The sequence below is a fragment of the Bacteroides sp. RTP21281st1_H5_RTP21281_210402 genome, from assembly GCF_040918965.1.
Lineage (GTDB): Bacteria > Bacteroidota > Bacteroidia > Bacteroidales > Bacteroidaceae > Bacteroides > Bacteroides congonensis.
In genome coordinates this window covers 1-57,671 of record NZ_JBCOWR010000005.1, presented here as the reverse complement: position 1 = coordinate 57,671, position 57,671 = coordinate 1, and the positions used below count along the sequence as shown (strand labels likewise).

Genomic DNA, 57,671 nt, shown 5'->3' with positions numbered 1-57,671 from the left:
TATATTACGTGTCTGATAAGCACTTTGTCCGTTCAAAGAAAGATAAAGACCATCACCCGGTAAGAAAGCCAAACCGGCAGGATTAGAATAAACACCGTCAATATCAATGGAAGCACCACGTGCCAACATTCTCAAAAAAGCCACATGTTGATTAGTATTTGTCAGAAGACCTCCGGCAAAAGTTGGAATTGAAACGATTAGCATTACAAATCCAATCAAGGAAATTTTTCTCATCTAAATCTTTTTTAAATTATTTCGGGCGCAAAGATACAATATTATTGCACACGAGACATATGTTTGTGCATTTATTTTCATTTACCCACCCATTTTAATTGAAAAAACAAACTGTTTCTAATGAAACAATCTACATTTATCATCAATCGGGAAGCAAACAAATCCACCTGTTTTTACGTTTTTATAGTATAATAAATTATAGAATAATATGATGGGCTATACTATTGCATTTTTTGGCACAAAGCCTTATGACGAATCTTCTTTCAATGATAGAAACAAAGAATTCGGATTTGAGATACGCTATTACAAAGGAAATCTGAATAAGAACAATGTACTACTGACGCAAGGCGCAGATGTTGTATGTATCTTCGTAAATGATGTTGCCGATGCAGAAGTAATCCGCATCATGGCAGCTAATGGAGTAAAACTGCTGGCGCTGCGATGTGCCGGATTCAACAATGTGGATCTGGATGCGGCTGCCACTGCCGGAATTACCGTTGTACGCGTACCTGCCTACTCACCCTATGCGACTGCCGAATATACGGTAGCTCTTATGCTATCGTTGAATCGTAAAATTCCACGTGCTTCCTGGCGTACTAAAGACGGCAATTTCTCCCTTCATGGCTTGATGGGATTTGATATGCACGGAAAGACAGCAGGTATCATCGGCACTGGGAAAATAGCGAAAATCCTGATTCATATCTTAAGAGGGTTTGGCATGAATGTGCTGGCTTACGACCTATACCCTGATTATAACTTTGCACGGGAAGAGCAGATTGTTTATACTTCACTGGACGAATTATATCATAGTTCGGATATTATCTCGCTACACTGCCCGCTCACTGAAGAAACGAAATATCTTATTAATGACTACTCCATCAGCAAGATGAAAGACGGAGTGATGATTATCAATACCGGTCGCGGACAGTTGATTCATACCAATGCGCTGATTGAAGGGTTAAAGAATAAGAAAATCGGTTCCGCAGGTCTGGACGTATATGAAGAAGAAAGTGAGTACTTCTACGAAGACCAGTCCGACCGCATCATCGACGATGATGTGCTTGCCCGCCTACTCTCGTTCAATAATGTGATTGTCACCTCCCATCAGGCATTCTTCACACGCGAAGCGATGGAGAATATTGCCCTGACAACCTTGCAAAACATAAAAGATTTCATCAATCACAAACCTCTGCTAAATGAAGTGAAGAGATAAAACTTTTAGTCTATTGCTTTGTTTACAGGATATATAATCAACAAGAAAAAGGAGAAAATTATGAAGAAAGTTATACATAAGGCTGATACAAGAGGACATTCCCAATACGATTGGCTGGATAGTTACCATACATTCAGTTTCGATGAATATTTCGACTCCGACCGTATCAATTTCGGTGCCCTCCGTGTCCTGAATGATGACAAGGTCGCCCCCGGAGAAGGATTCCAGACGCATCCGCACAAGAATATGGAAATCGTTTCGATTCCCCTGAAAGGACATCTGCAACATGGAGACAGCAAGAAGAACAGCCGGATTATCACCGTCGGGGAAATCCAGACCATGAGTGCCGGAACAGGAATTTTCCATAGTGAAATGAATGCAAGTCCTGTAGAACCGGTGGAATTTCTGCAAATATGGATTATGCCGAGAGAACGGAATACGCGTCCCGTTTACCAGGACTTCAATATCACCGAACTGGAACGCCCGAATGAGTTGGCGGTAATCGTATCACCCGACGGCAGTACGCCCGCTTCCCTTTTGCAAGATACATGGTTCTCTATCGGCAAGGTGGAAGCCGGAAAGAAATTAGGTTATCATATGCATCAGAGTCATGCAGGTGTATATATATTTCTTATCGAAGGAGAAATTGTAGTAGAAGGCGAAGTGATGAAACGCCGCGACGGAATGGGTATTTATGAAACCAACAGTTTTGAACTGGAAACATTGAAGGACTCACATATTCTATTGATAGAAGTACCCATGTGATGGATTATTAATTAGAAGTTACTGTTTATAGATGAAAACAAATCTAGCTGATATCCGACAGGAATATACCAGAAGCGGGTTGCGGGAAAATGAACTTCCCGGCGACCCGCTTTCGCTTTTCAGCCGTTGGCTGCAAGAAGCGATTGACGCAGAGGTGGACGAGCCGACCGCTGTCATTGTGGGCACTGTGTCTCCCGAAGGAAGGCCATCCACACGCACTGTGTTGCTGAAAGGGCTCCATGACGGAAAGTTTGTCTTTTACACGAATTACGAAAGTCGCAAAGGAAGGCAGTTGGCACAAAATCCATATATCTCCCTTTCTTTTGTGTGGCATGCGCTCGAAAGGCAGGTGCATATAGAAGGAACGGCTGCCAAAGTCCCGCCCGAAGAGTCGGATGAATATTTTCGTGTGCGTCCTTATAAAAGCCGGATCGGTGCACGAATCTCTCCGCAAAGCCAGCCTGTCAAAAGCAGGATGCAGTTGATGCGGGCTTTTGTCAAGGAAGCTGCCCGATGGATAGGAAAAAATGTGGAAAGACCCGACAACTGGGGCGGATATGCCGTCACCCCTACGAGAATGGAGTTTTGGCAGGGACGTCCGAACCGTCTGCACGACCGCTTCCTATATACCCTGCAACCGGATGGAGAATGGGAAATCAGTCGCCTTGCTCCCTGATTTCGTCGATTTTTCTTGGCAACTCCAACTAGAATACGTAATATTGCAACTATAAAACATTCAGCTTATGACACTGGATTATATCTATCACAGCGGTTTCGCCATCGAAGCGGAAGGCGTAACCGTTATCATTGATTACTACAAGGATTCTTCCGAAACCGAGCATAACCGGGGAATTGTACATGATTATCTGCTGCAAAGGCCGGGTAAGTTGTACGTATTGGCTACTCATTTCCACCCCGATCACTTCAACCGTGACATATTGACGTGGAAAGAACAGCGTCCGGACATTCAATATATTTTTTCCAAAGATATTCTGAAGTCACGCCGCGCCAAAGCCGGAGATGCCGTCTATATAAAAAAAGGAGAGACATACGAGGATGACACCATCCGTATCGACGCGTTCGGTTCGACGGATGTCGGCAGTTCGTTTCTGATTCATCTTCAGGGGTGGAGTATCTTCCATGCCGGAGACTTGAACAACTGGCACTGGAGTGAAGAATCCACCGAAGCGGAGATACGAAAAGCCAACGGTGATTTCCTTGCAGAAGTTAAATATTTAAAAGAAAAAGCGCCAATCATTGATTTAGTACTGTTTCCGGTAGATCGGAGAATGGGAAAAGATTACATGAAAGGGGCAAAACAGTTCATCGAACAAATAAAAACTACTATATTTGTGCCCATGCACTTCAGTGAAGATTATGAAGGCGGCAACGCGCTTCAAAGTTTTGCCGAAGATGCAGGATGCCGTTTTATCAGCATCACCCGTCGGGGCGAAAGTTTTGAAATTACCAAATAAACACATTATAATTATGAATAAATTTACGATTCTGTTTCTTACCCTGTTCCTTATGTTGCCGACGGCAATGAAGGCAGACTCTGCAAAAGACAAAAAAGATGATACGAGGTATCTTGTAGGCGCTGTTCCCGAAGTGGATGGTAAAGTAGTATTCTCCAAGGAATTCCAGATTCCCGGAATGAGTCAGACACAAATTTTCGACACAATAACCAAGTGGATGAACGAACGTCTGAAAGAAAACAAGAATATTGACAGCCGCGTCGTTTACTCCGACGAAGCAAAAGGAACAATTGCGGGTGTCGGTGAGGAATGGATTGTTTTCAGTTCAAGCGCCCTGTCTTTAGATCGTACATTAATCAATTATCAGATTACAGTTACCTGCAAACCGGGAAGCTGCCTGGTAGAACTGGAAAAGATACGTTTCACCTACCGTGATACGGAGAAATATAAGGCGGAAGAATGGATTACCGACAAATATGCGCTTAACAAAGCAAAGACCAAACTGGTACGCGGACTGGCTAAGTGGCGCAGAAAAACGGTAGATTTCGCAGATGATATGTTCATGGATGTAGCCGTGGCTTTCGGAGCACCGGATACCCGTCCAAGAGCAGAGAAAAAGAAGAAGGAAGAAGAGCAAAAAGCTCCGTCCATCGTTGCAGCCGCAGGCCCGATCGTGATTGGTGGTGCAGATGCCAAGACAGATGTCAAGGTTACAACTGCCGAACCTGCTCAGAAAGTTATTCCTGCCGCAACTCTCACGCCCGCTACTCCGGCAGGCAAGGCTTCAAAAGATATGCCGGGCTATACAGAGGTTAATCTGAAGCAGATTCCGGGCGAAGTATATGCGTTGATGGGAAGCGGTAAATTAGTTATCAGCATCGGAAAGGATGAGTTCAACATGACAAATATGACTGCCAATGCCGGTGGCGCGCTGGGTTACCAGTCAGGCAAGGCTGTCGCTTACTGCACGCTTTCGCCCGACCAGTCTTATGACGCTATCGAAAAGGCGGACAGCTACACGCTGAAGCTTTATGCCCCGAACCAGACAACTCCTTCGGCTGTTATCGAATGTAAGAAACTTCCTTCACAAACCGCTCCGCAAGCCGGACAACCCCGCACATATGTCGGAGAGATTGTGAAGCTCTTAATGAAACAATAAAGAAGATCGCACAATGGAAATAAAAAGTAAATTTGACCATTTTAATATCAATGTCACAAATCTGGAACGAAGCATCGCTTTTTATGAGAAAGCGCTCGGCCTGAAAGAACATCACCGGAAGGAAGCTTCCGACAGTTCGTTCACATTAGTCTACCTGACAGACAGCGAGACAGGCTTTCTCCTTGAACTGACATGGCTGAAAGACCATACCGCTCCTTACGAACTGGGCGAGAATGAAAGCCATCTTTGTTTCCGTGTGGCCGGCGATTATGATGCGGTCAGAGCTTATCACAAAGAAATGAACTGTGTATGTTTTGAAAATACGGCCATGGGGCTTTATTTCATTAACGATCCGGACGACTACTGGATCGAGATACTACCACAGAAATAATTGAAAGGGCGTTAGAATATCCCAATTATAATATTCCCCCTGTTACAACTATATGTGACAGGGGGAATTATTTTAAGAGAGCTTTTTCACTCTCTTACCAGTCATTTAACAAATATATAGCAGACACCCAAAATACCTGCCAGAATATAAATTCCCCCAGGAAGAAACAGCCTACATAATAATCTAGTAAAAGGCATATTGGGAAATGCGAATATTTTATCCAAACTATCCGGATTATACATGACTGTTACTTTATCTCCTATGTGAGGGGACTTTTGAGCATACAGCATATGAGACTTATCATCCGCTTCAACTACAATATCATAGCCGGCAGATTGACGATTCATTTCTTTCTCTTCACCCAGTTTATACTCCACTATGGGATAATTTACCGTAATGACACCATTAACGCCATTCGTCCTGGTCTTAACTTCTAGATCTACGACCCTTCCTGTCACCTTCATACTGTAGCTCTCCATAATTTGGACATATAGCATCCAGATCAGTTTTGTCTTTAGCAGGAAAATAATGCCTCTTAAAAATAGTACAATTGCCGCTATACAAATAAAAATATTGATTATCACGATGTTTATTTTTTGTGTCGATTTGCTCTTTTCTTCCGGATATCTGCTTTCATTTTCGCAGCTCCCGAACCATGTTGTCCTCGGATATAGGTTGCTTTCTTCGCCTTTGTCTTCACTTTTTCCTCTTCTTTGGGCTTATCTTTCTTACCTTTAAAGACGATTCCACCCATGATTGCTTCTTCAATACTCATATAATATACATTATTAATATTCACATTTACATGTGCAAAGATAATCCTTTTCTACGGATTTATTTATCTTTGTCGACTAAAACAATATGTAACCTCCAATGGCAACAACAATTCTCTCCGCAGAAAGGGATCCGATGGGAACCGCTATTTCTGATTATTTCAACCATCGCAGAGCCGACCGCTTGCGGGTATTTTCATCTCAATTCGAAGAAGATGTGATTCCCGTCAAGGAATTATTCCGCAATATCCAGTCCATGCCTGTACTGGAACGAACCGCTCTGCAAATGGCTACAGGACGGATATTGGATGTTGGTGCAGGAAGTGGCTGCCATGCATTGGCACTTCAGGAAATGGGAAAAGAGGTATGTGCCATTGATATTTCTCCGTTATCTGTCGAAGTAATGAAACAGCGGGGAGTCAATGATGTTCGTCTTACCAATCTTTTTGACGGGACATTTACTGAAACGTTTGATTCTGTCCTGATGCTGATGAATGGTTCGGGAATTATCGGAAAACTAAGTAATATGCCCGATTTCTTCCGGCGAATGAAATGTATCCTTCGTCCCGGCGGATGTATATGGATGGATTCCAGCGATCTGCGTTATCTTTTCGAGGAAGAGGATGGCAGTATAGTGATTGATTTGGCCGGAGATTATTATGGGGAAATTGATTTTCAGATGCAATACAAGGATGTGAAAGGAGAACCATTCGACTGGTTATATGTCGATTTCCAGACACTTAGCTTATATGCTGCCGAATGTGGTTTTAAAGCTGAACTGGTAAAAGAAGGAAAACATTACGATTATTTGGCAAAGCTAAGTCTTGCCTGAATAGCCCATGAGGAAATAGTGACGGTATGCAGTCAGGATAGTGTCGCTATATAACAGAAATAGTGACGCCATTCCGATGAGATAGCGTCACTATTTCTATATGGTATAATCCGCTGAAGAATAGCTGTATATTACTTCAGCATTTCATTAATCATCTGCACAAGGGAAGCAAACTCTTCTTCATTATACAAACGAGTCAACTTTACAATTCTTCCTTCTTTATCTATCAATACATTTCTCGTTATGCCGGATTCACGCAATGCATATTTCGCAAAAATATCAGCTCCCGGATCTAATCCCAACGGATAGGTGACACCTGTAGATTTAGCAAAGGCAAGTACTTTGTCAAGTGGTTCGTCACGGTCGATACCAATCAATGCGAAGTCAGTATTGTCCTTATGTTTCAGCCAGATGTCTTTTTCAATAAACGGCATTTCTTTACGACATACACCACACCAGCTTGCCGTAAACTGTAACATTACGACTTTACCCCGAAGTGAGGACAAACTTACTTGTTTGCCATCGGTTAGCGTAATCGTGAAATCGGGAGCCGTCTCTCCTACCCGAACGATATATCCTGTACTATCCGCTTCGACTGTCAATGCTTCCGAAGCTACTTCCACACTGTCTATTGTAGCCTCAGCACCCGCCGCCCCTTTCTTCTGACCGGAACATGCCAATATACTTATGGCTAGAAACGCCATACCACATACATTCATAATTTTCTTTTTCATCTTCTTATCAATCATTAGTGAGACTGCAAATATAAAAAAAGTGCGTGAGGTATTTGCATTTTTAAAAGAATTTCATACCTTTGCACCCGCAAAAGAAAATAACGCCTCTTTAGCTCAGTTGGCCAGAGCACGTGATTTGTAATCTCGGGGTCGTTGGTTCGAATCCGACAAGAGGCTCTTCAAAGTAAATGCTGTTTATCATCAGATAAACAGCATTTTTTATACCGCCCAAAAGTGGAAGAGGATACTGCCGCATAAAGTATGCCTTTTATACGATTCATGGATACATTCAACTAATTTCTGATATATTTCGATACAAAGATAACGAAAGAATCAGACATCCCCAGTCACATACTTTAATACTTTTCAATAATTGTATTTCCGAAGATATCTTTCTTAATAATCTTCCTATTTCCTTTGCTATCTTCTATTATTTGGTTACCAAAAATATCTTTCTTAATAGTTGTCCTATTACCCTTATTATCCTCGATTATGGTATTACCAAAGATATCTTCCTTCACTGTCTTCCGATTACCTTTATTGTCTTCGATAATGGTATTTCCAAAAATATCTCCCCGGACAGTTTTTCTATTACCTTTATTGTCCTCGATTATAGTATTCCCAAAGATATCTTCTTTTACAGTCTTGCGGTTACCCTCATTATCTTCAATAATGGTATTTCCAAAAATATCTTCCCGAATAGTTTTTCTATTACCCTTATTATCTTCGATTGTAATATTCCCTAAAATATCTTCTCTTACAGTCTTTCGGTTACCTTTATCATCCTCAATAGTAAGGTTTCCAAAGATGTCTTTCTTGACTGTTTTTCTATTACCTCTATCATCCTCAATGATAATATTTCCCAAGATGTCTTTCTTGACTGTTCTCTTTCCCTGATCGCCCATCGAATATTCGTGATTCTCCTCGACAGCCCTTGCACCATAGCTCTTTGTCATATAAGGAGCTAAAACAAACTGTGCAGCAAATAGAATGAATAAAATCTTTTTCATAATGTTTTCTTTTGGTTTACTACAAAAGTAACACAGGAAAATCATAATTAATCGGTGGATTCTATAATCGTTAATAGGGAAAAACCTAATAATTATATCATTTGTGAAATACAAGAAGATACAAAAAGTGAAAATATTTTCGATTTAAAAAAAGCAAGAGAATTATTCAATTTCATTAATTCGTTGCACTTGCTTATTCAAGAAGTAATCGACATAAGGAGAGTAATCACCTGTTTCATAAAAAGCGATCAATCCTTTCCTGTAGTTTAGTATATCGGCATCCTTTGAGGAATAGACAGGGATAATATCAGCGTTCATCAAAGCAATACTTTCCATCATTCGAGAAGTACGCTTATTTCCATCAATAAAAGGTTGCAATTTAGCTATACTACAATGAAGATAGACAGCCCGTTCCAATGGATTTATATATTGTTCCTGCTGATAAAATATTTCATTCAATTCAGCCCGAATATCATGCAAACTCTTCGGTGGAATATATTCTGTACCACTAATACGGACAGCTCTTGTTCTTAAATAACCCGATTCTTCATCCGAAACCAAACCTGTAGATATAGATTGGTGAACTCTGAATAAAGTGCGTTCATCAATCACTTCTTTATTCTTTCCTTTATTAATATACTCCACTTCGGATATAAAAGTATTATATAGATTTTTCAGCATCTTAGCATCTTCATACCTCTTTTCGGAAGTAATGCCATCCTTTAATAATGCTTCCGTTTCAACGTAAGTATAAGTATTGCCTTCTATTTTTCCTGAATAATAACACCATACCACTGCCAAGTCCTTTATCTCATTAGAATAAAGTTCAGATAACTTAGACAGAGGGCTTTCCAAGATAAATGCAGCCTTCTTCTGCTGTTCTTCGTTGAATATAGGTTTCATACTTTTCGGAATTTTCTTATTTACTCAAAAATAAACTTCATCAGAAGCTATACTTCCTATTTGTATGCCTTCAAGAAATAAAAAGACCTCCAAAACACCTTGCTATAAGTCGTTTTGGAGGTTCTTTATGAGGTTCCTGGCGGATTCGAACCGCCGTACACGGTTTTGCAGACCGCTGACTAAGCCACTCATCCAAGGAACCGTTATTTCTCGTTTGCGGTTGCAAAGGTAGTACAAATTTTGAAATTACCAACTATCCGCAGCAATTTTTCTTTGTACTTTTTTTCTTTACACTGCATTCGTTCCGTTTCTTCTCCATCATATCCTTTAGTTCACAGCCACTTACACAACTGTCGCAAGGATTAGCGCTTTCCCGCGTACGACGAAAAAAAACATAAATTCCGTATATGACTCGGGCAATGCAGAGTACAATCAGTACTCCGACTACCCATTCCTGCCAATTATTCATACAAATAGTCCTCCAATCTGATAAACCGCGAATGAAACAAGCCAAGCTAATCCCGTCGTGTAACCGGCAGCGAAGAGCGCCCATTTCCAACTTCCGGATTCCTGCTTGATAGCTGCCAATGCCGCAATACACGGGAAGTAAATCAGCACAAACAACATATAACAGAAAGCAGCCAATGGAGTTATCGGTATCCGCTCCGCCAAACTAGCTTCGTCAGCTTCCGGATCATCCACATACAGAACTCCCAAAGTACTTACAACCAATTCTTTCGCTCCTACTCCCGATATCAAACCGATACCCAACTTCCAGTCAAATCCCATGGGCGCTATCACCGGCTCTATTGCACGGCCAAGCTGACCTATATATGAATTTTCCTGTTGTTCAGCTACCGTCTCATAGGCATCATGATTCGGATAATAGCCCAAGAACCAAATGATAATAGAAGCAATCATGATAATTCCTCCCATCTTCTTCAAGTACTGTGCCCCTTTCTCCCATGTATGGCGGAAGATCGACTTTGCTGTCGGCATCCGGTAAGGCGGAAGCTCCATCACAAACGGAGTATCATCCCCTTTCACCAGAAACTTACTGAACAAACGTGCCAATAACACAGCCAGCAATATTCCAATCGCATAAATACTTAACAACACCAGACTGGCATTGTTCGGAAAGAAAGCCCCTACCAGCAATAAATAAATAGGCAGACGCGCACTGCAGGACATCAACGGATTAACCAACATCGTAATAAGGCGGCTCTTCCGATTCTCAATCGTACGGGAAGCCATGATTGCAGGCACATTGCATCCGAATCCCATAATCAACGGAATAAATGACTTTCCGTGCAACCCCATCTTATGCATAATCTTATCCATAATAAATGCAGCACGTGCCATATATCCTGAATCCTCCATTAACGAAATACAGAAATACAGAATAAGAATATTCGGCAAGAAGACAATGACTCCCCCTACTCCACCGACAATACCGTCAACCAGCATATCCTTCAACGGCCCTTCGGACATATTATTACGTATCAAATCACCAATCTGCTCCACTAGCCATTCAATTCCCATCATCGGATATTCCCCAAGCACAAACGTGCCCTCAAACATCAGATACATGAAAAGGAAAAAGATGGGATACCCCCAGATACGATGAGTAACGATAGCATCCAACACTTTTGTAGTCTGCGCTTGCTCCAAATGATTATCTGTAAATGTTTCTTTCAAAGCACCACTGATAAAACCATATTTTGCATCCGTAATAGCAGATTCACAATCTTCATTCATCGTGCCCTGAACACGTTTAGCCATTTTATCACGAATACTGAGAATATTTTCCGCGTTCGGCAAAGTGCGCACAAAGCTCTCTATATCCGGATCGTTCTCCAATAATTTGATAGACAGGAAACGGGTGGAATATTTATGGCGGATAAATTCGTTCTTGGAAACCTCCTCCTTTACCGCTTCAATGGCTTTCTCCAAATCAGGCCCATGATTGATATGAATATGGCGGAACACACGTCCGGTTTTCTTATGTTCACGCACATAGTCTTCCAAGTGTTCCTCTTCATGGTGTTTCCGGTCTTCCAAAGAATCATGCCATTCGGTCAGGTCCTTGAGCACTTCCGGGTTCATATTCCCCTGTTTATCAAAGAAGTCGACTCCTTCATAGAGATTAATGACAACATGAAACAGAGTATCCAATCCACGATTTTTCTTACTTACCGTAGGCAACATCGGAACTCCGAACAATTTGCTCAACAAATGGTAATCCAATGTGTTTCCACTGGCTTCCAGTTCATCGTAAATGTTCAGAGCCACGACCATACGGACATTCATGTCAATTAGTTGGGTAGTCAGATATAAATTCCGTTCGAGGTTCGAAGAGTCGACCACATTAATAATAACATCCGGGGTTTCGTCGATAATATGACGGCGGACATAAATCTCTTCCGGGGTATATGCCGACAAAGAATAGGTTCCCGGCAAATCGACAATGCGAAAATGATAACCTTCAAAATCAAAATAACCCTCTTTGGCATCTACGGTCACGCCACTATAATTTCCGACATGCTCGTGAGCACCGGAAGCCAGGTTAAACAAAGAAGTCTTGCCACTGTTCGGGTTTCCGACCAAGGCAACGTTGATGGTACGGCGTTTACCTAACGCCAACCGTTTCATCTCTTCTTCTTTTACAGATATATCTTCAGGCAGTCCTTCATGATAAATAGCCTCTTCAGCCAGCCTTTTAGCTTCCTCTTCACTGACCACTTCAATCATCTCAGCTTCCTGACGACGAAGAGATATTTCATAACCCAGGACTTTATATTTAATGGGATCCTTTAGTGGAGCGTTCAACAGTACTTCAACCGTCTTACCTTTGATAAAACCCATCTCCACAATACGTTTACGAAAACCACCGTGCCCCAATACCTTAACGATGACACCTTTTTCGCCTGTTTTTAATTCGGACAAACGCATAACTCTCAAAATTTTCGGCAAAGATAATTCATAACTTCGGAGCATGCAAATTATTTAGATTGTTTTTAAATAACAAGCTTTTTCGTATTCCAAGACACTGCCTGCAACTAAAAACAACGGTCATTCACTTGAGATACTTTAATAAACTATTATCTTTGCAGAATATGATACAACAACGGATTAAACAGTATATAGAAAAAGAGGATTTATTTTCTTCCGGCAGTAAAATCCTGATCGCATTGAGCGGCGGCGCCGACTCGGTGGCATTGCTATGCATCCTTCATGCAGCAGGTTATCCTTGTGAAGCGGCGCATTGCAATTTCCACCTGCGTGGCGAAGAATCAAACCGCGACGAGCAGTTCGTCCGCCAACTATGCAAGAAATATGGAATCCATCTGCATACAATTGATTTTGACACTACCCGATACGCCGCCGAAAAACATATCTCCATCGAGATGGCAGCCCGTGAACTACGCTACAACTGGTTTGAAGAAATAAGGAACCAATGCCGTGCCGATGTCGTAGCAATTGCCCACCATCAGGATGACAGCGTGGAGACGATACTGCTGAACCTGATCCGAGGAACAGGTATCACCGGATTATTGGGAATCCGTCCCCGCAATGGGGTTATCGTACGCCCGTTACTTTGTATCAACAGGGAAGAAATCATGCGATACCTGCAAAGTATCGGACAGGATTATGTGACAGACAGCACTAATCTGGAAGACGAATATACCCGTAACAAAATCCGGCTCAACCTTCTTCCGCTCATGCAGACCATTAATCCATCCGTAAAAAACAGCCTGATAGAAACCGGCAATTACCTGAGTGATGTGGCTACTATATATAATAGGTATATAGAAGAAGCCAAAACGAGAATAGCCACAACAGAAGGTATCCGAATCTGCGAATTAGTAAAAGAACCGGCACCCGAAGCACTTTTATTTGAAATACTACATCCATTGGGATTCAACTCCGCACAAATCAAAGACATCGTCCATTCACTTCACGGACAATCAGGAAAGCAGTTCAGCAGTAAAGAATGGAGAGTGATTAAAGACAGGGAGTTTCTTTTATTAGAAAAAATTCAGTCGGAAGATAAAGAAGAACTCCCTTTTCAAATCATCAAAGAAGAAAAAGAATATACTTCGGACTTTCAGATTCCACGAAAAAAGGGAACTGCCTGTTTCGACGCAGACAAACTGGACGGAACAATCTCTTATCGGAAATGGCGGACTGGCGATACCTTTATCCCTTTCGGAATGAAAGGAAAGAAAAAAGTAAGCGATTATCTGACCGACCGCAAATTTTCTATCAGCCAAAAAGAACGCCAGTGGGTACTCTGTTGCGGAGAACGCATTGCGTGGTTGATAGGCGAACGGACAGACAACCGCTTTCGTATTGATGAAACGACCCGACGTGTCGTTATCTATACAATAGTTTGAGGAAGTTTCTGTTTCTTGAAGCAATCAGACAGTAATGTAGCAAAAGGAGTATCATATACTCTTGCCTTCTTGGTGCAGACTTTCACGCAGGCACAACATTTGATACATTTGGTTTCATCCGTATGCAATTCATTCCCTTTGGTAATGGCTCCTACCGGACAATGCACCACACACAGTCCGCAATGAGTACACATACTTTCATCCTCCACCCAAGGAGTACGGGGAAGTGGCGTGCCGCTTTTGCGGAGCTTTATAACCTTCCTCAAAAAACGAAACAAAGGGAAGAAGGGTTGGGCCGGACGTCTGATGGCACGTACATCTACCGGATAAAGAGTATCCATACTATCGGCAGTCTGTATTTTTTCTATTATTTTTGTTCCAAAATCCGTAGCGAAAGCCAAATCGGCGTCATTAGGGCGTCCGGCGGCAATCGGATGCTTTTCGGTGCTGTAAGAGTGCTCTCCAATAAAAGTCGCCCCGGCAATCACTTTCAATCCGTGAGGAACGGCAAAAGCGTCCAACTCCATTAAAGCTTTTTCATAAGCGCGGTTTCCATAAACCACGACTAAGACAGTAGGGGTATCCAGTCCGCGAATATTCTGCAAACGCTCCATTGCCAAAGGAGCAACATGTCCGCCATATACAGGAACTACAATAACAGCCAATGCAGATGTGGGAATTACGATTTCCTCAGCACTCTGTTGAGTGACATTTACGGGAAGAATATTTTTTATGCCCGTTCCGTGAACAATCGCCTCCGCTATTTGTTTTGATGTGTGTGTAGGCGAAAAATAAATTAAATAAGCTTCATTTACTGTCATACTATTTTCTTTTATATAGCAAAGATACACTTTTACGTGGAAAAAAATGGTTGATTGTTCATGAAACCAAAAAAAATTATTATCTTTGCCCCGTTGAAACATTCTACGATTCAACACATACATCCCTAATTCATAATAAAAAACAAAACGTATGCTTGCATATCTGTGGCTATAAGCTGTAGTAATGCTGTCCATAATTCAGCTAAAAGAAATATTAATAACTTACCATACTATATGTATAACATTATCCAATTAAACGACAAAGATCTGTCGGAGCTTCAAATTATTGCCAAAGAGTTAGGCATAAAAAAAGCAGACTCATTCAAAAAAGAAGACCTTGTTTATAAAATACTCGATGAACAGGCCATTGTAGGAGCTACTAAGAAAGTTGCCGCAGACAAACTCAAAGAAGAGCGCAAAGAAGACAAGAAAAAGCGTTCGCCGCGTGTAACTCCTGCCAAAAAAGAAGACAAGGCAGTTTCCGCAACAAAGAGTGGAGAAGTGGCAAAAAACAAAGAAGCTGCTCCTGCTAAAACACAACAACCTTCCAAAGAGGTAAGTGCAAACAAAGAAAAAGAAACTCCTGCCGTTGAAGCCAAAGCAGAAAACACTGCTGCTCCCAAACGTAAAGTAGGCCGTCCACGCAAGGGTGCTGACGCTGCTGAGAAAAAAGAAGTAGAAAACGCCAAACCGGAAGCTACCAAAGAAGCGGAAGCAAAACCGGCTGTTGTAGCAGAAAAGCCTACTGAAACTGTAAAGAAAGCCGCTCCGGTGCAACAACCTGCCGAAAAGAAAGAAAAAGAGAATAAACCGGTTACTGAAACAAACAGACCTGTTGTGGAAGCAAACAAGCCTGCCGCAGAAGCCAACAAACCTGCTGCTGAAAAGAAAATAATAGCAAAGCCACAAAAGAAAGCTGCACCTGTTATTGATGAGGAAAGCAATATCCTGTCCAATGCCGATGATGATTTCATCCCAATCGAAGACCTGCCTTCTGAAAAAATAGAGCTTCCTACCGAACTGTTCGGTAAGTTCGAGGCTACCAAAGCAGAACCGGTACAAACGGCATCTGAACAGCCCTCTTCTCATCCGCAGCAGCAACAATCCCAGCAACAGCAGCAAGCTCAACAGCAACGTCCGCGTATTGTTCGTCCACGTGACAATAATAATAACAACGCCGGTAACAATAATAACAACAATAATAATTTCCAGCGCAACAATAACCAAAATCAGAATCAGAACCAACAGCGCCTGCCTATGCCGCGTGGCAATCAGCAGAATAATGCTCATGAGAACCTTCCGGCACAGCAACCGCAGGAGCGCAAAGTTATCGAGCGCGAAAAGCCTTACGAATTTGACGATATCCTCAACGGAGTAGGCGTTTTGGAAATCATGCAGGATGGATACGGATTCCTCCGTTCTTCCGATTACAATTACCTTTCTTCTCCGGACGATATTTACGTATCACAGTCACAAATCAAACTGTTCGGTCTGAAAACCGGTGATGTAGTAGAAGGTGTTATCCGTCCGCCAAAAGAAGGCGAAAAATATTTCCCGCTGGTCAAGGTATCGAAAATCAACGGACGTGACGCCGCTTTCGTTCGCGACCGCGTTCCTTTCGAACATCTGACTCCCCTCTTCCCGGATGAAAAGTTCAAACTTTGTAAAGGCGGCTATTCAGACTCTATGTCTGCCCGCGTTGTAGACCTTTTCGCTCCGATTGGTAAAGGACAACGTGCATTAATCGTCGCCCAGCCAAAGACCGGTAAGACTATCTTGATGAAAGATATTGCAAACGCCATTGCAGCCAATCACCCGGAAGTGTATATGATTATGTTGCTGATTGACGAACGTCCTGAAGAAGTAACCGACATGGCGCGCAGCGTTAACGCGGAAGTTATCGCTTCTACTTTCGACGAACCGGCAGAACGCCACGTAAAAATCGCAGGTATCGTATTGGAAAAAGCCAAACGCCTGGTTGAATGTGGCCACGACGTGGTTATCTTCCTCGATTCTATCACTCGCCTTGCACGTGCATACAATACAGTTTCTCCGGCATCCGGTAAAGTACTTTCCGGTGGTGTCGACGCTAACGCACTGCACAAGCCCAAACGTTTCTTCGGTGCCGCACGTAACATCGAGAACGGCGGTTCACTGACTATCATCGCCACGGCCCTGATTGATACCGGTTCCAAGATGGACGAAGTTATCTTCGAAGAATTCAAGGGTACGGGTAACATGGAGTTGCAGCTCGACCGCAACCTGTCAAACAAGCGTATCTTCCCGGCAGTCAACATCACTGCATCCAGTACTCGTCGCGACGACCTGCTGCTTGACAAGACAACTCTCGACCGCATGTGGATATTACGCAAATACCTTGCCGACATGAATCCGATTGAAGCAATGGATTTCGTAAAAGACCGTCTGGAGAAAACAAGGGATAACGACGAATTCCTGATGAGCATGAACAGCTAATCAACGGAAAACAATAAACGATGAATGGTGGTCATACTGTGAGAGAATCGCAGTTTGGCCACCATTCTCTTTTTCAATATTTCATTTTTGTACAAATTACTGTCAATTGCGTCCAAAACTACTCCCCTACCCTTTTTTACATCCCCTTTTTTCCTACTTTTGCTTCAAAATCAACATCACTTAAATTCTAACCAAGAATGAAAACGATTTATCCTTTTATGGGTTTAGCCCTATGCGGCATAGCAGCCCAGGCACAAGAAAAGCCGAATTTCCTGATTATCCAATGCGACCATTTAACGCAACGCGTCGTAGGCGCTTACGGACATACACAAGGTTGCACCCTTCCTATGGACGAAGTCGCTTCAAGGGGAGTTATCTTCTCCAATGCTTATGTAGGCTGCCCCCTCAGCCAACCTTCACGCGCAGCCTTATGGAGCGGCATGATGCCTCATCAAACCAATGTACGCTCCAATTCCAGTGAGCCCATCAACACAAGTATACCGGAAAATGTTCCGACATTAGGAAGCCTTTTCTCCGAGAACGGTTACGAAGCCGTACACTTCGGAAAGACTCATGACATGGGTTCGTTAAGAGGATTCAAACATAAAGAACCGGTAGCCAAACCGTTCACCGACCCTGAATTTCCTGTCAACAATGACAGTTTCCTGGATGTAGGAACCTGTGAAGACGTAGTAGCCTATCTGAGCAATCCGCCGGAGGAGCCTTTCATTTGCATTGCCGATTTTCAAAACCCACATAACATCTGCGGATTTGTAGGAGCAAACGAAGGTGTACATACCGACCGTCCGATTAGCGGTACTCTTCCCGAACTGCCTGCCAACTTTGATGTCGAGGACTGGAGCAGTATCCCTACTCCCGTACAGTATATCTGTTGCAGTCACCGCCGCATGACGCAGGCTTCCCATTGGAGCGAAGAAAACTACCGCCACTACATTGCCGCTTTCCAACACTATACGAAAATGGTATCCAAACAGGTAGATAGCGTATTGAAAGCACTCTACTCCACACCCGCCGGAAAGAATACCATCGTAGTCATCTTAGCCGATCACGGTGACGGAATGGCTTCACACCGTATGGTAACCAAGCATATCAGCTTCTATGATGAAATGACAAATGTTCCGTTCATCTTTGCAGGCCCCGGCATCAAACAACAGAAAAAGCCGGTAGACCACCTGCTCACACAGCCCACGATAGACCTTCTGCCTACTCTTTGCGACCTGGCAGGTATTTCCGTTCCGGCAGAGAAAGCAGGAATCAGCCTTGCCCCTACATTAAAAGGAGAGAAACAAACGAAAACCCACCCGTATGCCGTTTCCGAATGGCATAGCGAATATGAATACATAACTACCCCGGGACGCATGGTACGTGGCCCAAGATACAAATACACCCACTATCTGGAAGGTAACGGAGAAGAACTCTACGACATGAAGAAAGACCCGGGAGAACGTAAGAATCTTGCCAAAGACCCTAAATACTCCAAGGTTCTCGCAGAACACCGTGCAATGCTCGACGACTACATCACCCGTACAAATGACGATTACCGTAGCCTGAAAGTAGACGCTGACCCGCGGTGCAGAAACCACAGCCCCGGCTATCCGAATCACGAAGGTCCCGGAGCACGTGAGATTCTCAAAAGAAAATAAAATAAAAAAAGAGCGGAGATTACAAGAAAATCTTCGCTCTCTTTTTTTCTTCCGTATTATGCGGCTGACACAAGAACTACCCGAAACCATCGTCCGGCATGATGTCAACCGGAAATAGTTTTCATCTACCCCGTTACTCCCGAATCGAAATAAAGCGTTATCTTTGCAAACTGTAAACTTAATCCCTTAATTATGTATACCAACAAACAGATTTGGAGTGTCAGTTACCCGATACTACTCAGCTTGCTGGCGCAAAATGTCATCAACGTCACCGATACGGCATTCCTCGGACACGTGAGTGAAGTAGCCCTTGGAGCTTCGGCCATGGGCGGGTTATTCTATATATGCATATTCACCATTGCATTCGGATTCAGCACCGGTTCGCAGATTGTCATTGCAAGACGCAATGGCGAAGGACGCTATACGGATGTAGGCCCGGTCATGATTCAGGGTGTCATGTTTCTCTTTGCCATGGCACTGATACTGTTCGGATTCACCAAAGCATTCGGCGGCAACATCATGCGGCTGCTCGTCTCTTCAGAATCCATCTACGAAGGAACCATGGAATTCCTGGACTGGCGTATTTACGGATTCTTCTTCTCCTTTATCAACGTCATGTTCCGAGCATTATACATTGGTATCACACGAACCAAAGTACTCACAATCAACGCAGTTGTCATGGCTTTGACAAACGTAGTGCTGGACTATGTATTAATCTTCGGTAAGTTCGGTATGCCCGAAATGGGTATCAAGGGAGCCGCCATCGCATCCGTACTGGCAGAAGCCTCTTCAATACTTTTCTTCCTGGTCTATACATATATCACAGTCGACTTGAAGAAATATGGGCTAAACCGGCTGCGGTCGTTCGACCCCGCATTGCTGATGCGTATTCTCAGCATCTCCTGTTTCACGATGCTGCAATATTTCCTGTCGATGGCCACCTGGTTCGTTTTCTTTGTAGCCGTAGAACGACTGGGGCAACGGGAACTGGCAATCGCCAATATCGTCCGAAGCATCTACGTCGTACTGCTGATTCCGGTCAATGCACTGGCAACCACCACCAACAGCCTTGTAAGCAACGCCATCGGAGCAGGTGGAATCAAGTTCGTGATGCCGCTTATCAATAAAATCGCCCGGTTCTCATTCTTCATCATGCTGGGACTGGTAGCGCTGTCGGCACTGTTTCCACAGTTCCTGTTATCCATTTATACCAGTGAAGCCGCACTTATCACAGAGTCCGTGCCCTCAGTATATGTTATTTGCATCGCCATGCTCATCGCGTCGGTAGCCAATGTCGTCTTCAACGGAATCTCCGGCACGGGAAATACGCAAGCCGCCTTATTGCTCGAAACAATTACAATCATCATCTACGGTTCATACATCATATTCATCGGAATGTGGCTCAAAGCACCAATTGAAATCTGCTTTACGATTGAGATAGTGTACTATACCTTGCTGCTGATAACAAGTTATATTTATCTCAAAAAAGCAAAATGGCAGAATAAAAAGATATAAATACGAGAGATTTTTGTACATTTGCAGGCTCAAATATTAATTAGTAATTAAACAACTATGTTCGATAATTTAAGTGAAAGACTGGAACGGTCATTCAAGATTCTGAAAGGTGAAGGCAAAATCACCGAAATCAACGTGGCGGAGACGCTGAAAGACGTACGCAAGGCACTTCTCGATGCCGACGTAAACTACAAGGTTGCCAAGAATTTCACGGATACGGTGAAAGAGAAGGCACTTGGACAGAACGTACTTACGGCTGTGAAGCCGAGCCAGTTGATGGTGAAGATTGTGCACGACGAACTGACCCAGTTGATGGGTGGAGAGACAGCCGAAATCAATATCGACTCCCGTCCGGCAGTAATCCTGATGTCAGGTTTGCAGGGTTCGGGTAAGACTACCTTCTCCGGTAAGCTGGCACGCATGCTGAAAACCAAGAAGAATCGCAAGCCGTTACTCGTAGCTTGTGACGTTTACCGTCCGGCTGCTATCGAACAGTTGCGTGTACTGGCAGAACAGATTGAAGTTCCGATGTACTGCGAACTGGATAGCAAGAATCCGGTGGAAATCGCACAACACGCTATTCAAGAAGCCAAAGCCAAAGGATATGACCTCGTCATCGTCGATACCGCCGGACGTCTGGCAGTAGACGAACAGATGATGAACGAAATCGCCGCCATCAAGGAAGCCATTAATCCGAACGAAATCCTGTTCGTGGTAGACTCCATGACCGGTCAGGATGCCGTAAACACAGCCAAAGAATTTAACGAACGCCTGGACTTCAATGGTGTAGTACTGACCAAGCTCGACGGTGACACCCGTGGTGGTGCGGCCCTTTCCATCCGTTCGGTAGTCAACAAGCCTATCAAGTTCGTAGGTACGGGAGAAAAACTGGAAGCAATCGACCAGTTCCACCCTGCCCGTATGGCCGACCGTATCCTCGGTATGGGTGACATTGTCTCACTGGTAGAACGTGCTCAGGAACAATATGATGAAGAAGAAGCCAAACGCCTGCAGAAGAAGATTGCCAAGAACCAGTTCGACTTCAACGACTTCCTCAGCCAGATCGCCCAAATCAAGAAGATGGGTAACCTGAAAGACCTCGCTTCCATGATTCCGGGAGTAGGCAAGGCTATCAAGGACATTGATATTGACGACAATGCGTTCAAGAGCATCGAAGCCATCATCTACTCCATGACCCCGGCAGAACGTTCTAACCCGGAAATTCTGAACGGCTCACGCCGCACACGTATCGCCAAAGGTAGCGGAACAACGATTCAAGAAGTAAACCGCTTGCTGAAACAATTCGACCAGACCCGCAAAATGATGAAGATGGTAACCAGCAGCAAAATGGGCAAGATGATGCCGAAAATGAAGAGATAAAAGAAAGAATTATTTCTAAATTCCGAATAGAAAGAGGGAGCCACGGCTTCCTCTTTTTTTGTAAGAGGGTATTGCTTTTCTCTTATTATTTTTGTATCTTTATGGATTTCCAAACCATTCCTTAGTAGTTGTCCCATTGTATAGTGACAATTATCACCATGTATCATGACATTTATCACCTTACAAAGTGACTATTGTCACCTTGCAACATGACCACTACCCGACTGCATAAAAAGTTATAATCCGCTGCACTCAAAATCCTTATTCACTACAGTGAAAATCTTTAATCACTGCAATGAATATTTTAATCATTACGATGAATAGTTCACGCATTACGCAAATCCGATAGAAAGAACCAGGCTAAAAAGACCGCATATATTCTATCAAATCCATAATAATGCTGCCATTTAATTGTAACGATTACAATTTTATAAAGATTTTAGATGTTTATTCGTTTTTATTTTATTACTTTGCAAAAGATTACAAACAGAAACACGAGTATGCGTTATATCTATACGACAGGATATATATTATCGGCAGTTGCCATGCAACTATTCACAGGAAACTTCCCGGTTTCCTTCCTTGCCTTTCCGCTCAACATCATCTTTGCGGCAATATGGCTTTTCATACTATACATATTATATAAGGAATACAAAAATTCAGGTTTTACCCGCTTTCTTTGCTCCCCTCAGACCAGCGCGCTATCCATCGGATTATTTATCGGCGGCTGCTTAGTGATAGGACTTCTCCCACAACTATCAGATACAGCGGCAGAGGCGCGTGAAGGTATTCTTGCCCTGCTAGGATGCTATAACTTTATGACTAGCTGGATATTTATAGCCATACTTCTTTTATTACTAAGTAATCTGGGAATGATTACCATTCACGCTTTTCAACACCGCAAACAAGCACGGTGGCGCTTCATCTTAAACCATACAGGTTTATGGCTCGCCTTATTCGCGGGATTCTTCGGCAGCAGTGATACCCAGACACTACGCATACCTATATATAAAGGTGAACCGGCACGTGAAGCATTCGACATGAACGGCGCGCCGCATTATTTGGACTATGAAATAGCGCTCGACTCTTTTGCCGTAGAATATTACCCGAACGGACGTCCTTCCCGCTTTGCGGCAAATGTACGTTTAGGAAATGAAAAAGCACTACTCGAAGTGAATCACCCGTACGCCTACCGATTGGGAGAAGACGTATATCTCACCGGCTATGACGTAACAAAAGGCAACGACAGTGAATATTGCATCTTGCAAGTAGTAAAACAACCCTGGAAATATGCGATAGTGGCAGGCATCCTGATGATGCTGGCCGGAGCGATTCTATTATTCATTAACGGAGCGAAAAAGTATGATAAACTGGGATAATTTCTATGTATTTGCAGCCATATCCGTCTGCTTATGGCTGGCAGGAGCCGTATTCTCCCTTCGTTCGTCAACGAAGAGCAAGGCGGCAACAGCCTTTACGTCAGCCGGCATTATCATTTTGGGCATCTTCATTGCCGGATTGTGGGTCTTCCTTCAACGCCCGCCTTTGCGCTCCATGGGAGAAACCCGGCTATGGTACTCTTTCTTCATGGGAGTGGCAGGACTGCTTACCTATATAAGATGGAAATACCGTTGGATTCTGTCTTTCTCGACACTGCTCTCCACCGTCTTTATCATCATCAACCTGATGAAACCCGAGATACATGACCAGTCACTGATGCCGGCGCTGCAAAGCATATGGTTCATCCCGCACGTCACGGTATATATGTTTTCCTATTCCGTTCTGGGATGCGCGTTCATCATTGCAGTGACCGGATTATTCCACCACAAGGAAGAATATCTGCACACGGCGGACAACCTCGTCTATGCCGGAGTAGCCTTTCTTTCTATCGGCATGCTACTCGGCTCCCTTTGGGCAAAGGAAGCCTGGGGAAACTACTGGAGCTGGGATCCGAAAGAAACCTGGGCGGTTATCACCTGGATGGGATACCTGCTCTATATACATCTCCGCCTTTTCAAAAAAGCCGGACGGAAAAGCCTGTACGCACTGCTCATCGTCTCCTTCCTCGCCCTGCAAATGTGCTGGTATGGAGTGAACTACTTGCCGGCCGCCCAACAAAGCGTGCACTTATATAATCGTAATAACAACTAATTTAATTCAAATGTGAAATGAAAAAAAGTACAAAACTAATCGTTGCACTGTTGGTGGTAGTGACAGCACTGGCAGTCACCTACCGGCTCATGCACCGGGTTCCTTCCAGTGATCTGGAAGCAAACGCCCAAATGCAGCAAATCATTACGGACGCAGGATGTCTGCGATGCCACACATCGACGCCTGACTTACCGTTTTACGCAAGTATGCCCGTTGCCGGAAAAATCGTGATGGAAGATGTGAGTGAAGCTTACCGTGCTTTCGACATGACCCAAATGGAAAAGGACTTGAAAGAAGGTCGTCCCCTTAATCCGGTAGACCTGGCAAAAGTAGAGAAAGTAATCCTCGACGGAAAAATGCCGCAGGCAAAGTATTATCTCGTACACTGGGGGGCTTCTTTCAATGATGCAAAAAAAGAAGTGGCACTCAGTTGGGTAAAGAACCACCGCATGGGGCTATACACGGACGTAGCAGTCGCTCCTGACTTTACCAACGAACCCGTCCGCCCCATCGCTGACTCTATTGCGGTAGATGTACGCAAGGTCGTTCTCGGAGATTTATTGTACCATGACACCCGTCTGTCAGCCGACAACACCGTATCATGTGCCAGTTGTCACGGATTGGATACCGGTGGTGTAGACAACAAACAATATTCCGAAGGTGTAGGCGGCCAGTTTGGTGGCGTGAACGCTCCGACAGTCTACAACGCAGCCTATAACTTCGTTCAATTCTGGGACGGACGTGCCGGAACTCTTGCCGAACAAGCTGCCGGCCCTCCGTTGAATCCGGTGGAAATGGCTTGCGAATCTTTCGACCAGATTATCGGCAAACTGGCGGAAGACAAGAACTTTGTTTTAGCGTTCAATGAAGTATATCCCGACGGACTTAGTGAAAAGAATATCACAAACGCCATCCAGGAATTTGAAAAGACATTATTAACTCCCAACTCACGTTTCGACCGTTACCTGAAAGGTCAGAAAGACGCTATCACCGCAGATGAAATCGCCGGATACGAGCTTTTCAAGAAATACGATTGCGCCACCTGCCACGTAGGAGAAATCCTGGGCGGACAGTCCTACGAACTGATTGGCGTAAAGCATGATTATTTTGCCGAACGACAGGCAGAAATGACTGAAGAAGACAACGGACGGTTCAAACAAACGCAGACAGAACGCGACCGTCACCGCTTCAAAGTTCCCGGTTTGAGAAACATCGAACTTACCGCTCCTTACTTCCACGACGGCAGTATGGCAACAATGGACGATGCTGTCCGTGCCATGGCCAAGTATCAGTTGGGCATCGACCTGCCACAACAGGAAGTAGACAAAATCGTCGGTTTCCTCCGTACGCTGACAGGCGAATACAAAGGCAAACTACTGACCAATAAGAACATGATTTAAACAATAAGAGAGCGAATTATCTACTAAGAAAGAAGATGCCGGCAACAGCATCTTCTTTTTTATACTCCAATCTTTTTGGACAGTTCAGTTATTTATTTTACTTTTGCCCATCACCAATAAATACTCTGAAAATATGACTCTGATAGACGGAAAAGCCATTTCCGAACAAGTGAAACAAGAGATTGCAGCCGAAGTAGCCGAAATTGTGGCTCGTGGCGGGAAACGTCCGCACCTGGCAGCTATCCTTGTAGGACACGATGGTGGCAGCGAAACGTATGTAGCTGCCAAAGTAAAAGCCTGCGAAGTTTGCGGATTCAAATCTTCACTTATCCGTTACGAAAGTGACGTGACCGAGGAAGAACTGCTTGCGAAAGTACGCGAACTTAACGAAGACAGCGATGTGGACGGCTTCATCGTGCAACTCCCGTTACCGAAACATATCTCCGAACAGAAAGTAATCGAAACCATTGATTACCGTAAAGATGTAGACGGTTTCCACCCGATTAACGTAGGCCGCATGTCCATCGGACTCCCCTGCTATGTATCTGCCACTCCCAACGGTATCCTCGAATTGCTGAAACGCTACGAAATAGAAACTTCGGGCAAGAAATGTGTCGTACTCGGACGCAGTAATATCGTCGGCAAACCGATGGCTGCACTGATGATGCAGAAGGCTTATCCGGGCGATGCCACCGTGACTGTATGCCACAGCCGAAGCAAAGATCTGGTGAAAGAATGTCAGGAAGCCGACATTATTATCGCCGCTTTGGGACAGCCCAACTTCGTGAAAGCCGAAATGGTGAAAGAAGGCGCAGTAGTTATCGACGTAGGTACTACCCGCGTGCCGGACGCAACGAAGAAATCCGGATTCAAACTGACCGGTGACGTGAAGTTTGATGAAGTGGCTCCGAAGTGTTCATTCATCACTCCCGTGCCGGGTGGCGTCGGGCCGATGACGATTGTATCGTTGATGAAAAATACGCTGCTGGCCGGCAAGAAAGCCATTTATCAATGAAACATTCATTGTTTCTGATACTCATATTTCTCTCCCTGTCCTGCTCCTCACGGTCGCAGGCAAGGAGAGATTCTATTAATAATACCTCATCTGATACTCTCTCCGCAGTTGACAGTATTATGCCTGCCGACACATTGCGACTCCTTTTCGTAGGAGATTTGATGCAGCATCAAGGTCAAATCAATGCCGCCCGTACCGCAAAAGGCTATGACTATTCCACCTGTTTCGAATATGTCAAAGAAGAAATAGGCAGAGCGGACTTCGCTATCGCCAATCTGGAAGTTACACTAGGCGGAAAGCCCTATAAAGGGTATCCTGCCTTCAGTGCGCCGGATGAATATCTGACCGCCATTCATGATGCCGGTTTCAATGTCCTCGTAACTGCCAATAATCACAGTCTCGACCGTGGCAGAGCCGGATTGGAACGTACCATCCAGTTAATCGACACACTGAAGATTCCTCATGCCGGAACATATGTCAACGCCGAAGCACGTGAGAAACAATATCCTCTCCTATTGGAGAAGAACGGATTCCGCATCGCCCTGCTCAATTACACGTATGGCACAAACGGCATACCCGTCACCCCTCCCAACATTGTGAATTATATCGACACAATGATTATCGCCAAAGACATCGAAGCGAGCAAAGCCTTGCAACCGGACGCAATCATCGCCTGTATGCATTGGGGGATAGAATATCAATCCTTGCCAAACAAAGAACAGAAGTTCCTGACCGACTGGTTACTCCAAAAAGGTGTCAGCCACATAATCGGCTCGCATCCGCACGTGGTACAACCTATCGAAGTACGCACGGACAGTCTGACAAACGACAAGCATCTCGTCGTCTATTCACTGGGAAATTATATCTCCAATATGTCTGCCCGCCGCACGGATGGCGGACTTATGGTAAGGATGGAATTAGTAAAAGATAGTACCACACGTCTCAATAATTGTGAGTACAGTCTGGTATGGACAGCCCGCCCGATGCAATCCGGGAAAAAAAATCATCAATTACTCCCCGTCAACCTACCGGCTGACTCAATTCCTTTACAAGCACGTAACTCGTTGAAAATCTTCACGAATGACGCGCGAACCCTTTTCAGCAAGCACAATCGGGGAATAAAAGAATATACTTTTTATCAAAAAAAGTAGTAGAATCTTTTGGAGATTAAAAGATAATATCTATCTTTGCACCGCGTTAGAGAAACGCAGACATGGTGGATGTAGTTCAGTTGGTTAGAGCGTCAGATTGTGGTTCTGAATGTCGCCGGTTCGAGTCCGGTCTTCCACCCAACAAAAAAAGAAAAATTATGCAAGCTTCGAGTAGTAATATTCGAGGCTTTTTTCTTATAAAAAGCTTCGAATATCATGACGATATACCACGGTACATATTGCGAAATCATTTTCCCGAAAATAATTGAAGGGAAATATACCAAAGATTTTGGTACAGGATTCTATTGTACTGTCTTAAAAGCACAAGCGGAAAGATGGGCGAAACGCTACGATACTCCTATTGTGTGTACCTATCAATACAAGCCGGATTTATCTCTCCGAATCCTCGAATTTAAAGAAATGACAGAAGAATGGCTGGATTTTATCGTATCTTGCCGTAAAGGAGAAAAGCATAATTATGATATTGTCATAGGCGCTATGGCAGACGATCAAATATATAACTACATCGCTGATTTTATCAATGGGGTTATTACCCGAAAACAATTTTGGGCATTAGCCGAATTTAAACATCCTACCCACCAAATAAACTTTTGCACCGACAAAGCTGTTGAATGTCTAACCTTTATAAAAAGTGAGGAGGTGAACAAATGATAAACGGAAGAGAAAAGACTGAATATAACAATTTATTTTTTGTATGTAGCCTGATAGAATACATAGCACGAAAAACAAAAAATTACCGTCGTGTGATAGTTAATGCAATCGGACAAGACGGATTACAGCACTTATATAATTTGGCTGACATTTATCACAGTGACAATATAGATAAAGTATCGGATGAGCTTATCGAGAAATATCATATTTCAGCTGGGTATTTTGATAATATAGCTCAGGCACAATACGCTATTCCTACTCACTGGGATATTGGAAAAGTATATCAACGACTCATTATTGATGTTTGCCAACATGAGAATAAAACTCCTATTCATGCATTAATAGAAGTATATAATTCATGGATAGCTGATAAAATAGACAATTATAATAGTAGCATGTATTACGAAAATCCGAGTTACCTGTATGCTTCCTATCAGAAGGGAGAAGTATTATAAAATCAAAGATATACGAACCATAAACTAAATCTTTCGGACAAAAGAACACAAGAACAAATATATTCTTTATATTTGTGCAACATTCGTACTCAAAATTATACTATAATATGGGAAACAACAAGAAACTAACCCGTTCTGCTAACCGGATGATTGCAGGAGTATGCGCCGGAATTGCAGAGTATTTCGGCTGGGATCCGACTTTATTGAGAATAGTATATATATTAGCTACATTCTTTACGGCTTTCGCTGGAGTAATCATCTATATCATTCTATGGATTATCATGCCGTCCAAAATGCCGTCAGACGGATATGAAGAACGTATGAATAACAGATTACATTAAAACAAGAGCCCCATTCGATTAGTTATTGTTTGGCATAAACTCGAATGGGGCTCTATTCTATATGGATTCTTTAAAAGACTAATACAATTCAAGTCCGAATTCCTCTTTCAGTTGCATCAAAGCCTGGTTCTTCTGTGCCATCATCTGGAACTTCTCTACACGTCCTACCGGACGTATATTTTCCGCCGCTTCACTAACCCGCACTTTCATCGCTACCTGACTATTCCTTAACCGGCCGCGAAGATACTCCTGCAATTCGGGAATCAGGGCGGTAAAGTCTTTCGCTGCCATCTCATTATCCACTACAACTTCAAAAGTCGTCGAGTTCTTGAACAGTGTCGGACGAAGCATCTGCATACGCTTCATCAGCGCATCCTGCTCTTTAGGCAATTGCGCCGCATATTCCTGCCAGTAATAGTTCAAGTCACGGTCATTGAATATCAAATCCTCTTCCGGCTGCATCTGCACTTTGGGAGCAGTGGCCGTAGCCGTATTCTGAGTCTCCTGCCCACGCTGCGGATTCTTGATGGACACGCCCAGACTGGACATCTTCATCACCGGAACTTTCCGTTGCTCTTCCCTCACTACCTGAGGAGCTCCCGCCCCCTGTGAAGGAGCAGAAGAAGTCGCATTCGGATAAGACGATGCAGGCTGTGCCGCCGCAGATGTCTGCGGTTGACGGACAGCAGTAACATTACCAGCAACTTGCGTTGAAGTAGTTGACGACGGAGACGAATGAACAGGATTCTGCTGAGCTGAGGTTGCAGAAGCGACCTGCGACTGCTGAGCTGCGGCAGGCTGAGTGAACACGGGTTTTATAGTCTTCTTAGGGCTACGCCCACCACTACCGTCATCCCCCTCGGTGGTAAGCTGTGCAACCTGTATCAAGGTCAGTTCTACCAGCAAACGCTTGTTCTTGCTGATGCGGTAATTCAAATCACATTCATTACAGAGCTTCATCGCCCGATACAGGAAAGGCAACGGACATTTCTGCGCCTGCTCCTGATAACGTTGGCGTATGCTCGCTCCTACTTCCAGCAAAGGCAAGGTCACCGCATCTTTGGCCACCAGTAAGTCACGGAAATGAGAGGACAAGCCGGTTATAAAGTGGCTTCCGTCAAAGCCTTTATTTAATATATCATTGAAAAGCAGCAACGCATCGCTTACCTTATTCTCAAGAAAGCAATCCGTCAGACGGAAATAATATTCGTAATCAAGTACATTCAGATTATCAATCACGCTCTTATACGTGATGTTTCCACCCGTAAAACTCACTACCTGGTCGAAGATAGACAGGGCATCACGCATACCACCGTCCGCTTTCAGCGCTATCACATTCAATGCTTCCGGTTCTGCGGTGATGGCTTCTTTCGAAGCGACATATGACAAATGATTCACCGTATCTTCCACACTAATCCGGTTGAAGTCGTAAATCTGGCAACGGGAAAGGATGGTGGGAAGAATCTTATGCTTCTCTGTTGTAGCCAAAATAAAGATAGCATGACGGGGCGGTTCTTCCAACGTTTTCAAGAATGCGTTGAAAGCAGATGCGGAGAGCATATGTACCTCGTCGATGATATATACTTTATACTTGCCGATCTGGGGCGGAATGCGTACCTGTTCCACCAACTGGCGGATGTCGTCTACCGAGTTATTGGATGCGGCATCAAGTTCGTGGATATTGTACGAACGCTGTTCGTTGAACGCCACGCAAGATTCGCATTGATTGCAAGCCTCGCCATCGGCGGTGGGCGTCATACAGTTAATCGTTTTGGCAAAGATACGCGCGCAAGTAGTCTTTCCTACCCCACGCGGCCCGCAGAACAAATAAGCATGAGCGAGTTTTTGAGTGGCAATCGCATTTTTCAGCGTAGTGGTCAGTGCCCGCTGACCTACCACTGACTCGAACGTGGATGGTCGGTACTTACGAGCTGATACAATATAGTTTTCCATATCCGGGATTCTCTCTGTTTTTTGCTTTTGCTGCAAATGTACACAAAAAAGTGATAAGTAATAAGGGATAGAGAGAGAAGTTTTGAAGCCGAAGCGATAAGTTTTTAAGTTATTAGTTTTATCTTTGCGGATATTAATGCGAATATTAATAAGGAGAAGTTATGGGTAAACTAATCAGTATTTGGAATTTCATATGCAGACGCAAGTATCTTATTACGGTCGTTGCATTTGCTGTCATCATAGGTTTTCTGGACGAGAACAGTTTGGTTCGCCGTTTCGGATATGAGCGTGAAATCAGTCAATTGAAAGAAGAAATAGAAAAGTACCGGGCGGATTATGAAGAGAACACAAAACGTCTCAATGAAATAAGCACCAATCCGGATGCCATCGAGCAGATTGCCCGTGAGAAGTATCTGATGAAGAAACCCAACGAAGATATTTACGTTTTTGAAGAATAAAGAATGAAACAATTAGTACCCGCCCTTTTCGTCGTCGGAGCTGCCATGGCTCTTGCCGGAGCTGCTGTATTTATCACCGGATGGATATATGCTCCCTATATCTACACTATCGGAGCCGGATTCATCGCATTGGCACAGGTGAACACACCCGTCAAAGGGAAAAGCAAAACACTGAAACGCCTGCGCGTCCAGCAGATATTCGGAGCATTAGCCCTCATACTGACCGGGGCTTTCATGTTCACTACACGTGGCAATGAGTGGATTGCCTGTCTTACCATTGCCGCCATACTCGAACTTTATACCGCCTTCCGTATCCCGCAGGAAGAAGAAAAGGAAAGGGCATAAAAAAAGCCCGCTCATAGCTTCACAGTCTTGAACAGGCACCAACACAAACAAAATTTTAAAATTCATGTTCCGTCCTTTCTCACAAAGCACGGAACATATCAATTATTATTATTTACAAATTTTATTTCTTTACCGGAGAATATCTTGCATTCAACCCGTCTACAATTTCTTTTGTAATGTTGAATGTGCTGTCAGCATAAAGCAGATTATCGAAACCTGTGTTGCTGAAGATTAAGCTATATCCGTGAGTCTTGTTATACTCCTTCAGGAAAGCATTGATAGAATCGCGGAACTGCAAGCTATTCTTGTTATTTTCTTCCATCAGACCATTCTGAAGTTTGTTGCTCAATTCCTGCAGGTCTTGTTCCAACTTCACCAGACGGTTGTATTCCTGCTGAGCTCTGTCTTGTGACAAGAACGCGTTATTCTCAACTTTCTTCTGGAAGTCTTGTTTTTCCTTATTCAGAGCGTTAGCCTTTTGGTTCAACGTCATGCGTACGTTTTCGCTCTTCTTTACCATTGCCTCATTCAAGTCAATACAGAAGTTGTATTTAGCAAGCAGCGAATCAATTTCAACATAGGCGATTTTCATTCCTGACAATTCGGCGTTAGACTGAGACGGAGCAGTAGTAGTTTGATTATCAGCTTTGCCGGCACATTGTGAAAATAAAACGATAAACGCAAGAGCAGCCAAACCATTCATGAGGTAGTTCATTCTATTCATAATCTATAAGTATTGTTTTTAAATAATTTAATTCATACTATCGTTCAAGGCTTTTTCCAACTCATCAATAGAAAAACGTGGTTTCTTTTGTGCTTCCCTATCCTGGGACTGCACACATCCGATACCTTTCTTACGCAACGTTTTGTTTCCGCTCACGTGACCATTAGGGAACTTCCCACCCTTCGTAAAGAATACTTTCACCCCTAATAATGCCAGGGAAATAGCAACTATTAACAAAGTTATCAGTATAGTCTCAACCATTTCTATTAATTTTGTGAGTGCAAAGATAGGCTTTAATGAGATATGAGTTCAGATAAGTCAATCAAATTAACCATATTTAGCAATAGAAGCGGACAAAACCACCCTTCTATTCCTTATTATAAAAAGAAAATAGCATGGAAAAAAAAGACTTAAAGCCGGCTGGCGTATTCAAGTATTTCGAAGAAATCTGCCAAGTGCCGCGCCCTTCAAAGAAGGAAGAGAAAATGATTGCCTATCTGAAGGCATTCGGAGCTAAACATAATCTTGAAACCAAGGTGGACGAAGCCGGCAACGTACTGATTAAAAAGCCTGCTACTCCGGGTAAAGAGAATCTGCAAACCGTCGTACTGCAATCGCATATCGACATGGTATGCGAAAAGAACAACGATGTTCAACACGACTTCCTCACCGACCCCATCGAAACTGAAATAGACGGAGAATGGCTGAAAGCCAAAGGAACGACTCTCGGAGCGGACAACGGTATCGGTGTGGCTACCGAGCTGGCGATTCTTGCTGATGACAGCATCGAGCACGGCCCGTTGGAATGTCTGTTTACCGTGGATGAGGAAACGGGACTGACGGGTGCTTTTGCCTTGAAAGAGGGTTTCATGAGCGGTGATATTCTCCTGAACCTCGATTCTGAGGACGAAGGGGAAATCTTTATCGGATGTGCTGGTGGCATTGATTCCGTGGCACAGTTTACCTATAAGGAGATAGAGGTTCCTGCCGGATATTTCTTCTTCAAGGTGGAAGTGAAAGGATTGAAAGGCGGTCACTCCGGTGGTGATATCCACTTGGGACGGGGGAACGCGAACAAGATTCTGAATCGTTTCCTCACCCGTATAGCTGATAATCATGACTTGTATCTTTGTGAAATCAACGGCGGTAATCTACGTAACGCCATCCCTCGTGAAGCGTATGCTGTCTGCGCAGTGCCCGAAGACGCGAAACACGATATTCGTACCGAGCTGAATATCTTTGCCAGTGAAATGGAAGATGAATTGTCCGTCGTAGAACCGGACTTGAAACTGGTTCTTGAATCGGAAACTCCCCGCAAGACTGCTGTCGACCAGAATACAACCGACCGTCTGCTGAAGGCTCTGTATGCCGCTCCTCATGGTGTATATGCTATGAGTCAGGATATTCCGGGACTGGTGGAAACGTCTACAAACCTTGCATCCGTGAAAATGAAACCGGAGAATGTTATCCGCATCGAAACCAGCCAGCGCAGTTCCATTTTGTCTGCCCGCAATGATATGGCGAATACCGTACGTGCCGTATTCCGGTTGGCAGGAGCGGATGTAACCTTTGGTGAAGGTTATCCGGGATGGAAACCGAATCCACATTCGGCTATCCTCGAAGTGGCTGCCGAATCTTACAAGCGTTTATTCGGTGTGGACGCCAAAGTGAAAGCTATCCATGCAGGACTGGAATGCGGCTTGTTCCTTGATAAATATCCGGCATTGGATATGATTTCTTTCGGCCCGACCCTGACTGGTGTACACTCTCCCGATGAACGGATGCTCATTCCTACTGTAGATAAGTTCTGGAAGCACTTACTGGATATTCTGGTACATGTTCCTGCCAAGAAATAACAGACAGACAAGTCAACGAATCAAGAGTTATGGTAATAGCGAAAAAAGAGTAGCTATTACCATACTCTTTTTTGTTATGGGCTTATTGGGCATCAGCTTTCTTACTCCTTCTTATATTATAGCACAAGATCTTCATTACAAGCAAGATTCTCTCTCCCAAGAAAAAGTCCCTTTTCGCATCGTAAGCTGGAATATAGAAAACCTGTTCGACACTCATCACGACAGCCTGAAGAATGACCGCGAATTTCTTCCTGACGCAATGCGCCACTGGAATTACAGTAGATACAAAAAGAAGCTGGCTGATATTGCACGTGTCATCACGGCAGTCGGTGAATGGAATCCGCCCGTCCTCGTAGGTCTTTGTGAAGTAGAAAATGATACGGTACTGCGTGACCTCACCCGCCGCTCTCCTTTAAAAGAACTTGGTTACCGTTATGTCATGACGAGCTCTCCCGATTTAAGAGGTATTGACGTAGCTCTGCTTTATCAACGGGATTTATTCAAATTATTATCTTCCCGTTCTATCTCCATTCCTCCTTTCAACCAACATCGTCCGACAAGAGATTTATTGCACATCAGCGGTTTATTACTGACAGGAGATACGCTGGATGTATTTGTCTGTCATCTCCCAAGTCGTTCGGGCGGAGCGAAAGAGTCCGAACCTTACCGGCTTCATGCTGCTCAAATTCTACGAACGGAAGCGGATAGTATTCTGTACAAACGGCTTCATCCACAAGTTATCATCATGGGAGATTTTAATGACTATCCGACTAATAAATCTATTCAGGAAGTACTGGAAGCGGAAGCACCATCCCCTACCTTATCTCCATTGAAACTCTATCATCTACTCGCTCGAAAAGCCAAATCCAAAGATTTCGGTTCTTATAAATATCGAGGCGAATGGGGATTGCTCGACCACTTGATTGTATCCGGTGCTTTGTTGAATCAATCCGGTAAGTTCTTCACCAGTGAGGAAAAAGCAAATGTCTGCCTGCTCCCCTTTTTACTAATTGAGGATAAGAAATACGGTGGTAGAGAGCCTTTCCGCACTTATAAGGGGATGAAGTATCAAGGCGGCATCAGCGACCATTTGCCTATTTACACTGATTTCGAACTGATTTTATATTAACTGGAACTAAAAATAATTTAAATTAGGACATTTTCTGATATCCCATATACATAAATCACTCCAACATATAAGACAAAAGAAAAGAGCAAGCGTCGTCCAACTCTTGCAAATGAAACTTCTGTTCTATAGCAATAGCACATTTCCTACAAAAATCATCAAGTAATCTTTTTGTCTGCTCATCGGTGACGACAATTTTAGCGGGATATACATTGGCAGAACACAGGATATTAGCAAATTCAGTCAACATATTTTCCGGTTTCTGTCCAAATTCCTCCGTTCCAGTTACAGGAAGTAGCATTTCACTATTTTCATCAACACACAACAGAATAGTAGGAAAATAAGGAACTTCATTTGTTTCCGATTGAACGGAAACGGGAAGATGGACGAGACGACATTGAAGTATATCCAATTTTCTTAAGCCTTTTACTTTACGCACCAGAACGTCATTGTCAAAAATCGGCATAGGATAAACGTCTTGGCAGAAAGCCGGCAACTTCGTTAAACTCCATTCGTAAGTCCCATCAGACTGTGGAACAAGATACGGCACTGTCTTTCCTCCCTCCAGAGTTGGATATTTACCTGACACATCAAAACCCAACTCTCCAAAACTATGGGTCTTCATCATCTTCGACACATCAAGCGAAGCTGATAAAGCCTCGGTTATCGCTTGCGCATCCTGTTCGCTTGTGATACCCCACGGCATTTTGTAAGGGCTATAGCGAACAAAATCAGGCCATCCATTGGAACGACGAATCTTCAACCCATGTGATTCAGCATAAGCCTTGATGATTTCTTTACTATGAGACATGATACCGCTGGCATTCGCAAAGTCACAATTGATGCAATTAAAAGTCACTATTACTTCATGGGCAGCCATAACATCCAAATCTCCCATCTCAATTGTTTTCAGATAAGTAGAAAAGCCGGAATCCCCGATATATAGGGCGAGAGCATTATGCTCGCCCGCATTACCCATAACACAGCAGTAACCTATCTCACCTGTAGAAAGACGAACCGCAAAAACATCAGAATCTGTGAGTTCCTTCCACAAATTCGTTTCTCTGTAGCGAAAAGCTACTGAAAGCATAGAGTCATTTAATATCATATTTTATCATTTTGTATTTTTCTATGAAGTTCATAATTCAACTTTTGTCATGCGATGGAAATTTCCTCCCAGTCTTCTACTGTCCGTGTGACGGATGAGAAGTTCACTCCGATACAAACCACCTTTCGCTTGTCTGCCAGATAAGGCTTGGCGTAGCCGGTCTTCTCTATTTGTTCCAAAGCTTCCTGTGCCGTTCCGTCCATTTTGAATTCAAAGATATAGACGTAATCTTCCATTTCCAGCGTACAGTCCACCCGTCCGTAACTTTGGCGGTCTTCACAATGGATAGCAGTGCAATATACACCTATCAGTCGAAGCAATAGATAAAAAGTGTATTGAAAATGCTTTTCTGTAATATCTATATCTTTCAACGAACCGTGTGAGTCATAGGGAATACTTGCCAAAAAAGAGGTGAGCGAACGGCGGAACGCATTTGTATCCCCCTGTTCAAGATCCATTACGGCATCTGTTATCCAACTCGTCACTTCCTTACTCTTCGGTTTCATATAGTTGGCTGCTAATACAGACAAGAATCCTTTTCGTACCTCATTATTCGGGAAGTCGAGCAGATAAGTTCCCATTCTTTTATTATATTCCTTGATAGTAAGGTATCCACTTTGAAAAATCATAGGTAGGGGTTGTTCTACATCTGCCTTATAATCCACAAACATGGTCGGATCGTAAAATTTTCCTGTTAATTCATTCATCTGTTCACGGCTGTGTTGTAGCAAACGCACCAGATAGGTCGGAGTACCGGTAGCAAACCAGTAGTCGCGGATTTCATTCATATCAAAAGTATTGAGTAAGCTGAACGGGTTATAAATGTCTGCCATATTCGTACTGAAATGATAGCCATCATACTGTCGTTTCAACCAATCCCTCATTTCTTCCACCGTACATTCATATTTAGTTGCCAACCGCGATATAGGTTCTTCGAAATATTTCTCCAATTCTTCCTGAGTAATTCCGCATAGTGATTCATAGCGTTCATCCATGCTAATGTCTTTTGGTTGGTTGAAACCGCTGAACACACTTACTTGCGAGAATTTCGTAACTCCCGTCAACAGTACGAATTTCAGATATTCGTCAGCTCCCTTAAAAGTGGAATAAAAAGATTTCAGAATTTCCCTGTGATGGTCTTCGAGCAGTAGTTTCTCTCCTACATGATTGCAGGTGTAAGTTCCGGTATCCAACACATCGAGAATAGGTTTATCATATTCATCAATCAATACAACGGCACGCTGTCCTGTCTGTTCATAGGCACGACGCAGTAATTCCTTGAATCGGTCACTTGTGGTAGTATAGTTCAGATTCTTACCATAGATATCTTCCCAATTGCCCAAATACCCTTCGATGGTTGCTTCGAGCACTCCCGGCTGGGTATATGGCCCACCGTTAAAGTCTATGCGGAAAATAGGATATTGTAACCAGTCTTTTTCAAGGTCGGCGATTGCCAATCCGTCAAAAAGCTCTTTCCGTCCTTGAAAATAACAAGCAAGTGTACTCACCAACAGGCTCTTCCCAAAACGACGGGGACGACTCAAGAAATAAATTGAACCCATTTGTACAAGATTGTAAACCAAGGCAGTCTTGTCTATGTACACGAAACCGTCTTTACGAATGCGGTCAAAGCTCTGTATTCCAATAGGGTATTTCATCTTTTTATCGGCTTTTTATAAATCAATAGACGAAGATACGCGAAAGCGGACATAAATGCAAACAAATTCGGATATTATCAAACGAATTTCGAACTACTACTCAACATTTAGTCCGAATACTGATAAACCTTCAAATCAAACTTAGGAACCATTGCCAGCAAATGGTCGAAGATGTCCGACTGGATGCGTTCGTATTCTTTCCACACTTTGTTTCGGGAGAAGAAGTAAACTTGAATAGGGACTCCATACATCGTGGCTTCTTTTTGGCTGATAATCAAGTCCAAATCCTGATTCACCACAGGCAGGCTGCATAGATAGCGTTCAATATATACTCTGTAAACTTGGGAATTAGTAGGTACTACGCCTTCTTCAGGCTGATAATCCGCCATTAAAGGAATTTCCTTCCGGTAGCGGTCAAGCATTTCGGGCGTACAGAATTGGAGTGTAGTCAAGTCCAGGGTTATATTCTTCATTACCCTTCGTCCTCCTGATTGCACCATTCCCCGCCAGTTCTGAAAAGGACTGCTGACCAAGGTATAAGGGGGAACAGTAGAAATCGTATTATCGAAATTCTGAATCTTGACTGTATTCAGAGTAATCTCCTGCACTGTGCCATTGGCAGCACCGGAAGGAAGCGTAATCCAGTCGCCCGGACGAACCATATCATTGGCGGAAAGCTGGATACCCGCCACAAATCCTAGTATGGAATCCTTGAATACCAGCATCAGGATGGCAGCCGAAGCACCTAATCCCGCAAACAAACTGGCTGGGGATTTATTCACGATAATGGCAATGATAATGATTCCGCCGATAAAAAACAGAAGAACCTGCAACACTTGAATGAACCCTTTCATCGGGCGGTTCTTCATCGACTCCTTCCCATCGTAGATATCCATTATCATCAATAGAATTCCATTAACAGCCAACAACAGAGAAAAAATGATATAAATGGCACAAGCCTTCTGGGAAATAAGCAACAAATCTTTACCACGAACAAAAGCTATCGGCAACAAATAATAGACAAGGAAAGCCGGAATCGTATGAATCAGGTTATGAAACACTTTACGTTTCATCAGCAACGTATTCCACTGATGTGGTTTCCGACGGGTGTACTGCCTCATCCCGCCTATGAGAATCGCCTGGCAGAGATAATTTAGACCGATGGCAATTGCTATCATCAGAATAGCAATAATAGTCTCATCAAAACGGTCGGCAACTGTCGGGTCTATCCCCCAATCTATCAGGATTTTGTTCATCCATTTTCCTAAATCTACTACGAGCATAACTTCTGTTTTTTTATTAATAACAGCAAAAGATTCATTTGGTTTAGAAAAAAAGACCGGCGGCTGATTCACAAGAAATCAAGACCGCCAGTCTTCACTGCTACTCTCTAAGCATATCTTTCAACGATGGCAACTCTATTAAGGAGCAACCGTCACTCCTATTTCATTCATTTCCACTTTTGCGGTTGTTGCCGTAGGTGTAGTAGCTTCCAACTTAATATAACGCGCCTGTACTTTCTGGCCGAAAGCGACGGTCTGCGGCAACGGGTTGTGCATGATATTGCTGAACTCGCCATTGGCAGAAACTTCCTTCCAGTCCTTTCCGTCCATGCTCACAAAGAATTTATAACGGAATGCCATTGTCGGTTTTGCTTCCGCTTTCGAAGGAGCATAAGTAAAGCTGGCTAATGTCACCGATTTGCCCAAGTCAATCGTCAATGGAGAATCAGCGACTTTTTTCCAGCCTGCACGAGGCAGATTATTCCAATCTTCACCCTGAACCACTTCCTGCAAAGGAGCTGCATAATAAGCAGCCACTTGGTTGATATGAGCAGTCAGACGACATTCGTCAATCTTTACCCGTAGCCGACTGGCTTTCACTGTCGGGAAACGTAGCATACGTTTATATCCGATTGTCGTACCCTTGCCTACTTCTTTCCAGCCATTATCAGTCAAAGCTTCTACAACGAAAGACTCCACTCTCTGTCCTTTTGTGATATCTTCCTGAAGCATCACTAAGTTAATTTCCGAGCCCGGTTTCAAAGAATAAACGGCTTCACTACCCAAAGTGGCATTCCAGTAGTTTCTTCCTTTCTTCACCCGATTGTCGGCAAATATCTGTTGACGGTAAGCTGCAAATTCTTTCAGACGGTTCACGTCCGCTTCATGAATCAAGCCTTTGCGGTCGGGCGGTATATTCAATAAAAGCACGGAGTTATATCCTACCGACTGGAAATAAATATCCGACAGATGTTTCAGGGACTTCACTTTCGCATCTTCTTCCGCATGATAGAACCATCCCGGACGGATAGACACATCCACTTCCGAAGGATACCAAAACAGTTCGGTAGCTTTCTCCAACATTTTGCGGCTTCCTAAATCTTCCGCTTTGCTGAATACACCCAGGCGTTTGTTATTTTCTGTCGAGCGGGCATAAATTCCCGGAGTCAGCACCGTTGCATTCCATTCCGTTTCGCGCCCCAGTCCTTTTTCGTTTCCTACCCAACGGACATCGTCACCCATAATCGCCATTACCGCTTTCGGTTGCAAACGTTGGATGGTTTTATAGAAAGCGTCCCAGTCATATACTTGTTTCTTTCCATTCGGCCCTTCCCCATTCGCTCCGTCGAACCAGACTTCGTGCACTTCACCATAATTGGTAAGCAGCTCCGTCAACTGGCGGATAAAAAACTCATTGTAACGGGGAGAGTCTCCATAACATTCCGCATTCCTGTCCCACGGTGAGAGATAAACACCAAACTTCATCCCATATTTATCACAAGCTTCCCGAAGTTCTTTCACAACATCTCCTTTTCCATTTTTCCAAGGAGAGGAAGCGACAGAATGCTTTGTAGTAGCTGTCGGCCAAAGACAAAAACCGTCGTGGTGTTTCGCTGTCAGAAGTACCATTTTAAAACCGGCTTCTTTAAGGCTGCGTACCCATTGTCCGGCATCCAGTTCCGAAGGGTTGAAAAGTGCGGGGTCTTCTTTTCCATCCCCCCATTCGCGTCCGGTAAAGGTATTGATACCGAAATGGAGAAAAGCCGTCAGTTCCATTTGCTGCCAGGCATATTGTTGAGGAGTGGGTACAAGGCGCGCAGCCATATCTACTTTCTGTTCGAGAGTGGCATTTTGAGGAAATTCAAGATGCTTCACATAATAGTTTTCTTTCTTTTGAGCCTGTACACTTAATGTTATGGCAGAGGATAATAAGAAGGCGGTCAGTAGTTTGTTCATGATATAATATTTAATTAATGCTGATAGCACAAAGATAACATAAAGATGTGAATTTCACTACTCCAACAGAATATTTCTGACAATATTCAAAGAAACCGTGAAACCCACACCCCAATTATATAATCTAATAACCTATCGTTTCTAAACTCATTTTATCGGATAAAGGGTAAATTCAAAGCCCTGTTTCTTCACTGGAACCAAATATTGCGGCAACACACCGGGACCGCAGGTAGCAGTTCCCACACCTGCCTGCTCTGCGTCGAGATGTACTGTGTACATTCCATCACGCTCCAGGTCATTGATATGCCGTGCTTTTTCCAATAATACATCCGAGAAAGGAATCATACTAAACTGGAAAGTACGGTTTGATTCAACAAAGATACCTTCACCGGAGTGATTCGTGAACTTCGCCCAACGTACATCAGTACGGTTGCCCGTAGACTGGGGAACGACATAATAGTGGAACATACGTTCGGGAGTTGTCCGGTACAGTCCGATTCTGCCGGATTGGTCACGGTCGGCATATGTTTCATTGTCGCCACGTCCCAAATAGGAAACTTGGTCGTAAGTGTCAGCTACGCGGAAGGTTAATCCCAAGCGAGCCATTGATTTCACGATTGCAGTATCCGGTTCAAAAGTAGTGTTCACTTTCAATGCACCGTTCTTGTCCAGTGCGTAGATAAAGTCAGCCGTACCAACTTTCTGTCCTTTCGCATTGAGAACTTCTACACGGGCAGTTGTCGAGTTCTTGCCTTCTTTCAGTGAAACGACTTTTTGGGTTATATTATCCAGCCCCGCTTTGCGCCACAGACGCGCGCCGTTCTTGTCACGGTTATCATTATCTGTAGCCGGACGGAAAAGGCTCAATGTCACTGGGGTAGAAAGCAGCTCTCTGCCATCCAGACTTAAAGAAGCCAAGGCTCCCGTTTGTTTATCAACGGTAAAGGTAGTCTCACCTGCTTTTTGAGGACGATGAGCCGTGGAGTTCTTATATCCAGGAAGTATAAACTGGTCATAAGCCACTTCCCAGTCTTTGGCTATCATCGGAGAATCTTCCTTACGCGTCCAACTAATATTCAGATAAGCTTCCCGCTCCTTCTTCGAAAGGAGCACATTGCCCAACTGTATGTCTATTGTGCCGTGTGGCTCACAATCCAATACATTTGTACCTTCTGCCAGTCTTTCTCCACTATCTGTCGTTACATTCCAATGGAATATATATTCATTCAGGTTGGAGAAATCGTACCAGTTTTTGATACGAAGTTTCATGTTCCGCCGGTCAAGCAACGTAGTCTTGATGTTCTGATAAACTTTCTTCACTTCAAGCAGATGCGGATGCGGCTCACGGTCGGCACCGACCAAGCCGTTACAGCAGAAGTTACCGAAACTCGGTATCCCTTCCGGCCCGTAGTCACCGCCATAAGTCCAGTACCATTTTCCGTTCTTGTCTATTTCGCGGAATGACTGGTCTACCCAGTCCCACACGCTACCACCTTGCGCCATCGGTTCGTTTTCGAAGACGTCCCAGTATTCTTTCAGTCCGCCGCAACTGTTGCCCATTGCATGCAGGTATTCACAAAGGATGAAAGGACGGTAAATGTCTTTCTTCGCTACATACGCCTTTATTTCATCCACACTGCGGTACATACGGCAGTAAATATCTGTATTGTAATTCAGTTCGGCACGTTCGTACTGTACGGGGCGGGTCTTTTCTACTGATTTCAACCAGTCGTAGGTACGTTCGAAGTTGATACCGTTTCCGGCTTCGTTTCCAAGCGACCAGATAACAATCGCCGGATGATTCTTGGAACGTTCGTACATACGGTGCGTACGATCCATGTGGGCTGTCAGCCAAGTGCTGTCTTTGGCAAGGGAAGCGGGGCCGTAACCCATGCCGTGAGATTCGATGTTTGCTTCGTCAATCATGTACAGCCCATAGCGGTCGCAAAGCTGATACCAGTAAGGATGGGTGGGATAATGCGAGTTTCGGACAAGGTTGATGTTATGCTGTTTCATCAGTTTGATGTCCAGTTCCATAAGTTCCTTGCTTACTGTACGTCCGAGTTGTGAGTGTTCGTGGCGGTTGGTTCCCTTTACCAGTACCGGAACGCCGTTGATGCAGAAACGTCCGTCCTTGATCTCCGAAGTGCGGAAACCGACTTCGCATCCGGTCAGTTCGGTGACGTTACCTTGGGCGTCTTTCAGTTCGAGTAGCAATGTATAAAGATTAGGATGTTCTGCGTTCCAAGCTTTCACGTTCGGAATCTTCTTTTCATCAAATGCGATAAAGTTGCTCAATCCACGGGATTTAATCTGAACAGCATCCTGCAAGACAGCTTTACCCGAATCGTCTTTCAATGTGTATGCAATGGAACTGGCGGTAGCGGAAGGGCCTTCCACAGTTACTTCCAATCCGAAGATACCATCCTTGTATTTTTCCTTATCTAAAGAAGCGTTCAGTTTATAGTCGGCAATGTACTGTTTGGGAGTACTATATAAGTAAACATCCCGTTCGATACCGCTCAAGCGCCACATATCCTGACATTCCAGATATGCGCCCGAACTCCAGCGGTACACTTCCAAAGCCACTACATTCTCTCCGTCGTTCAATACATCGGTAATATCCCATTCGGCATTTGTTTTCGAACCTTGATTGTATCCGAGCAGTTTCCCGTTCACCCATACATAATAGAAAGAGATTACACCTTCGCAGCAAAGTACTACACGACGGCCTTTCCAATCAGCAGGCACTTTGAATGTGCGACGATAGGAACCGACTTCATTCTCCGCATGAGGAACCAGCGGCGGATTCTTTTTGAAGTTGAACATTTTGTCGTCAAATTCATATGTCTCGTTGACATAGATAGCTGTGCCATAACCCTGACGTTCCCAGTTGCCGGGAACGTTGATGTCCGCCCAACCACCGGTATAATAGGAAGGCTGATAGAAGTTTTTCGGACGGTTATCGGGATTCTTCACCCAATGGAATTTCCACTTTCCGTTCAGGCTCATATAAAATGGAGACTGCTCGTATCCGCCCGTCTTTTCAATATCGGAAGCATCGGCGTAAGGCCATACGTAGGTATGAGGGGCAAGTTTGTTCAGTCCTACCGCATACTGGCTTTGCCATTCGGGCAACGGTTGCTTCTGCGCAGAGGCCAGAGTAGCAGTCAGTCCTGCCAATAGAAGTAAAAAAGTTTGTTTCTTAAAGCTAATATTCATAAGCATGTCATCATAATTAGTTTATATAAGATTGTTTTGCAAAAGCACTTAATTGTCGTTCTTAACAACTTGATTACTATTCTATAATCACCTCATCAAAATAAACCCTCGCTTCCTGACCGGGGCGGACGTGACTGTCGGGGCATATCCCCGCTCCTTTCGCCGTCACCCGGACATAACGGGCAGATACTCCGCCCATATCCATCGAGTAGTCATTCCTGAAAGTTCCTTCCTTATATATTTCTTCCAAAGAGAAATTCAGTTCCCCTACGGCACAGTATGTCTTGTTGTCATCTGAAACTTCCACACGAATCATTTTCGGTTTGTGCGCTCCCATTCCATAATTCGTAATGCAGCCAATGGCAAATTTATTCAATTTCTCCTTACCCAGCAAATCTATCGTGAAAGATATGGAATCATTCCGGTTCCAGTTACACCATTCAAAATCAGTATATTTCAGGCTCCCCCTCAATCCATTGACTAATAACATTTCGTTCTTCCTATTGCCAAGCAAGGGTTTTGCCGTAGCTTTGTTCCATGTAAGTTGCAGTTCCAAGGTTTCTCCCATTTGCTTGCCGTTCATAAAGGTAGCGGCTTTCACCATTTGCGTCTTCGTCACACGGATAGGACCGTCGTAACGATGAGAAGACATAGCCGGATCACTGCCGTTCAGTGTATAGTGAATTTCCACGTCCGGACGGAGACATTCCAGATTCACCTCCAAATGTCCGTCCACCGGTGTCACTGTCTGCTGTATGTTATACATTGAACGGGCATAGACAATTCCTTTTTCCGCAATATGCGCGTTGTATGCGTCCATCCGTTTCAAGAATCCGGACCAGTCTTTCGTACCTGCGGGCGTCCATGCCACTTCCGCCAAAGCTGCCAAACGGGGGAACAAGAGATAATCCACGTCTTCCGGCTTATTGCAGAACTCTGTCCACATACAAGCCTGTATGCCCATCAGCAACGATTCATATTCCGGTTTCCAGTCCTTCTGTACAGGTTCGTAATCAAAGACATCTTTCAGGGTATTGTTGCCGAAATAAGTGACCGGTTCAAACCATTGCGGTCCCTGATAACGGATCAGGTACATGATACGTGCAGGAGTCATGATAAAACGATGTCCTTTTTCGGCAGCTTTCAGAGCAGCCGTTCCCATGCCCTGCCAACCGAGGATAATGGACTCTTCGGGAAGAAAAGAACTGTTTGTCAACTCATCCCAGCCAATCACTTCACGACCTTTCTTACGCAGATAATCACTGATTCGCTTCATGAAGTACCCCTGCAAGTCTTCTTCATCCGCCAAATGCTGCTTTTTCATCCGTTTCTGGCAAAGCGGGCACTTCTCCCAGTTCGTCTTCCGGGCTTCATCTCCACCTACGTGAATATAGCGGGAAGGGAAAAGCGTCAGAATTTCGTCAAAAACATCTTGCAGGAAGGTAAATACGCTATCGTTTCCCGCACAATAGATTATCTCGGCATTACGTCCTCCCAGTCCGGGAAGTACACCGATAAAGTCTTTCACAACCGGACAGGCAAATTGGGGATAGGCGGCCAAAGCAGAGTTGCTGTGTGCCGGTACATCTATTTCCGGAATTACTTCAATCTGTCTGTCGGCGGCATAGGCCACAATTTCCCGGATCTCTTCCTGTGTGTAGAAACCGCCTATCGGAGTGGGTTCTCCCCGTTCCGGATTGCGACGTGAGTGGAAAGGTACATCGGTATGATCCACTCTCCACGCCCCTACTTCCGTCAAACGGGGATATTTCTTTATTTCAATCCGCCAGCCGTTATCGTCCGTCAGATGAAAATGAAGTTTGTTTATCTTCAGCATCGCCATGCAGTCGATGATTCGCAGAACGTTCTCTTTGGGGATAAAACAACGTACAGGATCCAACAGTAATCCGCGGAAACCGAAACGGGGTTCATCCTGAATGGTCATTGCAGGAACGTTCCAAGCGACATTCCGCATCGGTTGTTCCGATTCTATGGCGGCAGGAAGAAGTTGGCGGATAGATTGCAGGGCATAGAAAAATCCCTTTGTATCCGAAGCCTTAATGAGTATCTGTTCCGGTACAATCTCCAACAGATACGCTTCGGTTTTTAAAGAAGAATCGGTCACGAAACGGACTTGCCCTTCTTTGCTACCGACATTCAGTGCGGGGGTTATTCCGGCGGCACGGGTAAACAGGTCGATAAAATTGCGGACAATCACGGCTTGTTCCTGATTTTCCACCGCAAACACCGTTCGGGCAGAAAAGGTAAAGTTGCCACCACCCGGCACAATCTGTGTCGGGCGTGGAACTATCGAAATCAAAGGGGATGTTAAGTTATCTGCCTGTAGTAACGCTGTCAGTGGCGAAAGCAGTATGAGAATGATTAAGATGTATTTTTTCATGGTGTATGTACATTGGTATTATTCCTTGTCTCTCTCCGGTGAGAAGCGGACAGGGTCATTGTATTGCTCCTGAAGTTTCAGCATTTCTTCTTTCAGTTCTTTCACTACCGGTTCGTATTCAGGCTGCCCGTAGAGGTTGTGCATTTCCGACGGGTCTGCCTGCAGGTCGTAGAGTTCCCACCAGTTGATGTCATTATAGAAATGAATCAGTTTATAGCGGTCTGTACGTACACCGTAATGGCGTTTTACCATGTGTTCCGCAGGATATTCGTAGAAATGATAGTAGAGGGCTTTCCGCCAGTCTTCCGGCTGTTCGCCTTTCAACAAAGGGACAAGGGATACACCTTGAATATCGGAAGGTATTTCTGCTCCCGCCAGTTCGAGGAAAGTAGGCGCATAGTCGATGTTCTGTACCATTTCGGTGATGTCTCCCCTGCGGTCGAATCCTTTCGGTAGACGCATGATAAGCGGAGTGCGCATGGATTCTTCGTACATGAAGCGTTTGTCGAACCAACCGTGTTCGCCCATGTAGAATCCTTGGTCGGAAGTGTAGACAACGAGCGTGTTATCAAGTAATCCCTTCTCTTTCAGGTAGTCAAGTACACGGCCTACATTGTCGTCCAGTGATTTCACGGTCTTCATATAGTCGCGCATGTAACGCTGGAATTTCCAGTTGGCCAGTTCCTTGCCTTGCAGGTTCTGTTTATAGAAATCGTCTATTATCGGGGTGTAGAATTTGTCCCATGCGGCACGTTGCGCTTCGTCCATGCGACCGATATATTTCTCATATAAGGATTTCAGACGGGACTTTTTATCGGGACGAAGCATTTTGAGGTCATAAATCATGTCCATGTCCTTTACGATACTCATCTCTTGTGCGGCAGCGGCAGGACGTCCTTCGTAATCGTCAAAGAAATTGTCCGGAAGCGGGAAGGTTTTATCTTCGTACAAAGCCAGATTGCAAGTATCCGCCAGCCAGTTACGGTGAATTGCCTTGTGGTGAATCAAAAGGCAGAACGGTTTCTCCGGATTGCGTTTATTTTCTATCCAGTCGATAGCATCATCGGTGATAAGGTTCGTGATGTATCCATGTTTTTGGATAGTGTCATTGTCCTGTGTGATGAAATCCGGATTGTAGTAGTCGCCTTGTCCAGGGACAATCTGCCAGTAATCAAAACCGGAAGGCAAGCTCTCGAGATGCCATTTGCCCACCAGCGCTGTCTGATAACCAATTCTCTGCAACAGCTTCGGGAAAGTTTGTTGCGAACTGTCGAATACGCAGGTGGTATTATCATAGAATTTATTGGCACAGCTATGTTTTCCTGTTATCATGCAGGCGCGGCTGGGACCGCTTAAAGAATTCGCTACAAAACTCTGAGTAAAACGTACACCGTCGGCAGCAATGCGGTCGAGGTTCGGTGTTTCCATGTAGCGTGTGTCGTAACAGCTCATCATTTGAGCCGTGTGATCGTCTGTCATAATGTAGACGATATTCAAAGGTTTCTGCTCCGCAGGCTTTTGCTTGTTTGAACAGGAAGCAAGGGAAGCTACGGCAGCTACTCCTGCCAAAGGAAAGAATAAGTTTGATTGCAGTTTTTCCATAAAACAATTTTATATTAGATAGTAGCAGCAAAGATAAGGAACGGAAGGCAAAATCGGCTTCCACAAATTACCAATTAATTTCCAAAAATCTCCATTTCTGCATAACTCATTAAAAAATAAGCTGTATTCCGCCACAAAGATTTAAAAGAATGCCGGAAGTATAATGTATATATTAAAGACATAACTCCCGACATTCAATCATTTCAAATCCATAAATCAAATAAAGATACTCATTCAATCGCTTTGACAAAGTTCGTCAAACTAGGATCCCAAGTCGATTTATAAGTTTCGACTTTATCTGCCGGTACAAAGATCGATTCCAAGGCACCACAACCAACAAACCATTCGGAAGAATATTGTCCCGGTATAGTAGATGTTGTATTAATAGTCACACTTTTCAAAACACTACAATTCTTAAATGCAGCACCAAATATATTTGGATAGTTACCTTCGGGAAGAATAATATTTTCTATCGAAGTATTATAATCTGTTTCCGGAACACTAGGAGTACTCATATAAAATGCATTAGCAGGAAAAGCCGTAGCAAGGGACACGCCCGATAAATCAATATTCACTACACTCTTTGTTTCTTTCAGAGGCTTACAAATATTATCTCTGAGTGCCGGTGTAGTAATAGTTGAAGCTGTCGTCACTTTTACACTCACAGCTCCACTAGGTATTTCAATGAGCGCACCACTATATTCAATAGTAATCCACGTACTTCCCGGATCTGCTGCCGCCTTGAATGTAACCGTTTTCATCACGGTCTGAGTTTTTCCATCAGAAATTAAAAAAGTTACAACTGCATCTCCAGAATTTGGATATACAACCCTTAGCGCAGAATTATTAACTTCTATAATCCAATCAGCAGGAACTACATCTAACAATTTTATAATATAACCTTCCGGAAGATTCAGTTCATACGTTTGTTCTCCAGCAGTCTCCTTCTTATATTCATCCAACAAAAGCTTACTCAGATTCAGATATTTTGGTAAATCTACTGTTGTACCGCCATTCAATGCAATAGTTACTACATTATCTTTGTCACTTACTCCCGTTACAGGATGAGTTATAGGTCCGGGTACTGTCACCTCATTATCGCCAATAGTCAGTTTTGTAGAACCATCTGCATTTACTTCCACCTTGATATCATCTCCACCATTAACATACACAGTCTTACCAGCCACAGTCAAAGCTTCACCGTCTAAAGTCCAATGCCATTTGCCAGTACCTTCTTCCTGTGCCACACCAATAACATTTTCACCAGTACCGCTAACCTCATTATCGACATTATAATACAATGTAATAGGGGCTGCATGAAGGAAAGAGATTTTATATCCTTCTTTTCCATCTTTTGTCACCTTCTCTACATCTGTTATATAATCAGTAGCAGTAAGTATCCCTTGTAAAGAGTTTAATTGTTCAACAACTGTTTTCTGCCATTTCTCCAAAGCAGAAATTCTTTCCTCCTGGCCGTTTACCGCATCCCATAATTCGCCATCATCATAACTGCAACTACCTAATAAAGTGGCCGTAAATACTGCACATAAAATCGTTCTTAGTTTCATATTATTATCTAATTAAAAAGGTTTATTATTCTATTTATCAATAAAGGATTACATCACTTCTCCAAGGCATTCCATGATCTGAGTATGTGTCATCAATATAGAAACGTACCCAGTCTATCTCCATACGGGGAATTAATGCATTTGGATTGTTTTTTAACATATTTCTAGCTGTCAAATAACTCATTTCCATAGATGGATAATCGGGTTTAGCTTTATGTAAGAACATCATAGTTAAAATGTAATACAACCCTTCGCTATTCACTTGATCAGTAAACGGCCAACGTGCACCTTGACGTTCTGCATCCGCTTGCGTAAGTTCGATAGTTTGTTTTCCATTTACTCCCATACGAACTGTCTGATTATCCACCCATTCTACCCAATAAATATGGAAATCGCCAATTGTTCCAGCAATATCGGTTACAGCAACAGTAGGAGATATTTTACTTGTTCCGGTATTAGGTGTAACGTCTCCTAAATGAAAGGTTTGTTCCACACCTGTTCGATAAGATGGAGTAGGATGCTTGGTATTATTCTCCATTACATCTATTTCTCCAAAATCCGGCCATCCATTCCACTGACCATTACCACCAACTTGTTCGTTGCCTTGCAACCAAATTCCCGGTAACATACCACTATAATCAGCACCACGAATACGGGCGCGGGTTTCAATACGCATTCCCGGATAAATACGGACATTAGCCGCAGGCCAAGTAGGACTATTAGGATTACCTCTTTGAAATTTACAAGAATAAAAGGCAGAGGTTCCAAATTCAAAAGTATTACCTGTATTTGAAGATTTTGCTTTATCTTTTAATGAGATCATCCGCAAATACCCTTCATCTGTTACCCAAGAGAATTTTACATTATCCACAGCACCTTGAGTTTCTACCGCACCTGTATTCTGATCAGCAAGTCCAACCGGATGTACATCACTAGTATATTCTCCATCATTACTTACCTTTGACATTACACAACCGGAAATCTTATGGAACTCGTATGCGCGGAAGAATTTCCACTTACCTTCTGGAAGTACCTTACCACTATTCGGATGAGGGTCACCTTCTTTCATTACTATATAGTTAGTCTGTCCCCAAGTCTTAATAGCAGATTCATTTTTCGGAGAAACAAATAATTGGTCGGCATCCTCATATAGCCAGCGTTCATCCCTTACTTCACTACCCATATTCTTATGAATATCAATCTTCATTATAGTCAACTTCGTTGCCTGCAAAGGATAACGGCTCATGACAGGGACAGTGGCAAGATCTAATGTGAGTTCTTCATCTTCAGTGGTATTCACATCCTTCTTCATGGTAACCGGTTCACTTTCAATCGAATTCGCCCCGGCAGGAATAACCAGTTCTGAAGGCAGGTTCTCGTAACGTTCTTCTTCTCCGGCTTTAGGTATAATAGTAATAGTCAGGTCATCCTTCAATGTTGTATTGACAGAAGCTACCAATACAAAAGTCTGCCCTTCCTTTACCGTGTTATCAGCATTGTTTTTCAAGGATACTTTAGAGTAATGATAATCACTTACTGTTACAATCTGCAAAGCACCTGCCATTCTATATCCACGTGCAAAAGCTGAAATTTCAACGGAACGTTCCTTGTTGAGTCCTTCTTTCTTTACAGGTATCTGAACCTTTTTAGTTGATTCACCTTTATTTAAAGTTACTACTGAAGGAAAATCATCAAATACTAACTGATCCACCGCCCCTTTGTCCGTAGTAGCGCTCAGCCTGATATTCAGATCCTCGTTCATTGCTTTTCTCCCTTCTTCCGTACCTGTCACGTCAAAAGTAATTTCCAACACTTCTCCCATTACCAAATCTGTACTGTTCAGTGTCATTTTCAAAGGTACAGGTTCTGCCAACGGGCTTACATTATCATCGTCAGAACATCCCGACATACTCACTACTACTAGTAAGGGCAGCATCCACAAATATGTCCATTCCAAAATCTTTTTCATATACTATGTCTTTTATAGAGTCTGTTACATCTTATTATTTCCAACCCGGATTCTGCTTCATCTGCTTGTTCAATTCCAGTTCACTCGGTGGAATAGGTAGCAGATAATCTCTCTTAGGATTGAACTGGTAACCACCAGGTATCAATTCTTGCAGAGGATCCATCCATCCGTTACCATCTACCAGTACTTTTGCCAATGCTTCTTTTTTATCTTCAGCAAATGACTTGTACAGGATTCCATCATGTCCCAAATATGCTCCTCTGCCACGTTTGCCGACAATGACTTTATCGGCTGCCCAACGCATCAGGTCGTCCAAGCGATAGCCCTGCAAAGCCAATTCAACACGACGCTCACGACGGATTTCCTGCATTACGGGAGTCAGCGTATAACCATAGTCTGTAAAATTAGGATCTTTAACAGGCGTTACAAAAGTCACTCCGGCACGTTCACGTAAAGGCTTCAATGTCTTGCTCAATACTTTATCATCACACTTGCCCAATTCTTCGGCTGCTTCTGCATAGCTCAACAATGCATCGGCATAACGCATAATCACAAGTCCCGTCTCACAATCGCCCGAAACATAAGTAGTATCCACCCCTAAACGGATATGGTATCCTGTCACATTTTTAGCATTGCCATCACCAACGAGGAAAGGAGGATTAATCGCCTTATCGTCACTAGAAGCATCTCCTACTTCCATCGGACGAGAACCTTTAGCAGTAGACTTGAATTTGTATCCACTACTCATTATGGTTTCAGTAAGACGCAAATCTCTATTCTTGAAAGTCTCATTAAAATCTTTAAACTTACTATCATTCGGATCAACGGGCGTTCCATCTGCATACAAATAGGTATTCACCAATTCTCCTGCTATACCGGCAGGCCCATCCTGATCGACAACTCCCCCACCTAATAATCCGGGTAATGCATGAAAGACCCCGTCAGCTATCGAGTATTTTCTCCAAAACAATACTTCAGGAACATCTGAATAATCTTTCTGATTAAACAGGCGTCCATAGGCATCTCCCGGACTAATTATGCTACTACTCGTTTCTTTAGAATTTAATTTTATCCCCTGCTCAAAAAGCATATCTCCCCATCTCATTACTTCTCCAAAGAAATAGGCCGATTGATCGGTGGCAGCCGCGAATTCATCATTCTTGTGATATTTCTCCCATGAACCTTCGTATAGCGCAACTTGCATAGCAAGTAACATAGCTGCCTCTTTGCAAATACGCAACCCACTGTACTTACTTCTATCGAATAATAGCTTCTCTGCCCTATCCAAGTCTTCCAAAATAAACCTGGCTACTTCTCCACGATCTTTTTGTGGTATCTGCAAACCGGCTATTGTAGCATGCTCATCCCAAAAGCCATCCATTACAGGTATATTACCGAACTTTTTCAACTGAACGAAATGCCAATAAGCCCTCAAAAAATAAGCTTCACCTTTCAATGACTTCACTTCTTCAGTTTCCATGTTTTCGGGCACCAAATAATAGTGAAAGAAATAGTTTACATTACGCAAGTTCTTATAGCCAAGTTCCCAACTTTCACTACTGGAAAACAACGTTTCCTCGCCATTCAGCCGCTTATTGTAAATCTCGGAAAGGATATTGTCGCTGTTCTTTTCTTCTCCACGCACTCCCATGCCGAACTTTGCCAACGACGGAAGAGCTGTATAAAGACCATTGATGTATCCCCTTACCTGCGCTTCACCCGACAAGAACGATTCGTTGTTCGGAGCAGTCAACGGCTCACGGTCCAAGAAATCGGAACAAGAAGAAACGAATGTTCCAAAACCTGCCATCAATATTATATATAAATAAAATCGTTTCATACTTCTTTGTTATTTATTAAAAGGTGAAATCAAGACCAAATACAAAATTTCTGTTCATCGGATATACTTTACCGTTACCGTTTTCGTTAGCGGCGGAAGTTAGCCCCGGTGCAGTTGCATTACTACCACCAGCCCAAGTATTCACCTGATTCAGCGTTTCGGGATCAAAAGCTTTAGGCAACTTAGTAATAGTAAACAGATTGTCGCACGTGAAATATACTCTCAAATTTTCCAGTCGCATGGCTTTCAGAAGTTTCTTGTCGAATGTATAAGACACTGTCAGGTTTTTCATACGCATATAAGCAGCATTAACTAAATAACGGGTTGTATTATAACCGATATTTGTATTATAATCTACTGTCTTCGGATCTGTCAAACGAGGAAGATATCCATCCGGATTTGACGGGCTGAAATAATCAAGATGTTCTTTGAAGAAGTTCTTTCCACCAAAAAGATAAGTACTTCCGGCCAAAGCAAAATCACGTTTAGCTACTCCCTGGAACAAAGTAGAAACCGAGAACCCTTTATATCCCAAATTCAGATTAATACCAAACGAATATTTCGGAGTGGCATTACCGATTACCTTCAAATCACCATGATCCTCCAAGGTTCCTTTTCCGGGATCCACCTTACCGTCACGATTCGTATCCAAATATTTCAAATCACCTACCTGCCATAAATTATCATTCTTGAAGAAAGACAGATCTTTACTATTCAGATATGAATCAATCTCCTGATTTGTCATAAACAGGTCATCCGCCACAAATCCCCAAATTTCACCGATGTCCATTCCTTCGTAATAACCTTTGTTGCGTTCCAAACCTGTGTGGTTATTGTAAATAATACCTTCGGGGTTGTTGTACTTTGTAATAACAGCCTTGTAATTGAATAAATTAAATCCTATTCCATAACTGAAACCACATTTTAGTTTGTCCTGCCAGTTAACTGAAAGTTCCCAACCACGATTACGCAAAGTCGCATTATTAATTTTTGCACGGTCATCCGGAATAATACCACTGACAGCCGGAATAGCTTCTGCCGGACCGATCATATCCTTAGTTGTACGTTGGTAAACATCAAACGTTACAGACAAACGGTCTTTCAATAACATTAAATCCAAACCAAAGTTAGCAGTGTCTACTTTTTCCCATGTTATATATGGGCTAATCATTTTCGGAGTCAGCGAGATAGTACCTTTAGAAATCCCATCACCACCCGGCAGCAACCACGCATTCACATTATTCGGATCAAGAGTCATCATTCCCAAGTAATCATATAATCCGGCACCATTCTGATTTCCCAAACGTCCGTAAGAAACACGTACTTTCAACTGTGATACAGGCATATTCAAGTTCATAAAATAGTTAGTGCGGGCAATATCATAACCTGCAGAGAAAGAGGGGAAGAATCCCCAACGATGTCCCGGTGCGAAACGTGATGAACCGTCATAACGTCCACTAAGTTCCAGAAAATACGTATTCTGATAATTCCAGTTCATACGAGTATAGAACCCCATGGTAGCCCAGTGGGTACGCGCTTCTCCTGCATAAATGGTTCCGTCAGCATTGTCGAATGAGTATGTATCTTCACTCAACATTCCATCCTTATACATATATTCACTGGAGTTTTCCTGAAGTTCCATCTGATAACCTGCCATCACTTTGAAATCATGCTCACCCCATTGATTCATGTAGGTACTAGAGACACTTGGAGACAGGTAATAATTAAATGCACTTCCTCGTGTCAATGATCCGAAACGTGTGTTCTGCCATCTCATACCCGGATACTGATATCCCTGACGGTTTCCTGAAGTTTCTATTATCTGTCCGTTAGGCAATGCATGATGACTCTTTTTTAGTTTAAAACTATTATTTTCGACATCGAGACGAGCTTTCATCTCCCCCATAATATCCCATCCCTTCAGCGGAGTGATAATAGCGGAGAAAGACAATGCATCCGAAACACGATTCTGATTGTAGTTCGACTTATTCAGATAAAGCTGTTCATTCCAAGTTGGTGTCGAAAATTCAGCCTGTTCCACAGGTAAGTGAGTGACACGGGTCGGAGCCGTATTCGCAATCGTACCATAAAAAATTGTTTGATTGGCCATTGGACGATTGATGATATTCACTGTTGCGTTATTGTTGAAATGGAATTTTAACCAGTCAGTCGCTGTTATCGAAAACTTCGTATTGATATTATACTTTTTCAGATCATCCTGCACCTGATCCATCAAACCTTCCTGATAAGTATATCCCAAGCCTACATAGTAAGTGGCCTTTTCTCCACCACCCTGTACACTCAAGTTATGCGAATGACGGATAGCACGATCTTTGAAATAATAATCAAACCAATCCGTATTACCATACTGGACATTATCGGATGCCGCCCAACCATCACCCGCCTGATTCGGTCCGATACCGGGAAACTCTGCGGAATACGGGTTAGCCATAAATCCTTTAATCTTTTCAATAGTAGCATTGGAAATCTGAGCAGTACGTCCCATATTCACATCTCGTTGATTGCAGTAGTTCGCATATTCCAATGAATTCATCATTTGCGGCATATTGATAGGAGAACTGAAACCAACTGTTCCACGATAAGTGACGCGCGTCTTTTCTTTTCGTCCGCTTTTGGTAGTAACTAACACCACACCATAAGCAGCACGGGCACCATAAACTGCCGATGCGGAGGCATCTTTCAAAACACTGATTGTTTCAATATCGGCTGGATTCACATTTTGCATACTCTGTTCCACACCGTCTACCAATACATAAGGTTCACCACCATTGATAGAACCGACACCGCGAATATTGAACTTGATTTCAGCACCTGTTTCACCACCGACACCATCTGCTGCCGCATCTGACGCAAAGTTCAAACCAGCCACATTACCTTGCAACGCACTGGTCACGTCAGTTACCGGACGATTAACAATTGCATCAGATTTCACCGTAGCCACAGCAGCCGTAATTGTGTTACGCTTCTGTTTACCCATACCTACTACGACAACTTCATCAAGTACTTTTGAATCTTCTTTCAGAACAAAACGGTTACCTTCCAGTTTCGTAATTTTCACTTCAAGAGGAGTAAAACCCACATAAGAAATGGTCAATGTACTGCCGACTTTACCTTTTACAGAAAAATTTCCGTCAATGTCGGTTATTGCACCTTCTTGTCCTCCCTTTACCATAACAGTAGCACCGATAACGGTTTCCCCCTTATCGTCCACTACTTGTCCTTTAATCATCTGTTGCTGTGCAAATGCTCCTGAAGGAAATAATAAGAGGAGCAGAAGAAGAACAACAAAGCAGCTCTGTTTTTTCATAAGCTTCTTTTCTTTCATAATATTACATTTAATAATAAAGATTTTATTTATTAGCTAACAAAAATAAATCTCAAAACATTCTAAGTCTGAAAAAGTATATCAGGCTTCCCCACTAAATAACTCTTTCGGCTACAAAAATAGGAATGGTACAAAAATAGAATGTTCCAAAATCGCTAATTTATATCCAAATTTGTCTAAAATCGTCCATTTCATCGGCTAATACAAAGATAACAGACATCTTTGAACATCTTTCGAATCAAAAAAAGAAAACGAGGTTGTGTCAAAACGTTGGCGCAACCTCTTTTATATTTTACAGTTCTGCTATATTTTCTTTTGGCTATGCTGCTT

47 protein-coding genes and 3 tRNA genes (1 of these 50 running past the window's edge) are annotated in these 57,671 nt (G+C 43.5%); 26 read left to right on the top strand and 24 right to left on the bottom strand.

Going from position 1 to position 57,671, the window contains the following annotated elements:
• Positions 1 to 234: the beginning of an OmpP1/FadL family transporter gene (locus tag AB5443_RS09115; RefSeq protein WP_277134991.1), read on the bottom strand. The gene continues 1,092 nt to the left of window position 1, outside the view; the window shows 234 of its 1,326 coding nt (coding positions 1-234); the start codon lies at positions 232 to 234; its stop codon lies off the left edge, out of view.
• 211 nt (positions 235 to 445) lie between these two features.
• On the opposite strand from AB5443_RS09115, the gene AB5443_RS09110 reads away from it, so the two are divergent.
• The 6 genes from AB5443_RS09110 to AB5443_RS09085 all read left to right on the top strand — a co-directional run bounded on the left by AB5443_RS09110 (position 446) and on the right by AB5443_RS09085 (position 5,237).
• Positions 446 to 1,447 (top strand): 2-hydroxyacid dehydrogenase, encoded by a 1,002-nt coding sequence (locus tag AB5443_RS09110; RefSeq protein WP_073343593.1) that lies wholly within the window; start codon positions 446 to 448, stop codon positions 1,445 to 1,447.
• Positions 1,448 to 1,507: 60 nt separating this feature from the next.
• Entirely contained in the window at positions 1,508 to 2,212 is a 705-nt protein-coding gene (locus tag AB5443_RS09105) for a pirin family protein (RefSeq protein WP_022138226.1), read from the top strand.
• A 31-nt stretch (positions 2,213 to 2,243) separates the two neighbouring features.
• The gene (gene pdxH / locus AB5443_RS09100) at positions 2,244 to 2,888 is read left to right on the top strand and encodes a pyridoxamine 5'-phosphate oxidase (RefSeq protein ID WP_277134992.1); all 645 of its coding nucleotides are present in this window, start codon (positions 2,244 to 2,246) and stop codon (positions 2,886 to 2,888) included.
• 67 nt (positions 2,889 to 2,955) lie between these two features.
• Positions 2,956 to 3,687, top strand: a complete 732-nt coding sequence (locus AB5443_RS09095; RefSeq protein WP_195663815.1) for an MBL fold metallo-hydrolase — start codon at positions 2,956 to 2,958, stop codon at positions 3,685 to 3,687.
• 13 nt (positions 3,688 to 3,700) lie between these two features.
• Entirely contained in the window at positions 3,701 to 4,846 is a 1,146-nt protein-coding gene (locus AB5443_RS09090; RefSeq protein WP_277134994.1) for a DUF4468 domain-containing protein, read from the top strand.
• A gap of 13 nt (positions 4,847 to 4,859) precedes the next feature.
• On the top strand, positions 4,860 to 5,237 hold the full coding sequence (locus AB5443_RS09085) for a VOC family protein (RefSeq protein ID WP_277134995.1): 378 nt from the start codon (positions 4,860 to 4,862) through the stop codon (positions 5,235 to 5,237).
• 101 nt (positions 5,238 to 5,338) lie between these two features.
• Here the strand turns inward: AB5443_RS09085 and AB5443_RS09080 are convergent, their stop codons facing one another.
• A complete protein-coding gene (locus AB5443_RS09080) occupies positions 5,339 to 5,821 on the bottom strand; it encodes a DUF3592 domain-containing protein (protein WP_277134996.1) in 483 nt (160 codons plus the stop codon).
• Between the two features lie 5 nt (positions 5,822 to 5,826).
• On the bottom strand, positions 5,827 to 6,012 hold the full coding sequence (locus AB5443_RS09075) for a hypothetical protein (RefSeq protein WP_022136515.1): 186 nt from the start codon (positions 6,010 to 6,012) through the stop codon (positions 5,827 to 5,829).
• Between the two features lie 98 nt (positions 6,013 to 6,110).
• On the opposite strand from AB5443_RS09075, the gene AB5443_RS09070 reads away from it, so the two are divergent.
• Positions 6,111 to 6,842 carry a bifunctional 2-polyprenyl-6-hydroxyphenol methylase/3-demethylubiquinol 3-O-methyltransferase UbiG gene (locus AB5443_RS09070; protein ID WP_195663817.1) on the top strand — a complete coding sequence of 244 codons (732 nt, stop codon included), beginning with the start codon at positions 6,111 to 6,113 and terminating at the stop codon, positions 6,840 to 6,842.
• Positions 6,843 to 6,973: 131 nt separating this feature from the next.
• On the opposite strand, the gene AB5443_RS09065 is transcribed toward AB5443_RS09070, so the two are convergent.
• Positions 6,974 to 7,576, bottom strand: a complete 603-nt coding sequence (locus tag AB5443_RS09065; RefSeq protein WP_277134997.1) for a TlpA family protein disulfide reductase — start codon at positions 7,574 to 7,576, stop codon at positions 6,974 to 6,976.
• Positions 7,577 to 7,679: 103 nt separating this feature from the next.
• Between AB5443_RS09065 and AB5443_RS09060 the strand changes: the two genes are divergently transcribed.
• Positions 7,680 to 7,753: transfer RNA gene (locus AB5443_RS09060), tRNA-Thr, on the top strand.
• Between the two features lie 179 nt (positions 7,754 to 7,932).
• Here AB5443_RS09060 and AB5443_RS09055 read toward each other — a convergent pair.
• The 5 genes from AB5443_RS09055 to feoB all read right to left on the bottom strand — a co-directional run bounded on the left by AB5443_RS09055 (position 7,933) and on the right by feoB (position 12,441).
• A complete protein-coding gene (locus AB5443_RS09055; protein ID WP_277134998.1) occupies positions 7,933 to 8,586 on the bottom strand; it encodes a hypothetical protein in 654 nt (217 codons plus the stop codon).
• 162 nt (positions 8,587 to 8,748) lie between these two features.
• Positions 8,749 to 9,489 (bottom strand): Fic family protein, encoded by a 741-nt coding sequence (locus AB5443_RS09050; RefSeq protein ID WP_195406423.1) that lies wholly within the window; start codon positions 9,487 to 9,489, stop codon positions 8,749 to 8,751.
• Between the two features lie 130 nt (positions 9,490 to 9,619).
• A tRNA-Cys gene (locus AB5443_RS09045) sits at positions 9,620 to 9,691 on the bottom strand.
• A 51-nt stretch (positions 9,692 to 9,742) separates the two neighbouring features.
• Entirely contained in the window at positions 9,743 to 9,958 is a 216-nt protein-coding gene (locus AB5443_RS09040) for a hypothetical protein (protein WP_044657127.1), read from the bottom strand.
• Positions 9,955 to 12,441, bottom strand: coding sequence for a ferrous iron transport protein B (feoB, locus tag AB5443_RS09035; protein ID WP_195406425.1), 2,487 nt, complete (start codon positions 12,439 to 12,441; stop codon positions 9,955 to 9,957). The genes AB5443_RS09040 and feoB overlap by 4 nt, the downstream gene beginning before the upstream one ends.
• Before the next feature lie 164 nt (positions 12,442 to 12,605).
• On the opposite strand from feoB, the gene tilS reads away from it, so the two are divergent.
• Complete coding sequence (gene tilS / locus AB5443_RS09030) at positions 12,606 to 13,886, top strand: tRNA lysidine(34) synthetase TilS (RefSeq protein WP_277135499.1); 1,281 nt, start codon at positions 12,606 to 12,608, stop codon at positions 13,884 to 13,886.
• Here tilS and AB5443_RS09025 read toward each other — a convergent pair.
• The gene (locus AB5443_RS09025; protein ID WP_022136774.1) at positions 13,871 to 14,707 is read right to left on the bottom strand and encodes a 4Fe-4S binding protein; all 837 of its coding nucleotides are present in this window, start codon (positions 14,705 to 14,707) and stop codon (positions 13,871 to 13,873) included. The two genes, tilS and AB5443_RS09025, sit on opposite strands and share 16 nt — an antisense overlap.
• A gap of 234 nt (positions 14,708 to 14,941) precedes the next feature.
• Here AB5443_RS09025 and rho point away from each other — a divergent pair, with 234 nt between their 5' ends.
• From rho to AB5443_RS08960, 13 genes are all read left to right on the top strand, one after another.
• A complete protein-coding gene (gene rho / locus AB5443_RS09020; protein WP_277135500.1) occupies positions 14,942 to 17,182 on the top strand; it encodes a transcription termination factor Rho in 2,241 nt (746 codons plus the stop codon).
• A gap of 197 nt (positions 17,183 to 17,379) precedes the next feature.
• On the top strand, positions 17,380 to 18,846 hold the full coding sequence (locus AB5443_RS09015; RefSeq protein WP_277135501.1) for a sulfatase: 1,467 nt from the start codon (positions 17,380 to 17,382) through the stop codon (positions 18,844 to 18,846).
• A 192-nt stretch (positions 18,847 to 19,038) separates the two neighbouring features.
• Positions 19,039 to 20,361, top strand: coding sequence for an MATE family efflux transporter (locus AB5443_RS09010; protein WP_022136771.1), 1,323 nt, complete (start codon positions 19,039 to 19,041; stop codon positions 20,359 to 20,361).
• A gap of 57 nt (positions 20,362 to 20,418) precedes the next feature.
• Positions 20,419 to 21,741 carry a signal recognition particle protein gene (gene ffh / locus AB5443_RS09005; protein WP_022136770.1) on the top strand — a complete coding sequence of 441 codons (1,323 nt, stop codon included), beginning with the start codon at positions 20,419 to 20,421 and terminating at the stop codon, positions 21,739 to 21,741.
• Positions 21,742 to 22,241: 500 nt separating this feature from the next.
• Entirely contained in the window at positions 22,242 to 23,120 is an 879-nt protein-coding gene (locus tag AB5443_RS09000) for a cytochrome c biogenesis protein ResB (protein WP_167966509.1), read from the top strand.
• Positions 23,104 to 23,892, top strand: a complete 789-nt coding sequence (ccsA, locus tag AB5443_RS08995; protein WP_277135502.1) for a cytochrome c biogenesis protein — start codon at positions 23,104 to 23,106, stop codon at positions 23,890 to 23,892. Before AB5443_RS09000 ends, ccsA begins: the two co-directional genes overlap by 17 nt.
• Positions 23,893 to 23,909: 17 nt before the next feature.
• A complete protein-coding gene (locus AB5443_RS08990; RefSeq protein ID WP_044653847.1) occupies positions 23,910 to 25,292 on the top strand; it encodes a cytochrome c peroxidase in 1,383 nt (460 codons plus the stop codon).
• Between the two features lie 133 nt (positions 25,293 to 25,425).
• Entirely contained in the window at positions 25,426 to 26,307 is an 882-nt protein-coding gene (folD, locus tag AB5443_RS08985; protein ID WP_022136766.1) for a bifunctional methylenetetrahydrofolate dehydrogenase/methenyltetrahydrofolate cyclohydrolase FolD, read from the top strand.
• Positions 26,304 to 27,458: a CapA family protein gene (locus AB5443_RS08980; RefSeq protein WP_277135503.1), complete on the top strand. Its 1,155-nt coding sequence runs from the start codon at positions 26,304 to 26,306 to the stop codon at positions 27,456 to 27,458. The genes folD and AB5443_RS08980 overlap by 4 nt, the downstream gene beginning before the upstream one ends.
• A 64-nt stretch (positions 27,459 to 27,522) precedes the next feature.
• Positions 27,523 to 27,598 (top strand) — tRNA-His (locus tag AB5443_RS08975).
• 76 nt (positions 27,599 to 27,674) lie between these two features.
• Positions 27,675 to 28,130 carry a DUF3990 domain-containing protein gene (locus tag AB5443_RS08970; RefSeq protein ID WP_368114511.1) on the top strand — a complete coding sequence of 152 codons (456 nt, stop codon included), beginning with the start codon at positions 27,675 to 27,677 and terminating at the stop codon, positions 28,128 to 28,130.
• Positions 28,127 to 28,585, top strand: a complete 459-nt coding sequence (locus tag AB5443_RS08965) for a hypothetical protein (RefSeq protein ID WP_368114512.1) — start codon at positions 28,127 to 28,129, stop codon at positions 28,583 to 28,585. Before AB5443_RS08970 ends, AB5443_RS08965 begins: the two co-directional genes overlap by 4 nt.
• 107 nt (positions 28,586 to 28,692) lie before the next feature.
• Entirely contained in the window at positions 28,693 to 28,926 is a 234-nt protein-coding gene (locus tag AB5443_RS08960) for a PspC domain-containing protein (protein WP_073343429.1), read from the top strand.
• A gap of 78 nt (positions 28,927 to 29,004) precedes the next feature.
• On the opposite strand, the gene AB5443_RS08955 is transcribed toward AB5443_RS08960, so the two are convergent.
• Positions 29,005 to 30,879: a DNA polymerase III subunit gamma/tau gene (locus AB5443_RS08955; RefSeq protein ID WP_368114513.1), complete on the bottom strand. Its 1,875-nt coding sequence runs from the start codon at positions 30,877 to 30,879 to the stop codon at positions 29,005 to 29,007.
• A gap of 161 nt (positions 30,880 to 31,040) precedes the next feature.
• Here AB5443_RS08955 and AB5443_RS08950 point away from each other — a divergent pair, with 161 nt between their 5' ends.
• Together AB5443_RS08950 and AB5443_RS08945 are read left to right on the top strand one after the other, a co-directional pair.
• Positions 31,041 to 31,337 carry a septum formation initiator family protein gene (locus AB5443_RS08950; protein WP_044653844.1) on the top strand — a complete coding sequence of 99 codons (297 nt, stop codon included), beginning with the start codon at positions 31,041 to 31,043 and terminating at the stop codon, positions 31,335 to 31,337.
• 3 nt (positions 31,338 to 31,340) lie between these two features.
• Entirely contained in the window at positions 31,341 to 31,682 is a 342-nt protein-coding gene (locus AB5443_RS08945) for a hypothetical protein (RefSeq protein ID WP_044653843.1), read from the top strand.
• A gap of 121 nt (positions 31,683 to 31,803) precedes the next feature.
• Here the strand turns inward: AB5443_RS08945 and AB5443_RS08940 are convergent, their stop codons facing one another.
• Both AB5443_RS08940 and AB5443_RS08935 read right to left on the bottom strand, forming a co-directional pair.
• Positions 31,804 to 32,406: an OmpH family outer membrane protein gene (locus tag AB5443_RS08940; protein ID WP_022136760.1), complete on the bottom strand. Its 603-nt coding sequence runs from the start codon at positions 32,404 to 32,406 to the stop codon at positions 31,804 to 31,806.
• Positions 32,407 to 32,433: 27 nt separating this feature from the next.
• Positions 32,434 to 32,667 (bottom strand): hypothetical protein, encoded by a 234-nt coding sequence (locus AB5443_RS08935; protein WP_022136759.1) that lies wholly within the window; start codon positions 32,665 to 32,667, stop codon positions 32,434 to 32,436.
• A 134-nt stretch (positions 32,668 to 32,801) separates the two neighbouring features.
• Here AB5443_RS08935 and AB5443_RS08930 point away from each other — a divergent pair, with 134 nt between their 5' ends.
• Both AB5443_RS08930 and AB5443_RS08925 read left to right on the top strand, forming a co-directional pair.
• Complete coding sequence (locus tag AB5443_RS08930; protein ID WP_044653842.1) at positions 32,802 to 34,262, top strand: aminoacyl-histidine dipeptidase; 1,461 nt, start codon at positions 32,802 to 32,804, stop codon at positions 34,260 to 34,262.
• Positions 34,243 to 35,391 (top strand): endonuclease/exonuclease/phosphatase family protein, encoded by a 1,149-nt coding sequence (locus AB5443_RS08925; RefSeq protein ID WP_368114514.1) that lies wholly within the window; start codon positions 34,243 to 34,245, stop codon positions 35,389 to 35,391. Before AB5443_RS08930 ends, AB5443_RS08925 begins: the two co-directional genes overlap by 20 nt.
• Positions 35,392 to 35,446: 55 nt before the next feature.
• Here AB5443_RS08925 and AB5443_RS08920 read toward each other — a convergent pair whose 3' ends face one another.
• The 11 genes from AB5443_RS08920 to AB5443_RS08870 all read right to left on the bottom strand — a co-directional run bounded on the left by AB5443_RS08920 (position 35,447) and on the right by AB5443_RS08870 (position 57,341).
• Positions 35,447 to 36,496, bottom strand: coding sequence for a hypothetical protein (locus tag AB5443_RS08920; RefSeq protein WP_368114515.1), 1,050 nt, complete (start codon positions 36,494 to 36,496; stop codon positions 35,447 to 35,449).
• A 47-nt stretch (positions 36,497 to 36,543) separates the two neighbouring features.
• A complete protein-coding gene (locus tag AB5443_RS08915) occupies positions 36,544 to 38,154 on the bottom strand; it encodes an ATP-binding protein (RefSeq protein ID WP_044653839.1) in 1,611 nt (536 codons plus the stop codon).
• A 107-nt stretch (positions 38,155 to 38,261) separates the two neighbouring features.
• Complete coding sequence (locus AB5443_RS08910; protein WP_044653838.1) at positions 38,262 to 39,437, bottom strand: mechanosensitive ion channel family protein; 1,176 nt, start codon at positions 39,435 to 39,437, stop codon at positions 38,262 to 38,264.
• A 138-nt stretch (positions 39,438 to 39,575) separates the two neighbouring features.
• Positions 39,576 to 41,393, bottom strand: a complete 1,818-nt coding sequence (locus tag AB5443_RS08905) for an alpha-L-fucosidase (protein WP_368114516.1) — start codon at positions 41,391 to 41,393, stop codon at positions 39,576 to 39,578.
• A 147-nt stretch (positions 41,394 to 41,540) separates the two neighbouring features.
• Positions 41,541 to 44,621, bottom strand: coding sequence for a glycoside hydrolase family 2 TIM barrel-domain containing protein (locus AB5443_RS08900; protein ID WP_368114517.1), 3,081 nt, complete (start codon positions 44,619 to 44,621; stop codon positions 41,541 to 41,543).
• A 70-nt stretch (positions 44,622 to 44,691) separates the two neighbouring features.
• Positions 44,692 to 47,016 carry a family 20 glycosylhydrolase gene (locus tag AB5443_RS08895; protein WP_368114518.1) on the bottom strand — a complete coding sequence of 775 codons (2,325 nt, stop codon included), beginning with the start codon at positions 47,014 to 47,016 and terminating at the stop codon, positions 44,692 to 44,694.
• Positions 47,017 to 47,034: 18 nt separating this feature from the next.
• Entirely contained in the window at positions 47,035 to 48,618 is a 1,584-nt protein-coding gene (locus AB5443_RS08890) for a sulfatase (RefSeq protein WP_368114519.1), read from the bottom strand.
• 230 nt (positions 48,619 to 48,848) lie between these two features.
• Positions 48,849 to 50,186, bottom strand: a complete 1,338-nt coding sequence (locus tag AB5443_RS08885) for a PL29 family lyase N-terminal domain-containing protein (protein WP_368114520.1) — start codon at positions 50,184 to 50,186, stop codon at positions 48,849 to 48,851.
• A 37-nt stretch (positions 50,187 to 50,223) separates the two neighbouring features.
• Positions 50,224 to 52,155, bottom strand: coding sequence for a DUF5006 domain-containing protein (locus AB5443_RS08880; protein ID WP_277135514.1), 1,932 nt, complete (start codon positions 52,153 to 52,155; stop codon positions 50,224 to 50,226).
• Positions 52,156 to 52,189: 34 nt separating this feature from the next.
• Entirely contained in the window at positions 52,190 to 53,995 is a 1,806-nt protein-coding gene (locus tag AB5443_RS08875; protein WP_022136749.1) for a RagB/SusD family nutrient uptake outer membrane protein, read from the bottom strand.
• Positions 53,996 to 54,011: 16 nt separating this feature from the next.
• Positions 54,012 to 57,341, bottom strand: coding sequence for a TonB-dependent receptor (locus AB5443_RS08870; protein ID WP_022136748.1), 3,330 nt, complete (start codon positions 57,339 to 57,341; stop codon positions 54,012 to 54,014).
• Positions 57,342 to 57,671: the final 330 nt, after the last annotated feature.

What these genes read in the sequence shown, in the direction of transcription:
- AB5443_RS09090 (WP_277134994.1), top strand. Translation starts at nt 3,701, where the DNA reads ATGAATAAATTTACGATTCTGTTTCTTACCCTGTTCCTTATGTTGCCG.
- AB5443_RS08980 (WP_277135503.1), top strand. Translation starts at nt 26,304, where the DNA reads ATGAAACATTCATTGTTTCTGATACTCATATTTCTCTCCCTGTCCTGC.
- AB5443_RS08885 (WP_368114520.1), bottom strand. Translation starts at nt 50,186, where the DNA reads ATGAAACTAAGAACGATTTTATGTGCAGTATTTACGGCCACTTTATTA.
- AB5443_RS08880 (WP_277135514.1), bottom strand. Translation starts at nt 52,155, where the DNA reads ATGAAAAAGATTTTGGAATGGACATATTTGTGGATGCTGCCCTTACTA.
- ccsA (WP_277135502.1), top strand. Translation starts at nt 23,104, where the DNA reads ATGATAAACTGGGATAATTTCTATGTATTTGCAGCCATATCCGTCTGC.
- AB5443_RS08970 (WP_368114511.1), top strand. Translation starts at nt 27,675, where the DNA reads ATGACGATATACCACGGTACATATTGCGAAATCATTTTCCCGAAAATA.
- AB5443_RS08890 (WP_368114519.1), bottom strand. Translation starts at nt 48,618, where the DNA reads ATGGAAAAACTGCAATCAAACTTATTCTTTCCTTTGGCAGGAGTAGCT.
- pdxH (WP_277134992.1), top strand. Translation starts at nt 2,244, where the DNA reads ATGAAAACAAATCTAGCTGATATCCGACAGGAATATACCAGAAGCGGG.
- AB5443_RS09050 (WP_195406423.1), bottom strand. Translation starts at nt 9,489, where the DNA reads ATGAAACCTATATTCAACGAAGAACAGCAGAAGAAGGCTGCATTTATC.
- AB5443_RS08875 (WP_022136749.1), bottom strand. Translation starts at nt 53,995, where the DNA reads ATGAAACGATTTTATTTATATATAATATTGATGGCAGGTTTTGGAACA.
- AB5443_RS08930 (WP_044653842.1), top strand. Translation starts at nt 32,802, where the DNA reads ATGGAAAAAAAAGACTTAAAGCCGGCTGGCGTATTCAAGTATTTCGAA.
- AB5443_RS08870 (WP_022136748.1), bottom strand. Translation starts at nt 57,341, where the DNA reads ATGAAAGAAAAGAAGCTTATGAAAAAACAGAGCTGCTTTGTTGTTCTT.
- AB5443_RS08960 (WP_073343429.1), top strand. Translation starts at nt 28,693, where the DNA reads ATGGGAAACAACAAGAAACTAACCCGTTCTGCTAACCGGATGATTGCA.
- AB5443_RS08940 (WP_022136760.1), bottom strand. Translation starts at nt 32,406, where the DNA reads ATGAATAGAATGAACTACCTCATGAATGGTTTGGCTGCTCTTGCGTTT.
- AB5443_RS08950 (WP_044653844.1), top strand. Translation starts at nt 31,041, where the DNA reads ATGGGTAAACTAATCAGTATTTGGAATTTCATATGCAGACGCAAGTAT.
- AB5443_RS09025 (WP_022136774.1), bottom strand. Translation starts at nt 14,707, where the DNA reads ATGACAGTAAATGAAGCTTATTTAATTTATTTTTCGCCTACACACACA.
- AB5443_RS09110 (WP_073343593.1), top strand. Translation starts at nt 446, where the DNA reads ATGGGCTATACTATTGCATTTTTTGGCACAAAGCCTTATGACGAATCT.
- rho (WP_277135500.1), top strand. Translation starts at nt 14,942, where the DNA reads ATGTATAACATTATCCAATTAAACGACAAAGATCTGTCGGAGCTTCAA.
- AB5443_RS09055 (WP_277134998.1), bottom strand. Translation starts at nt 8,586, where the DNA reads ATGAAAAAGATTTTATTCATTCTATTTGCTGCACAGTTTGTTTTAGCT.
- AB5443_RS08905 (WP_368114516.1), bottom strand. Translation starts at nt 41,393, where the DNA reads ATGAACAAACTACTGACCGCCTTCTTATTATCCTCTGCCATAACATTA.
- AB5443_RS09065 (WP_277134997.1), bottom strand. Translation starts at nt 7,576, where the DNA reads ATGAAAAAGAAAATTATGAATGTATGTGGTATGGCGTTTCTAGCCATA.
- AB5443_RS09075 (WP_022136515.1), bottom strand. Translation starts at nt 6,012, where the DNA reads ATGAGTATTGAAGAAGCAATCATGGGTGGAATCGTCTTTAAAGGTAAG.
- AB5443_RS09010 (WP_022136771.1), top strand. Translation starts at nt 19,039, where the DNA reads ATGTATACCAACAAACAGATTTGGAGTGTCAGTTACCCGATACTACTC.
- AB5443_RS09070 (WP_195663817.1), top strand. Translation starts at nt 6,111, where the DNA reads ATGGCAACAACAATTCTCTCCGCAGAAAGGGATCCGATGGGAACCGCT.
- AB5443_RS08915 (WP_044653839.1), bottom strand. Translation starts at nt 38,154, where the DNA reads ATGAAATACCCTATTGGAATACAGAGCTTTGACCGCATTCGTAAAGAC.
- AB5443_RS08945 (WP_044653843.1), top strand. Translation starts at nt 31,341, where the DNA reads ATGAAACAATTAGTACCCGCCCTTTTCGTCGTCGGAGCTGCCATGGCT.
- AB5443_RS08895 (WP_368114518.1), bottom strand. Translation starts at nt 47,016, where the DNA reads ATGAAAAAATACATCTTAATCATTCTCATACTGCTTTCGCCACTGACA.
- ffh (WP_022136770.1), top strand. Translation starts at nt 20,419, where the DNA reads ATGTTCGATAATTTAAGTGAAAGACTGGAACGGTCATTCAAGATTCTG.
- AB5443_RS09040 (WP_044657127.1), bottom strand. Translation starts at nt 9,958, where the DNA reads ATGAATAATTGGCAGGAATGGGTAGTCGGAGTACTGATTGTACTCTGC.
- AB5443_RS08910 (WP_044653838.1), bottom strand. Translation starts at nt 39,437, where the DNA reads ATGCTCGTAGTAGATTTAGGAAAATGGATGAACAAAATCCTGATAGAT.
- AB5443_RS08920 (WP_368114515.1), bottom strand. Translation starts at nt 36,496, where the DNA reads ATGATATTAAATGACTCTATGCTTTCAGTAGCTTTTCGCTACAGAGAA.
- feoB (WP_195406425.1), bottom strand. Translation starts at nt 12,441, where the DNA reads ATGCGTTTGTCCGAATTAAAAACAGGCGAAAAAGGTGTCATCGTTAAG.
- tilS (WP_277135499.1), top strand. Translation starts at nt 12,606, where the DNA reads ATGATACAACAACGGATTAAACAGTATATAGAAAAAGAGGATTTATTT.
- AB5443_RS09015 (WP_277135501.1), top strand. Translation starts at nt 17,380, where the DNA reads ATGAAAACGATTTATCCTTTTATGGGTTTAGCCCTATGCGGCATAGCA.
- AB5443_RS08935 (WP_022136759.1), bottom strand. Translation starts at nt 32,667, where the DNA reads ATGGTTGAGACTATACTGATAACTTTGTTAATAGTTGCTATTTCCCTG.
- AB5443_RS09085 (WP_277134995.1), top strand. Translation starts at nt 4,860, where the DNA reads ATGGAAATAAAAAGTAAATTTGACCATTTTAATATCAATGTCACAAAT.
- AB5443_RS08965 (WP_368114512.1), top strand. Translation starts at nt 28,127, where the DNA reads ATGATAAACGGAAGAGAAAAGACTGAATATAACAATTTATTTTTTGTA.
- AB5443_RS09095 (WP_195663815.1), top strand. Translation starts at nt 2,956, where the DNA reads ATGACACTGGATTATATCTATCACAGCGGTTTCGCCATCGAAGCGGAA.
- AB5443_RS08900 (WP_368114517.1), bottom strand. Translation starts at nt 44,621, where the DNA reads ATGCTTATGAATATTAGCTTTAAGAAACAAACTTTTTTACTTCTATTG.
- AB5443_RS08955 (WP_368114513.1), bottom strand. Translation starts at nt 30,879, where the DNA reads ATGGAAAACTATATTGTATCAGCTCGTAAGTACCGACCATCCACGTTC.
- AB5443_RS09000 (WP_167966509.1), top strand. Translation starts at nt 22,242, where the DNA reads ATGCGTTATATCTATACGACAGGATATATATTATCGGCAGTTGCCATG.
- AB5443_RS09105 (WP_022138226.1), top strand. Translation starts at nt 1,508, where the DNA reads ATGAAGAAAGTTATACATAAGGCTGATACAAGAGGACATTCCCAATAC.
- AB5443_RS08990 (WP_044653847.1), top strand. Translation starts at nt 23,910, where the DNA reads ATGAAAAAAAGTACAAAACTAATCGTTGCACTGTTGGTGGTAGTGACA.
- folD (WP_022136766.1), top strand. Translation starts at nt 25,426, where the DNA reads ATGACTCTGATAGACGGAAAAGCCATTTCCGAACAAGTGAAACAAGAG.
- AB5443_RS08925 (WP_368114514.1), top strand. Translation starts at nt 34,243, where the DNA reads ATGTTCCTGCCAAGAAATAACAGACAGACAAGTCAACGAATCAAGAGT.